The 57,671-nt window shown below is 60.9% G+C and carries 54 protein-coding genes (1 of these 54 running past the window's edge); 20 read left to right on the plus strand and 34 right to left on the minus strand.

From position 1 onward, the window contains the following. Nucleotides 1-146: 146 nt before the first annotated feature. Complete coding sequence (locus WH87_RS13870) at nt 147-767, minus strand: hypothetical protein (RefSeq protein WP_046140957.1); 621 nt, start codon at nt 765-767, stop codon at nt 147-149. Nucleotides 768-857: 90 nt separating this feature from the next. Here WH87_RS13870 and WH87_RS13875 point away from each other — a divergent pair, with 90 nt between their 5' ends. The 4 genes from WH87_RS13875 to WH87_RS13890 all read left to right on the plus strand — a co-directional run bounded on the left by WH87_RS13875 (nt 858) and on the right by WH87_RS13890 (nt 5,189). Further along, on the plus strand, nt 858-1,472 hold the full coding sequence (locus WH87_RS13875) for a trimeric intracellular cation channel family protein (protein WP_046140911.1): 615 nt from the start codon (nt 858-860) through the stop codon (nt 1,470-1,472). Nucleotides 1,473-1,569: 97 nt separating this feature from the next. Next, nucleotides 1,570-2,784, plus strand: coding sequence for a mannonate dehydratase (uxuA, locus tag WH87_RS13880; RefSeq protein WP_046140912.1), 1,215 nt, complete (start codon nt 1,570-1,572; stop codon nt 2,782-2,784). A gap of 84 nt (nt 2,785-2,868) precedes the next feature. Beyond that, entirely contained in the window at nt 2,869-4,779 is a 1,911-nt protein-coding gene (locus WH87_RS13885; protein WP_046140913.1) for an ATP-binding response regulator, read from the plus strand. Nucleotides 4,780-4,793: 14 nt separating this feature from the next. Continuing rightward, nucleotides 4,794-5,189, plus strand: coding sequence for a response regulator (locus WH87_RS13890; RefSeq protein WP_046140914.1), 396 nt, complete (start codon nt 4,794-4,796; stop codon nt 5,187-5,189). Nucleotides 5,190-5,244: 55 nt separating this feature from the next. On the opposite strand, the gene WH87_RS13895 is transcribed toward WH87_RS13890, so the two are convergent. Then, entirely contained in the window at nt 5,245-5,637 is a 393-nt protein-coding gene (locus WH87_RS13895; protein WP_046140915.1) for a response regulator, read from the minus strand. A 13-nt stretch (nt 5,638-5,650) separates the two neighbouring features. Beyond that, nucleotides 5,651-7,012 carry an aminotransferase class I/II-fold pyridoxal phosphate-dependent enzyme gene (locus WH87_RS13900; protein WP_052726682.1) on the minus strand — a complete coding sequence of 454 codons (1,362 nt, stop codon included), beginning with the start codon at nt 7,010-7,012 and terminating at the stop codon, nt 5,651-5,653. 205 nt (nt 7,013-7,217) lie between these two features. Here WH87_RS13900 and WH87_RS13905 point away from each other — a divergent pair, with 205 nt between their 5' ends. Continuing rightward, entirely contained in the window at nt 7,218-9,611 is a 2,394-nt protein-coding gene (locus WH87_RS13905; RefSeq protein ID WP_052726683.1) for a putative bifunctional diguanylate cyclase/phosphodiesterase, read from the plus strand. On the opposite strand, the gene WH87_RS13910 is transcribed toward WH87_RS13905, so the two are convergent. From WH87_RS13910 to WH87_RS13945, 8 genes are all read right to left on the minus strand, one after another. After that, complete coding sequence (locus WH87_RS13910; protein WP_046140916.1) at nt 9,608-9,904, minus strand: MTH1187 family thiamine-binding protein; 297 nt, start codon at nt 9,902-9,904, stop codon at nt 9,608-9,610. The two genes, WH87_RS13905 and WH87_RS13910, sit on opposite strands and share 4 nt — an antisense overlap. 7 nt (nt 9,905-9,911) lie before the next feature. Next, on the minus strand, nt 9,912-10,646 hold the full coding sequence (locus tag WH87_RS13915; RefSeq protein ID WP_046140917.1) for an ABC transporter permease: 735 nt from the start codon (nt 10,644-10,646) through the stop codon (nt 9,912-9,914). Then, nucleotides 10,646-11,458 (minus strand): ABC transporter permease, encoded by an 813-nt coding sequence (locus tag WH87_RS13920; RefSeq protein ID WP_046140918.1) that lies wholly within the window; start codon nt 11,456-11,458, stop codon nt 10,646-10,648. The genes WH87_RS13915 and WH87_RS13920 overlap by 1 nt, the downstream gene beginning before the upstream one ends. A gap of 86 nt (nt 11,459-11,544) precedes the next feature. Beyond that, nucleotides 11,545-12,297, minus strand: a complete 753-nt coding sequence (locus WH87_RS13925; protein ID WP_046140919.1) for a transporter substrate-binding domain-containing protein — start codon at nt 12,295-12,297, stop codon at nt 11,545-11,547. 56 nt (nt 12,298-12,353) lie between these two features. Then, nucleotides 12,354-13,151 carry an ABC transporter ATP-binding protein gene (locus WH87_RS13930; protein WP_046140920.1) on the minus strand — a complete coding sequence of 266 codons (798 nt, stop codon included), beginning with the start codon at nt 13,149-13,151 and terminating at the stop codon, nt 12,354-12,356. A gap of 148 nt (nt 13,152-13,299) precedes the next feature. After that, nucleotides 13,300-14,283 carry an HWE histidine kinase domain-containing protein gene (locus WH87_RS13935; RefSeq protein ID WP_197410813.1) on the minus strand — a complete coding sequence of 328 codons (984 nt, stop codon included), beginning with the start codon at nt 14,281-14,283 and terminating at the stop codon, nt 13,300-13,302. Nucleotides 14,284-14,388: 105 nt separating this feature from the next. Beyond that, the gene (locus WH87_RS19415; protein ID WP_046140921.1) at nt 14,389-14,553 is read right to left on the minus strand and encodes a DUF1328 domain-containing protein; all 165 of its coding nucleotides are present in this window, start codon (nt 14,551-14,553) and stop codon (nt 14,389-14,391) included. A gap of 114 nt (nt 14,554-14,667) precedes the next feature. After that, nucleotides 14,668-15,462, minus strand: a complete 795-nt coding sequence (locus WH87_RS13945) for a response regulator (RefSeq protein ID WP_046140922.1) — start codon at nt 15,460-15,462, stop codon at nt 14,668-14,670. Between the two features lie 169 nt (nt 15,463-15,631). Here WH87_RS13945 and WH87_RS13950 point away from each other — a divergent pair, with 169 nt between their 5' ends. From WH87_RS13950 to WH87_RS13970, 5 genes are all read left to right on the plus strand, one after another. Next, nucleotides 15,632-15,841: a NepR family anti-sigma factor gene (locus WH87_RS13950; protein WP_281175278.1), complete on the plus strand. Its 210-nt coding sequence runs from the start codon at nt 15,632-15,634 to the stop codon at nt 15,839-15,841. A 4-nt stretch (nt 15,842-15,845) separates the two neighbouring features. Then, nucleotides 15,846-16,400 carry an RNA polymerase sigma factor gene (locus WH87_RS13955; protein WP_046140923.1) on the plus strand — a complete coding sequence of 185 codons (555 nt, stop codon included), beginning with the start codon at nt 15,846-15,848 and terminating at the stop codon, nt 16,398-16,400. A 247-nt stretch (nt 16,401-16,647) separates the two neighbouring features. Then, nucleotides 16,648-18,042, plus strand: coding sequence for a sensor histidine kinase (locus tag WH87_RS13960; protein ID WP_046140924.1), 1,395 nt, complete (start codon nt 16,648-16,650; stop codon nt 18,040-18,042). Nucleotides 18,043-18,067: 25 nt separating this feature from the next. Then, a complete protein-coding gene (locus tag WH87_RS13965; protein WP_046140925.1) occupies nt 18,068-18,985 on the plus strand; it encodes a diacylglycerol/lipid kinase family protein in 918 nt (305 codons plus the stop codon). Between the two features lie 99 nt (nt 18,986-19,084). Beyond that, the gene (locus WH87_RS13970) at nt 19,085-20,602 is read left to right on the plus strand and encodes a sensor histidine kinase (protein ID WP_046140926.1); all 1,518 of its coding nucleotides are present in this window, start codon (nt 19,085-19,087) and stop codon (nt 20,600-20,602) included. Nucleotides 20,603-20,619: 17 nt separating this feature from the next. Here WH87_RS13970 and WH87_RS19095 read toward each other — a convergent pair whose 3' ends face one another. The 13 genes from WH87_RS19095 to WH87_RS14025 all read right to left on the minus strand — a co-directional run bounded on the left by WH87_RS19095 (nt 20,620) and on the right by WH87_RS14025 (nt 32,647). Continuing rightward, nucleotides 20,620-21,054 (minus strand): hypothetical protein, encoded by a 435-nt coding sequence (locus WH87_RS19095; RefSeq protein ID WP_052726687.1) that lies wholly within the window; start codon nt 21,052-21,054, stop codon nt 20,620-20,622. Between the two features lie 5 nt (nt 21,055-21,059). Next, a complete protein-coding gene (locus tag WH87_RS13980; RefSeq protein ID WP_052726688.1) occupies nt 21,060-21,422 on the minus strand; it encodes a DUF883 family protein in 363 nt (120 codons plus the stop codon). A 175-nt stretch (nt 21,423-21,597) separates the two neighbouring features. Then, the gene (locus WH87_RS19420) at nt 21,598-21,756 is read right to left on the minus strand and encodes a DUF3309 family protein (protein ID WP_082092705.1); all 159 of its coding nucleotides are present in this window, start codon (nt 21,754-21,756) and stop codon (nt 21,598-21,600) included. A gap of 41 nt (nt 21,757-21,797) precedes the next feature. After that, nucleotides 21,798-21,959 (minus strand): hypothetical protein, encoded by a 162-nt coding sequence (locus WH87_RS19645; RefSeq protein WP_156458237.1) that lies wholly within the window; start codon nt 21,957-21,959, stop codon nt 21,798-21,800. A gap of 186 nt (nt 21,960-22,145) precedes the next feature. Beyond that, nucleotides 22,146-23,735 (minus strand): FGGY-family carbohydrate kinase, encoded by a 1,590-nt coding sequence (locus tag WH87_RS13985; RefSeq protein WP_046140927.1) that lies wholly within the window; start codon nt 23,733-23,735, stop codon nt 22,146-22,148. Nucleotides 23,736-23,737: 2 nt separating this feature from the next. Next, nucleotides 23,738-24,421, minus strand: a complete 684-nt coding sequence (locus tag WH87_RS13990; RefSeq protein WP_046140928.1) for an HAD family hydrolase — start codon at nt 24,419-24,421, stop codon at nt 23,738-23,740. Nucleotides 24,422-24,464: 43 nt separating this feature from the next. After that, entirely contained in the window at nt 24,465-25,940 is a 1,476-nt protein-coding gene (locus WH87_RS13995) for a mannitol dehydrogenase family protein (RefSeq protein ID WP_046140929.1), read from the minus strand. Between the two features lie 170 nt (nt 25,941-26,110). Further along, a complete protein-coding gene (locus tag WH87_RS14000; RefSeq protein WP_046140930.1) occupies nt 26,111-27,115 on the minus strand; it encodes an ABC transporter ATP-binding protein in 1,005 nt (334 codons plus the stop codon). A gap of 226 nt (nt 27,116-27,341) precedes the next feature. After that, the gene (locus WH87_RS14005) at nt 27,342-28,172 is read right to left on the minus strand and encodes a carbohydrate ABC transporter permease (protein ID WP_046140964.1); all 831 of its coding nucleotides are present in this window, start codon (nt 28,170-28,172) and stop codon (nt 27,342-27,344) included. A 159-nt stretch (nt 28,173-28,331) separates the two neighbouring features. Then, on the minus strand, nt 28,332-29,204 hold the full coding sequence (locus tag WH87_RS14010; protein WP_046140931.1) for a carbohydrate ABC transporter permease: 873 nt from the start codon (nt 29,202-29,204) through the stop codon (nt 28,332-28,334). Nucleotides 29,205-29,375: 171 nt separating this feature from the next. After that, on the minus strand, nt 29,376-30,686 hold the full coding sequence (locus WH87_RS14015) for an ABC transporter substrate-binding protein (RefSeq protein WP_046140932.1): 1,311 nt from the start codon (nt 30,684-30,686) through the stop codon (nt 29,376-29,378). Nucleotides 30,687-30,842: 156 nt separating this feature from the next. Then, nucleotides 30,843-31,802, minus strand: coding sequence for a sugar-binding transcriptional regulator (locus WH87_RS14020; protein WP_046140933.1), 960 nt, complete (start codon nt 31,800-31,802; stop codon nt 30,843-30,845). Between the two features lie 65 nt (nt 31,803-31,867). Next, entirely contained in the window at nt 31,868-32,647 is a 780-nt protein-coding gene (locus tag WH87_RS14025) for a FadR/GntR family transcriptional regulator (protein ID WP_052726689.1), read from the minus strand. Between the two features lie 473 nt (nt 32,648-33,120). Between WH87_RS14025 and chvE (WH87_RS14035) the strand changes: the two genes are divergently transcribed. The 4 genes from chvE (WH87_RS14035) to mmsB all read left to right on the plus strand — a co-directional run bounded on the left by chvE (WH87_RS14035) (nt 33,121) and on the right by mmsB (nt 38,209). Continuing rightward, nucleotides 33,121-34,164, plus strand: coding sequence for a multiple monosaccharide ABC transporter substrate-binding protein (chvE, locus tag WH87_RS14035; protein WP_197410814.1), 1,044 nt, complete (start codon nt 33,121-33,123; stop codon nt 34,162-34,164). A 109-nt stretch (nt 34,165-34,273) separates the two neighbouring features. Continuing rightward, a complete protein-coding gene (chvE, locus tag WH87_RS14040) occupies nt 34,274-35,338 on the plus strand; it encodes a multiple monosaccharide ABC transporter substrate-binding protein (RefSeq protein WP_046140967.1) in 1,065 nt (354 codons plus the stop codon). Between the two features lie 121 nt (nt 35,339-35,459). Further along, nucleotides 35,460-36,992: a multiple monosaccharide ABC transporter ATP-binding protein gene (gene mmsA / locus WH87_RS14045; RefSeq protein ID WP_046140968.1), complete on the plus strand. Its 1,533-nt coding sequence runs from the start codon at nt 35,460-35,462 to the stop codon at nt 36,990-36,992. Further along, complete coding sequence (mmsB, locus tag WH87_RS14050; RefSeq protein ID WP_046140935.1) at nt 36,989-38,209, plus strand: multiple monosaccharide ABC transporter permease; 1,221 nt, start codon at nt 36,989-36,991, stop codon at nt 38,207-38,209. The genes mmsA and mmsB overlap by 4 nt, the downstream gene beginning before the upstream one ends. Before the next feature lie 201 nt (nt 38,210-38,410). On the opposite strand, the gene sseA is transcribed toward mmsB, so the two are convergent. Further along, nucleotides 38,411-39,244, minus strand: a complete 834-nt coding sequence (gene sseA / locus WH87_RS14055) for a 3-mercaptopyruvate sulfurtransferase (RefSeq protein ID WP_046140969.1) — start codon at nt 39,242-39,244, stop codon at nt 38,411-38,413. Between the two features lie 194 nt (nt 39,245-39,438). Between sseA and WH87_RS14060 the strand changes: the two genes are divergently transcribed. Further along, complete coding sequence (locus WH87_RS14060) at nt 39,439-41,484, plus strand: acyltransferase family protein (protein ID WP_046140936.1); 2,046 nt, start codon at nt 39,439-39,441, stop codon at nt 41,482-41,484. 112 nt (nt 41,485-41,596) lie between these two features. Here the strand turns inward: WH87_RS14060 and WH87_RS14065 are convergent, their stop codons facing one another. From WH87_RS14065 to WH87_RS14105, 9 genes are all read right to left on the minus strand, one after another. Continuing rightward, the gene (locus WH87_RS14065; protein WP_046140937.1) at nt 41,597-42,664 is read right to left on the minus strand and encodes an ABC transporter ATP-binding protein; all 1,068 of its coding nucleotides are present in this window, start codon (nt 42,662-42,664) and stop codon (nt 41,597-41,599) included. Nucleotides 42,665-42,666: 2 nt separating this feature from the next. Continuing rightward, nucleotides 42,667-43,458: an ABC transporter permease gene (locus WH87_RS14070; RefSeq protein ID WP_046140938.1), complete on the minus strand. Its 792-nt coding sequence runs from the start codon at nt 43,456-43,458 to the stop codon at nt 42,667-42,669. Then, nucleotides 43,455-44,342: an ABC transporter permease gene (locus WH87_RS14075; RefSeq protein WP_046140939.1), complete on the minus strand. Its 888-nt coding sequence runs from the start codon at nt 44,340-44,342 to the stop codon at nt 43,455-43,457. The genes WH87_RS14070 and WH87_RS14075 overlap by 4 nt, the downstream gene beginning before the upstream one ends. 183 nt (nt 44,343-44,525) lie before the next feature. After that, nucleotides 44,526-45,596, minus strand: a complete 1,071-nt coding sequence (locus WH87_RS14080; protein WP_407060049.1) for an ABC transporter substrate-binding protein — start codon at nt 45,594-45,596, stop codon at nt 44,526-44,528. 326 nt (nt 45,597-45,922) lie between these two features. Continuing rightward, nucleotides 45,923-47,014, minus strand: coding sequence for a DUF1513 domain-containing protein (locus tag WH87_RS14085; protein ID WP_046140941.1), 1,092 nt, complete (start codon nt 47,012-47,014; stop codon nt 45,923-45,925). Between the two features lie 2 nt (nt 47,015-47,016). After that, on the minus strand, nt 47,017-48,084 hold the full coding sequence (locus WH87_RS14090; RefSeq protein ID WP_046140942.1) for an imelysin family protein: 1,068 nt from the start codon (nt 48,082-48,084) through the stop codon (nt 47,017-47,019). Further along, nucleotides 48,084-49,595, minus strand: a complete 1,512-nt coding sequence (locus WH87_RS14095) for a di-heme oxidoreductase family protein (RefSeq protein ID WP_046140943.1) — start codon at nt 49,593-49,595, stop codon at nt 48,084-48,086. Before WH87_RS14095 ends, WH87_RS14090 begins: the two co-directional genes overlap by 1 nt. Nucleotides 49,596-49,684: 89 nt before the next feature. Further along, the gene (locus tag WH87_RS14100; RefSeq protein ID WP_052726690.1) at nt 49,685-50,956 is read right to left on the minus strand and encodes an imelysin family protein; all 1,272 of its coding nucleotides are present in this window, start codon (nt 50,954-50,956) and stop codon (nt 49,685-49,687) included. 178 nt (nt 50,957-51,134) lie between these two features. Next, entirely contained in the window at nt 51,135-52,151 is a 1,017-nt protein-coding gene (locus WH87_RS14105; protein ID WP_046140944.1) for a substrate-binding domain-containing protein, read from the minus strand. Between the two features lie 494 nt (nt 52,152-52,645). Between WH87_RS14105 and WH87_RS14110 the strand changes: the two genes are divergently transcribed. The 5 genes from WH87_RS14110 to WH87_RS14130 all read left to right on the plus strand — a co-directional run. Beyond that, a complete protein-coding gene (locus WH87_RS14110; protein WP_046140945.1) occupies nt 52,646-53,917 on the plus strand; it encodes an ABC transporter substrate-binding protein in 1,272 nt (423 codons plus the stop codon). Nucleotides 53,918-54,006: 89 nt separating this feature from the next. Further along, on the plus strand, nt 54,007-54,987 hold the full coding sequence (locus tag WH87_RS14115; RefSeq protein WP_046140946.1) for a carbohydrate ABC transporter permease: 981 nt from the start codon (nt 54,007-54,009) through the stop codon (nt 54,985-54,987). Further along, nucleotides 54,987-55,832 carry a carbohydrate ABC transporter permease gene (locus tag WH87_RS14120; RefSeq protein ID WP_046140947.1) on the plus strand — a complete coding sequence of 282 codons (846 nt, stop codon included), beginning with the start codon at nt 54,987-54,989 and terminating at the stop codon, nt 55,830-55,832. The genes WH87_RS14115 and WH87_RS14120 overlap by 1 nt, the downstream gene beginning before the upstream one ends. Nucleotides 55,833-55,843: 11 nt before the next feature. Beyond that, the gene (locus WH87_RS14125) at nt 55,844-56,851 is read left to right on the plus strand and encodes an ABC transporter ATP-binding protein (protein WP_046140948.1); all 1,008 of its coding nucleotides are present in this window, start codon (nt 55,844-55,846) and stop codon (nt 56,849-56,851) included. A gap of 174 nt (nt 56,852-57,025) precedes the next feature. After that, a protein-coding gene (locus WH87_RS14130) for a ThuA domain-containing protein (protein WP_046140949.1) crosses the window boundary here: on the plus strand, nt 57,026-57,671 show its 5' portion. It continues 137 nt past the right edge of the window; the window shows 646 of its 783 coding nt (coding positions 1-646); the start codon lies at nt 57,026-57,028; its stop codon lies off the right edge, out of view.

Consider the following 57,671-nt stretch of genomic DNA (forward strand, 5'->3'; position numbering starts at 1 on the left):
GGTCTAGGGTGGGGGGCTTTCGTCATCGCGTGTGCGGCGGCATACCCCCACCCTGCTCGATGGACGGACTTAGCTGGCGCTAAGTCCTATCTCGCTTCCCTCCCCACAAGGGGGAGGGATGTCGACTGAGGGATTGACGGTGCGGCCTAACCGAGCTCGTCCAGCATTGCCGCGTAGGCGCTTTCGTGGTTGCCGGTCCAGTTGTCCATGCCGGGTTGGGTCAGCCAGCCGCGGCGGGGTGGGATGTAGCTGTAGATGCGGCGTTCGGGGGCTTGGCGCCATTGTAGGTTGAAGGCGGCGAAGCGGGGGAAGAACTCGATATCGTGATAGGGGAGGTGGTCGTGGACCCACCAGGCCAGGGCTTCCCAATCACCAGTACGGTCGTAGTGGGGGATGAAGCGGTTGACGATGATGCAGGCGGTGGCGCCGTATCGGCCGGCTTCGTCGCGCTGGTCCCAGATATGGCCGGCGTAGTTGGCTTCGTTGCGGGCGCAATTGAGCTTGTGGACGTTGCCGAAACCGTTGACCTCCGGCGAGCGATAGGCTGATCGCACCGAGATACGGCCAAAACGGGCCTGCAATGGTTCCAACAGATGTTCGCAGAGGGCCTTGCCAGCGATGATGGCGAGGTCGGGATCGCCGGGGATATTGGCGAAGCCATTGATGGCGGCAATCTCGGAATACAGAAAATCGCGCATGAAGAAGCTTTCCGAGAGGCGGACGCGACCAAAATCCTCTAGGGCTCTGACGCTTTTGGGTTGGCGCATGGCGTGGCTCCACATCACTGGACGCCGCACTGTGTTGCGATACCCTAAGCAGGACAACCCGGTTTCGACCGCGCAACAGGAACACGCGTGATGCTCACCATCCTTTTCTACATCGCCATCGCGGCTGAGGCGATGACGGCGGCACTGGCGGCAGGGCGGCGCAAGATGGACTGGTTTGGTGTATGTCTGCTGGCCTGCGTCACGGCCCTTGGCGGCGGGACGATCCGGGACCTGTTTCTGGGGCATTACCCGCTCTATTGGGTCAAGAACCCCTATATCCTGCTGCTGGTGTGTGGTGCGGCCCTCGCGACGATTGCCCTGGCGCAGGTTGTTGATCGGTTGCGCTGGACCTTCCTGCTGCTCGACGCGCTTGGGCTGGTCGTCTTCACGATCATTGGCTGCAATATCGCCATCGAAATGGGTACGCATCCGCTGATCGTGCTGGTCGCGGGCATGGTGACCGGGATTTTTGGCGGCATTCTGCGTGACGTCCTGTGCAATGACGTGCCGCTGGTGTTCAGCAGCGAGCTTTATGCAACGGTCTCGATCGTGACCGGGGCTGTCTATTACTTCGGATTGCTGGCAGGGCTGGATGCCAACCTGGTGGTCATTCTTGCTCTGGCCGTGGGCTTCCCGCTGCGCGTGGTGGCGCTGATCAAAAAGTGGGAAATGCCGAAATTCGTCTATGACAAAGACCTGCGCTGATCGCCTTCGGGTAAACCTGCTGGGGTCAGAAATAGGGCTTTTCGCGCGCCTGAGCATGTGGCACTAATCTTCCATACAAGAAGCGGGAGTGCCGGATTTGCGACAGACATGGCGATGGTTTGGACCCAAGGATCTGACCAGCATCGATGACGTGACGCAGGTCGGCGCTGTCGGCATCGTCAGCGCGCTGCACCATGTACCCAATGGCGCGGTGTGGAGCCCCGAGGACATCGCCCAGCGCCATCGCGAGATCGCGACACGCAAGGATGGCACGCCATCCGGACTGACCTGGGACGTGGTGGAAAGCCTGCCCATCAGCGAAGATATCAAGAAGCAGAAAAACGACTGGCGCGAGCATATCGCCAATTACAAGATTTCGATGAAGCACCTCGCTGAGAGCGGGCTTGAGGTGATCTGCTATAATTTCATGCCAGTGCTGGACTGGACGCGAACTGATGTGCGCTGGACGGTGGCCAATGGCGCCTCGTGCATGCGCTTTGATATCAATGACTTCGCGGCATTTGATATCCACATTCTAGCGCGCGATGGGGCAGGGGCCGACTACACCAATGCCATCGTCGACGAAGCCGGACGCCGGTTCGCCGAGATGGGCGACGAGGCCAAAAAGCAGCTCTCGCGCAACATCACCATGGGGCTGCCGGGCTCGACAGAAGGCATGACGCTGGATGATGTCCGCGCCCACCTGGCCGAATATGACCGCATCAGCCACGACCGGCTGCGGGCTAATTTCGTCGATTTCCTCGATGAGGTGGTGCCTGTTGCCGAGGATCTCGGACTGCGACTGTGCTGCCATCCCGATGATCCACCGTTTTCGCTGCTGGGCCTGCCCCGCGTGATGTCCACCGAGGCGGACTACAAATATATCCTCGACGCCGTGGACAGTCCGGCCAATGGCATGACGCTGTGCTCGGGTTCGCTCGGCGCGCGGCCGGACAATGACCTGCCCGGCATGATGGAGCGGCTGGGCGACCGGGTGCATTTCCTGCACCTGCGCAATGTGAAGCGCGACACCGACGATGTGGTGGGCTCGTTCTACGAAGCCGAGCATCTGGGTGGGGATACCGACATGGTTGCGCTGATTGCGGCGATCGTGCGCGAGGAAAAAAAGCGCAAGGCGGCGGGTCGTAAAGACCACGTCATTCCAATGCGCCCAGACCATGGGCAGGACATTCTGGACGATCTGGGACGACGCTCGCAGCCGGGTTATCCCACGATCGGTCGCATGAAAGGGCTTGCGGAACTGCGCGGTGTGATGGCAGCATTCGAACATAGCGAGCTTGGCCTGCTATAATCGATCTACTTCCGGAATAAAAGTTTACGACTTTTCAAAGAGTTACAGCCAAGCTCGCGTGGTTATTTCACGCGAGGCCCTATTGTGACCGCGTCGACCTTTTTCCAGCGGCTTGTGAACTGGTTCATTCCCCAGCACATGAGCCAGGACCTGCACACGCGCAAACGCGTGCAGATGTTCATTATCAGCCACCTGTTCGGGCCTTTTATCGCAACACCGATTCCGGTGGTGTTGTGGCTGGCCGATCCGAACCCCATGCCGCATGTGCTGATTCTGGCAGCGTCGATCTATGCGTTCTGGCCATTTCTGGCGCTGGTTAAGCTGTTCCCACGTGCCTATACGCCGCTGGCCATGGCTTCGGTGGTGAACCTGACCTTTGCAATCTTCTGGGGCACTTACAATTATGGCGGCGCCAGTTCGCCGTTCCTGGTGTGGCTGGTGCTCGTGCCATTGCTGGCCTTCATGTATCTGGGGGCAGGGTGGCTGCCGCGCGTCTTCGTGCTGGGGGCCATTCTGGGTGGCACTGCGGGCCTCTACGCGCTCTATCTCGTGGCCAGTTTTCCCGAGCATATTCCCGTCGAAAACATGGTTGTGGCGGGCCTGCTTTCGGCGCTGGGCGCCAATATCTACGTCTTCATGATGGCGGCGTATTACTCGAGCGTGGTGGATAGCCAGTCCGAGCTGATCAAGGAAATCGATCGGCATCAGGAGACACTGAAGGCGCTGACGCTGGCCAAGGATGAGGCCGAGCGCGCCAACGGGGCGAAGTCCGAATTCCTGGCCAAGATGAGCCACGAGTTGCGCACGCCGCTCAATGCCGTGCTGGGCTATTCGGAAATTCTGCTGGAAGACGCCGAGCTTGATGGGCGCGGCGAGCAGATTGCGGACCTGCAGAAAATCAGCGCGGCCGGCAAGCATCTGCTGTCCATGGTCAACGACATCCTCGATATCTCCAAGATCGAGGCCGGCAAGATGGTGCTGCATCTCGACACCATCGATCTCAACAAGCTGATCGACGAAATCGAGGCGACGGCGCGGCCGATGGCGGCCAAGAACACCAATAGCCTGACGGTGACGCGCGGCGCGGAGCTGGGCAATATCCTGACCGACGCGACCAAGCTGCGGCAGGCGACGTTCAACCTGCTGTCCAACGCTTCCAAATTCACCCAGAACGGGCAGATCACGCTGGATGTGCAGCGCAAGAGCGAGGCCAGTGGCGACTGGGTTGAGATCGCCGTGCGCGATACGGGGATCGGTATCTCGCGCGAGCAGCAATCAGCGCTGTTTTCCAACTTCAGCCAGGCCAATTCCAAGATCGCTGCAGTCTATGGCGGCACCGGGCTTGGCCTGTCGCTGAGCCAGAACCTGTGCCAGCTGATGGGCGGGCGGATCGAGTTTGAAAGCCAGGTTGGCCAGGGCTCGTGCTTTACCATCCGCATTCCGGCGGAAGGCGCGATCATGCTCAATGACGGGCTTGAGGGGGTGGTGTCGCCCCGCCCGGAGCGCACACCAGCAGCCGTGGTGCCAGACAGACCCGTAGCGCAGCGCTATGAACGCAGCGATGGCTATGCGGGGTTGAGCGGGCACGCGGCCAACCATGACTCGCGTGAGCGTTTGCTGATCATCGATGACGATCGGAACTTCCTCGAGCTGGCGGAGCGCCTGTTCCTGCGGGAGGACTACGCGCCGATCTGCACCGACGCGCCGCAATCGGCGCTGCAGATTGCACGGACGGTCAAACCTTCCGCAATCTTCCTCGATATTCTCATGCCGGGCTTTGACGGGTGGGATGTGCTGGCGGCGCTCCGCGCTGACCCACTCACCGCAGACATCCCGGTGTTCATGATTTCGATCCTGTCCGAACGCAGCAAGGCGCTGGCGGCAGGGGCTAATGGTATCATCATGAAGCCGCTCGACGCATCGAAAGTGAAGGCGGCACTGACCGCGCTTAAGGCCACGCGTGGTTTGGCGCGGTCCAAGGTCGCAAAGGGATAGAAGAAACGCATCATATGGCTTTGGTACTTATCGTGGAAGACAACCCCATCAACCGAGACGTTCTCGGGAGACGGCTGGAGCGGCGTGGATTTTCCATTCGCTTTGCTGAGGATGGACCGAGCGGCATTACGGCTGCAAAAGTGTTGAAGCCGGATGTGATCCTGATGGATATGGGTTTGGGCGAGATGGATGGTTGCGAGGCGACGCAGCGCATCCTGGCGGACCCCGAGACGGCCCATATCCCGATTATCGCGCTGACAGCGAGCGCATTTGAATCCGACCGGGTGAGGGCACTTGCCGCCGGTTGCGTGGATTTTGACACCAAGCCGGTCGACCTGCAGCGCCTGTTGGGCAAAATACAGGACGTGCTGGGCCCCAAAACCCCGGCAGCGGCGATGACCTTCGGTTAGACTGTCACAGCCCCGTAAATGCAAAGCCCCCGGCACACGCCGGGGGCTTTTTGATTTAAGCGACGTTGCCCTGGAAGCGGGTGACGTCGAGGGCTTCGCGCATGCGCCCGTAATTGACGGGCTTCTGATGGGCGTGGTTGCAGAGCAGACCCATAGCCTGCGCCACATGCTTCACCGTCGCCAGCATCTGTTCGTCCTGGCCGCTGACGATGATGATCTCGCCGGGATAGCGTTGCTGCACCAATTGCCGAAAGAGTTCGACCGCGTCGACATGGGGCATGGCGATATCGACCGCCACCACGTCGGGTTGGAGTGCAGCGACCAGATGAATGACGCCGCGGGAGTCCGAAGTCGCATAGGACTCAAACCCGCAGCGTTCGGCGATCCGCGCGATCAGCTCGGCGGAAGGTGGATCGTCATCAACGGCGAGAAGCCTTGGGGGACGCATGTGGGGTGCCTGTCTATGCTACTTCTGCAGACGGTGAACTTGGGGAGCGTCCGGTCGACGGATTGCCTTCATGACCGAGGCGATACTCGATGTCGGCGTCATGCATGGCCTTGGCCAGCACGGCGACGACCTGATCGATGTCTTCCTTGGTATGCGAAGCCATCACCTGAAAGCGGAAGCGTGCGCCGCCTTGCGGGACTGCGGGATATTCGACCAGATTGGCAATGCCACCAAGCGCCATCAGGTGGCGGGAGGCAAAGCGGCCGACGCCCTCAAGACCGAGCCGCACGGGCACGATCGGCGATGGATCGCCCAGGGTCTCAAGGCCTGCCTTGGTCATTTCGGCGCGCAGATAGAGGATGTTGTCCATGAGCTTGCGGCGCAGGACGCGACCTTCTTCGGAGCGCACGATGTTGAGCGCAGTCAGCACGGTTGCCGCCTGAACGGGGGAGAGCGCGTTGGAGAAGGTGTGCGTGGCGCTGTAGTATTTGAGATATTCAGCGGTCGCCTTGTCGCGCACGGCGATGAAGCCGCCATTGGAGGCAAAGGTCTTGGAGAAGCTGCCGATGATGATGTCGGCGGCATCGACCATATTCTGAAGGCCCATATGGCCAAGGCCATCGTCGCCGATGGAGCCAAGGTCGTGAGCGCAATCGACGAGAAGGGTCGCGTTGTAGCGGTCGCAGAGGGCGCGCATGGCGCCGAGATCCGGCGTGTCGGAGTGCATCGAGAATAGGCTCTCGGTCACGACCAGAATACCGTTTTCCTTGTCATTGTTCCGGATGCGCTCAAGCTTGCGCGTCAGAGCATCAAGATTCAAATGGCCGTGGTAATGGATATTCTGCGTGGCAGCCTTGGCGCCTTCCTGGAGGCACGAGTGAGCCAGAATGTCCATAACGACGTGGTCATTCGCACGCACGAAACCCTGAACCGAGCCGTAGCCAGCGGCCCAGCCGGTTGGGTACAGCACGATCTCGCGGTCGCCGAGAAAGCTCGACAGGCCCTGTTCCAGCAGCAGTGAATTGGCGGTGTTGCCAAGCAGCGCGGCCGAGCCTGCGCTATGCACGCCATACTGGTTGATGGCGTCGATGGCGGTCTGCTTGATGGCAGGGTGGGACGACAGGCTCAGGTAATCCTGGCTGGCGAAGTTGATGCCGGAGAAGGAAGCCCCGGTATCGCTCTTGGCTTCGCAACGCGCCTGTGGGGCGGTGGAGGTGGAGCGGGCATAGGGCCACAAGTCGTGCTCGCGGCGCAGGTTCTGCCAATCGTAGAAGCTGGCCACGCGACTGATGAGGTTTGGCCCCGCCGGTGCGCGGTAGTCTCGCAGGCTGCCAGTGAGAGCTGCCTCTGGGACCGCTTGTGTATTCGTCGTCATAAACCCTCTCCAGTCGGGGCCGCCCAGGCCAATTGGAGGCCAAATTATTGGGGCAGCTTGAAAAACAGCTTAAAGTTCCCCGTTTATTTTGCTTATCCCGGGATTGTTACAATTTGAGCTTAATGCATTGTAACTTCGGGGGATTTTGCTGCGACACTTGCTGCTAACAAACGCAAAATTAATCGCTGAAGGTCATGTTGCCCGCATGAGCGTCCGTCCAGGTGCAGGCCTGTTTTCAGTCATTGATCGCTATGTCGACCGTGCCATTGGGGCGGGCGATCTGGCTGAGCATGTGCGCGAAAAACTGCTGCGCCAGCAATTGGCCGCGGTCAGCCGCATGGTGCCGACCATGTTGGCCTCGTCGGCTATCGTGTCGGTTATCTTTGCGATTCTGACCTGGGGCACCGACCGTTTTCTCATTACGGCGGCGCTGATGGCCATCATCAACGCCATGCTGATTAACGCCACGGTGCTGACAGCACGTCGGTCCGGGACGAATGCGCCAACCCATAGTGCCGTGATCCGCGTGAATACCTATGCGCTGGTCTCAGGCATCCTATGGAGTATCGTCTTCAACATCCTCCCGCTCGATCAAGGCGACACTATTCGGGGTGCTGCGACCATCGGGGTGGGGGGGCTGCTCTGCATCTCGATGATGGCGCTGGTGAACTATCCGCAGGCGCTGGCCGCCTTTGCCATCCCGCTGACACTGGGCGTTCTGGGCAGCGTCATCAGCCTCTCCAGCGGCAGCGACATCTGGCTGCAGAGCGTATTGATCCTGGCATTCAGCGCGATGATGGTGGTGGCAACGTTCAATCACGCCTCTGCCTTTGTGGCCCACCGGGCATCGGAATCCCTGCTCAAGGAAAAGAGCGAGATCATCGGCCTCTTGCTGCGTGAATTCGAGCAGACGACGTCGGATTGGATCTGGGGTTTTGACGAGTCCGGCCGCACCAATCGCGTGACCAGTGGTTTTACGACCGCGACGGGTGTTGGCGAAGATGGGCTGTTGGGTGCCGACTTTGTGCATTTCCTGCGCTGCGTCACCGTGCCCAATGATCCGCTTTTTGCCGAGCTTGAACGGGCGGTAACAGCCCGCGAGACCTTCCAGGAAATCGAGCTGTGTGTGACGGCGGCGGGGCGCGAATGTTGGTGGAGCATCACTGGCAAGCCTGCATTGGACGATGAGGGTGAGTATCTCGGCTATATCGGCACCACATCGGACATCACTGACCGCAAGCTCGCCGAGCGGCGGATTACCCTTTTGGCCCATCATGATCCGATGACGGGCCTGCTCAACCGCACCAAATTCACCGACCAGCTCAATAGCTGCGTGGCACGGCTCGAGCGCTATGGCACGCCATTCACCCTGATGTTCCTCGATCTCGACCAGTTCAAGTCGGTCAATGACAGTCGCGGGCATATGGCAGGCGACAAATTGCTGATCCAGGTCGCCAAGCGCATTCAGGGCATGGTGCGCGAGGTCGATATGGCCGCGCGCCTGGGTGGTGACGAGTTTGCCATCATCCTGCCAAATGATGGCGACGGAGAGCGTGTCAGGGCGCTGGCGCAAAGGCTGATCGAAGAGATCAAGCGCCCCTTTGTTCTCGATGGCGATCAGGTGAACATCGGGGTCAGCATTGGCATTGCCATTGCGCCGATCAATGGCACTCGGCCCGACCAAATCCTGCGCAATGCCGACCTGGCGCTGTATCGCGCCAAGGCGGATGGGCGTTCGGTTTTCCGCTTCTTTGAAAGCCAGATGGATTCCGAGGCCCGCGAGCGTCGGCTGCTTGAGGTGGAACTGCGCGACGCCGTGGAGAACAATGAGCTGGTGCTGTACTACCAGCCCCTGGTGGACGCACAGACCCGTGTGCCGACCGGTTTTGAGGCCCTGATCCGCTGGAACCATCCAATCCGTGGACTGGTGCCGCCGGCCGAGTTCATTCCGATTGCCGAGCAGTCCAGCCTTATCGTTGCGATCGGTGACTGGACGATTGAGCAGGCCTGCCGCACGGCATCGGAGTGGCCCGAGCATCTGACGGTGGCGGTGAACCTGTCTGCGAAGCACTTCCGGCGTTCGGACATTGCGTCTGTGGTGCGGCGGGCGCTCGCCATTTCCGGCATTGCCCCGCAGCGGCTCGAGATCGAGATTACCGAAGGCCTGTTGCTGGAGAACCCGGACGAGGTTGTTGAAAAGCTCGGTGAGATCCGCGCCATGGGCGTCACCATTGCCATGGACGACTTCGGCACGGGATACTCAAGCCTGAATTATCTGCTGACCTTCCCATTCGACAAGATCAAGATCGACCGCTCGTTCGTTGACGCGTCGAGCAATGGGGAAGTGGCGCGCGACATTCTTAAGGCGATTGCGTCGCTGGGCAAAACGCTCAAGCTCAAGATCACGGCTGAGGGTGTCGAGACGGAAGAGCAGGCTGACTTCCTGGCGGAGATTGCCTGCCATCAGTTGCAAGGTTTCTTCTTCTCTCGCCCGCTCAACAATGTGGATCTGTCGCTCTATCTGCTGACCAACGTGCCGACGCGTGCAGCGGCCATCCGCGCTGAGGCCGAGGCCAAGCTGGCGATCCGGGCAAACTAAGCGTCTGAGTTGAGGGCGGTGAGCTTGTCGACCATGGTCTGGACTTTGTCGTTCCGGGTCGAAAACGCCATGGTGCAGAAAATGCGCTCGACACCCATCTCGTGCAGCTTGGCGCAGCAGGCTTCTACAACCGCCGTGACCTCTGCCATCTCACCTTCGATATTGGTGCCGTTGGCGTGCATGTCATAGGTGAGGCCGGAGCCGTCTATGATGGTGCGGACTTCACGGATATAGCGCGAGACCGAGGGGCCGACGCCCATCGGGACGATGCACAGATCAGCGATGACTTTCATGACGGTCCTAGCGCAGCCATTTGGGGGCGAAGCGCATGCGTGGCCGCGATGGCATGTGCCGCATCAGACGCTGGTAGACCAGCCCGAACAGGAAGAACACCACCAGCGAGACGGCGAGGAAGTAGAGCGCCGCAATGGAGAAGTGCATGAACGCATTGTAGTCGCGTTCGACCAGCTCCTTGGCTGTGATCATCAGATCCTTCTGCTGGCCGATAACCGGCAGCGCGAAATAGACGATGGCGGTGGCGTGGAACAGGAAGACGACCTCATTGGTGTAGGCAGGCCAGGCGAGGCGAATGAGGTTTGGCCAGATCACCTGACGGAACTGCTGTGGCCAGCTCATGCCATAGGCGCGCGCAGCCTCGATCTCGCCGCGTGGCACGGCGCGGAGGGCGCCGTGGAAGATTTCGGCGGTATAGGCCGAGGTGTTGAGGATCAGCACCAGCGGGCCGATGAACAGGGGGTGCAGCACAAACCAGGAAATGCCCATCGGCTTCCAGACGCTGATATTGAGCGACAGCGCCAGGGAGTAGAACATGAAGAACTGGATGAAGAGTGGCGAGCCGCGGAAGGCATAGATATAGCCGCGCGACAGGCGCGACAGCAGCGGGTTCCTGGAGTCCTTGCCCAGTGCCAGAAACACCGCGAAGACGAAGCCAAGCGGGATCGATGCGGCGGCGAAGTAGATGTTGAACAGGGCTGCGGGGGCGAAGTAGACGACTTCGGCGAAAAAGTGATCCATCAGTGGTGCCCCTCGTTCAGCATGCCGCGTCCTGCACGGCGCATCAGGGCGTTGAAGCCCTTTTCCGAGATCAGCGTCACCAGGATGTAGAACACGAACAGCACGAGATAGTAGCGCCAGCGCCAGTCGTCATGGACGAGGCCGACTGCGGGCAGGAAATTGGGTGCGCCGAGGCGATCGGCCCACAGCACGATATCGGCGATCTGCAGCAGGGACAGCAGCGAGGTGGCCTTGATGATCAGCATCCAAACATTGGACAGGCCGGGCAGGGCATAGACCCACATCTGGCGGATCTGGACGCGCCACAGCACCTGGCCGGTGCTCATGCCATAGGCGCGGGCGGCTTCGAGCTGCCCATGGGGCACCGAGCGCATGGCGCCGTGAATGACATTGGTGGCAAAGGCGCCGTAGACGAGGCCGAGCGAGACCGAAGCCAGGATCAGGTATTCGGGGGTGGTCAGGATCCAGTTGGCGGCCTTGCAGGGCGGCCAGGCAGCGGACTGGGCGGCGATCATCTCTGGCGTGCAAACCTGCGAGGCCCAGATCCATTCCACCGCCTGCTCGAAGGCCAACGGGAAGAACAGGAAGAACAGCACATCGGGCACGCCGCGCACGATGGACGAATAGAACGTGCCGATAAGGCGCAGCGGCAGGTAGCGTGAATTCTTGAGGGTAGCGCCGATCAGGCCGAACACAACGGCCAGAATGCCACCGGCGACAGCAGCAAAGATTGTGAACTGAAAGCTCGCATACCAGGTCAGGTGCTTGCCATTGGTGAGGTAGCTCAGCCAGAAGGCGATATCTTCGCTCATGAGCTGAACGTCCAGATTGGCAAGGAAGCAGGCATTTTCGGGCTTTCAAAGGTCCGGGGTGAGCAAGCCCACCCCGGTAGAGCCAATTAGCTGGCGAAGAATGGGCCGCGGCCGTCGAACCACTGAGCGATCAGCTTGTCGAGGGTGCCGTTCTTCTTGAGGGTCTCAAGCGCGGCGTTGATCTTGCCCTTGAGCTCTGGCTCATCCTTGCGCAGGCCAGCGGCATAGCCGTCGCCGATCAGGATGTCTTCGCCAACGAACTCGAAGGCGCCGTTCGACGCAGTGATCACGGGCTCAAGGTAAGCGCCGTCAGCCAGGATAGTGTCGAGGTTGCCAGCGGCCAGATCGGCCATGGCCTGATCAGCGGTGGTGAAGGAAACGACGGTGTTGTTGGCGCCGAAGTGTTCTTGCGCGTAAGCGGCCTGGATGGTGCCGCCCTGCACGCCGATGCGCTTGCCTTCAAGTGCGTTCAGGTCGAGCGTTTCGCCAGCTTCAGCGGCAAAGCGGGATGGGTCAGCGGGGAAGTAGTTGTCGCTGAAATCGATGGTCTCGCGGCGCTCGTCGGTGATCGACATGCCGGCCATGATGACGTCGTAGTTGCCAGCGAGCAGGTTCGGGATGATGGAATCCCAGTCATTGACCACGAATTCGCAGGTCAGCTTGGCTTCGGCGCAGATGGCATTGCCGAGGTCGATTTCAAAGCCTGCTGGCTTGCCAGCGTCGTCCATGAAGTTCCATGGGGCATAGGCACCTTCGGTGCCGATACGAACGACTTCCTGCGCATTGGCGGCAGAGGTGAGAGCCAGAATGGCGGCGGCCGCAAAAAGGGTCTTCTTCATCGGTTTCTCCATTGGTCTGTCTAAGTGCCCTTCTGTGAGGGCGTTGCCCAGCGCTGCTACTCGTGGTTCGCGGCGTTGAGGAATTGCTTAAGGCGGGCAGATTTGGTGGCGCCGAAGACCTCTTCGGGGGTGCCTTCTTCTTCGATCAGCCCTTGATGGAGGAAGATGACGCGGTCACTGACCGAGCGGGCAAATTCCATATCGTGGGTAACCAGCACCATGGTGCGGCCTTCATCGGCCAGAATCTTGATGACGCGCAGAACTTCGACTTCAAGCTCTGGGTCGAGCGCGGACGTGGGCTCGTCAAACAGCATGACGCGGGGATTGATGCACAGTGCGCGGGCAATCGCGGCGCGCTGCTGCTGGCCACCGGAAAGCTGAGAGGGATAGCTGTCGGCCTTCTCGCCAATGCCAACCTTGGTCAACATGGCGCGAGCTTCCGCCTCAACCTCGGGACGGGCGCGCTTTTGCACGATCAGCGGCGCTTCCATGACGTTTTCGAGGATCGTCAGGTGCGCCCAGAGATTGAACGACTGAAACACCATGCCCAGTTCGGAGCGGATGCGGCGGATCTGGTTTTCATCACCAATATGGCGACGGGGCGCTTCGCCGCGCAGCTTGATTTCTTCGCCGTCAATAGCGACGACGCCCTTGTCGGGCACTTCAAGCATATTGATGCAGCGCAGCAGGGTCGACTTGCCGGAGCCGGACGAGCCGATCAGCGAAATGACTTCGCCTTCGCGCGCGGTGAAGGAAATGCCCTTGAGGACTTCAAGCGCGCCGAAGGATTTATGCAGATCGCGGATCGCCACCACAGGCAGTTTTTCGACAATCGCACCAGCAGTCTGCGCCATACTCACCTGAACCTGCGCACCGCAGGCGCCTTCCTGACCGGCGATTGCCTTTTTATGAGGCGGGCAATCTTGACCAAAAGGTAGAAAAGCAAAAGCGCGCGAGATAGCAAGGGGAAATAACGTTTCAGGTGCGCGAGCGCTGGATAAGTCAGGCTTCAAACTGGTCTGGCGGGACAATCAGGCGATAGGTCACTCCGCTCCGCGAGATATTGAGCCGCGCTGTCCCGCCAACCGAAAGTGGCGCGATTCTTTCCAACACGAGCGTACCGAAGCGGGGAACATGATGCCGCGCGTTGTGATGAATACCGGTCTCGTCCCACTCAATGACCAGGTTGGATCCGTCGGCGCTGTCGGGGACGATGCTGGCCTCGATCTCGATCTGTCCGGGACTGTCGCCGTCATCGGCCAATGCTCCATAAAGCCGTGCGTTGGCGGCGAGTTCGTGAATGGCGAGCCCGACATGCAGAGAGGCATTGGGATTGAGGACCGGGTTATCGCCGATGATGCGCAGTTTTTGGGTCGTATCGACGCCCAGGCGCCTGATCTGCGAATTGACCAGAGACCGGAAATGGGTGCCGCGCCAGTTGCTTTCGGTGACCAGATCCTGCGTGCTCGCCAAGGCGTGCAGCCGGCCGCGAAACTTGGCGAGGAAATCGGCGATGCTTTCGCTGTGATTGGCAGTCTGCATCGACATCGACTGCACGATCGCCAGCAAGTTCTTGGAACGGTGGCTGACCTCGCGCAGCAGTGACGCGAAGGCCGCATTGCGGGCGACGGTGTCGGTGATGTCGCTCATCACAAAGATGACACTGCCCTCATCGAGGCTTGTCCGCGCCGAAAACTGGTGCTGTTGGGTGCCGTTGAGTAGTTCAAACTCGAAGCTCTGTTCTTCTCCGGAAGCCAGGCATTTTGTGCGAGCGTCTACAAATTGAACGGCGAGATGGGGGGGCAACGCACCGGCTGGCGTCTGGCCCATTGCCGGGCCGCCCGGCCAGAAGCTTGGCAGATTTTCGCTAAAGTCAAATACGCCGTCAGCATCCTGGTGCAGGACGGCAATAGACAGGGAGCTTAGACCCTGGGAAAGGGTTCGGACCATCGTGTGCGTCTGGCGATCCAAGTGCAACGTCGCCATGTATACCGACTTTTCTTTGCGCGCTGCCTGCCCCGGCATTGCCACGAGATAGACAAACAGCGGCCGCCTAAGGGGCGAAGCGGCCGCAGTGGTATGTGGCCTCGACTAAACGCGGCGGATGAGCCCAACGATGATCGAGATGACCAGGAAAGCCAGGAACAGAAAGAACAGGATCTGTGCGATCCCGGCGGAGGCGCCGGCGAGCCCGCTAAATCCGAGTACGCCCGCGATAAGGGCGATGACTAGAAAAACGAGTGCATAGTAAAGCATCTGAATCTCCTCTGCCGATATTGAAGACACAACGATCCGAGGCGGCGGCGGTTCCTGCGCGCAAATAAAAAGGCCGGGCAGAGCCCGGCCTATGTAATTGAATGGTGAACAGTTTTAGGCAGCGGCGCGGGAGCCGTCGTCGAAGAACAGGGCCTGGCTGATGAGGGCCTTGACCATGTCTGGGTTGAACGGCTTGGTCACCAGGAAGGTCGGCTCAGGACGCTCGCCGGTCAGCAGGCGCTCTGGGAAGGCCGTGATGAAGATCACCGGCACCGAGTGGGTGTTGAGGATGTCATTGACCGCATCGATGCCCGAGCTGCCATCGGCCAGCTGGATATCGGCAAGGATCATGCGCGGCTTTGTCTGATTGAACAGCGCCACCGCTTCCTTGTGGGTGCGGGCGACGCTGACCACCTTATGGCCGAGGCTCTCGACGAGCTGCTCGATATCCATGGCGATGAGAGGCTCATCTTCGATGATCATGATTTCTGTCGCCACCTGGCGGGAGATCTCGACCGAAGCCTCATCGAGGTAAGCGGCGAACTCGGTGTCGGGGACGGAGAGGATTTCCGCAGCCTGCGCGTGGGTAAAGCCTTCGACGGCAACAAGCAGGAAGGCCTGGCGCGCACGCGGGGCCAGGTTGGCGAGATTGGTCGCCGCCCGCTTTTCCCAGGCATAGGTGGAGCTAGGCGTCGGAATATTGACGGCCGATGTCGAAAACAGCGCCGAAAACAGCTTGTAGACCGCAATGCGGTCACTGGTTGCCTCGGGGAACAAGGAGATGTCGGCTATGAGCGCTTCAAGCGTGGCAGCAACGTAGGCATCACCGGACGTCTGGGAGCCGGTAACGGCGCGCGAAAACCGCCGCAGATACGGCAGGTGCGGAGCGATCCGCGTGGACAAGGTCATACAACAACTCCCAGTGACGCTTTTTATCTCGTGATATCACGAAATCACTCAACGGCATCAAAGTGCAAAAGTTCCAAAAGTTGCGGAACTTTTTTTAAGTTCCTGCATTTCATAAATCAATGACGACGGATTCCGTGACGGTTCTACAGGCATGATGAAGGAAAAACTGGTGACCCAGCAACGTGTGCGTACGCAAACGGGGCCGGCAGATGACGGGCTGGGTCCAAATACGGACATCGGCGCGCGTCTGCGTGCTCTCTATGGTGCTGTTCAGGACGAGGGGGTTCCAGCGCAATTGCTTGATCTGCTTGAGAAACTCGATAGCGCCGAGGAGGCGCAGTCGGCCCGGCAGAGCAACTCCTCTCGCGGGGAGGAATAAACGGATGTCGGCTGAACCGACTACCTTCAAGCGTGAAATGCTGTCCACTTTGCCGAGCCTGCGCGCTTTCGCGGTCTCGCTGACAGGCAAGCACGACAAGGCCGACGATCTGGTGCAGGACACTGTGATGAAGGCCTGGGCCAAGCAGTCCAGCTTCGAAATGGGCACCAATATCAAGGCCTGGCTGTTCACCATTCTGCGCAACGAATTTTACAGCCAGATGCGCAAGCGTGGCCGGGAGGTGCAGGATAGCGATGGCACCTTTACCGAGCGCCTGTCTGTGCATCCCTCGCAATATGGCGCGATGGACATGCAGGACTTCAAGAAGGCCCTTGGGCAGCTGCCCGACGATCAGCGCGAAGCTGTGATCCTGATTGGTGCCTCGGGCTTCTCCTACGAGGAAGCCGCAGAGATCTGCGATTGCGCAGTGGGCACTATGAAGAGCCGTGTGAGCCGCGCACGCACCCGCCTGCAGGATATCCTCAAGATTTCCGGCGAAGCCGATTATGGTCCGGACGCTGTCTCGACCCAGGTGACGACGAGCAACCACTCGTTCTGATCCATGAAACAATTTCTGAATGAGCGGCGGCTGCCTGAATGGGCAGTCGCCGTTTTTGTTGGCGGCTGTTTTTTGCATTCGCGCGGCGTCTTTTAGCGCATCTGCCGGAACATGTTCGCGCGCCAGCCGTTAGCAGGGCGGCTGCCGTTGTGGCAGTCTCAAATCGGCCATGGCCGGACATTAGATTGATCGCGGGGAGCAACATACTGGCTGCTCGTTGTAAGAAGCCACGGATATTGCGCGCCAGATGACGAGCGAAAAACTAGAGGTTGCGCCGATCCGACTGATCCGAAGACGCCTCGCCGTTCTGGTGTCGCTATTGCTTGTGGTCTTCGCCGCCGGGGCCGCTTTGGTGCTGGTGCGCAGCATCGACAAGCAGGTGGACGATGTGTTGCACACCTATGATGTGCGCAACAAGGCGCGTGAACTGACCATCGCCCTGACCGAGGCCGAAAGCAGCCAGCGCGGCTACATGCTGACGCGCGACCCGAGCTATCTCGAACCCTATCGCGCAGCCGCCGATACTATCGGTGCGCGGACGCAGGCTCTGATCGCCGCAACGGAAGATGACGGGGTGCAGGCCGAGCGGGTGCACAGCATTGTTGGCGAGATCAACACCAAGGTCGCCGAAATGGCGCGGACGGTTGAGCTTGTCGCGTCGGAACGCGATCAGGAAGCGCAGAACCTAGTGCAGACCGGGATGGGGGCGCGGCTGATGGACAGCGTACGGCAGACGCTGGGCATGTTCATTGCCGACGAAGACCAGAAGCTGCTGGAGCGCAATGCGGGGATCGACACCTATCGGCGTCTGCTGGTGGGAATGATCATCCTGGCCCTGGCTGGTGCGGTGGTGCTGGCTTATGTGCTGCTCATCCGCACCCAAAGGCGGCTGACGTCGCTCTGGGAAAGTCAGGATCAGCTGCGCAGTGCCAATGAAATCCTCGAAGAGCATGTCCGCAGCCGCACTGTGGCGCTGGAGGAGGCGCGGGCGCATGCAGAGCGAGAGCGGCGGCGCGTGGAAGCGCTGTTGCAGGATACCAATCACCGGATCGGCAATTCGCTGGCCACCGTATCGTCCTTGCTGGGCTTGCAGTTGCTGCGCAGCAAATCCGACGAGGTTCGGGATGCGCTCGATGCGGCGCGCGCCCGGGTGCACGCCATTGCCTCGGCCCATCGCCGCCTGCGCCTGGGCGATGATCTTGAAACGGCCAGTGCGGACGAGTTCTTGGGCGCTGTGCTGGACGACATTGGCCTGTCGGCAAAAGGCGAGCGCGCGGTGACGGTTGTGGGCGAGATCGAGCCCATTGTGATTGGCGCGCGCGATGCGACGACAATCGGCATTCTGGTGGGCGAACTGGTCACCAATGCGCTCAAGCATGGCTTTCCCAATGACCGGAAGGGCGTCATCACTGTCAGTTTCCTGAACAAGGACGGGGTGCCGACGCTGATCGTAGCCGACGATGGGATCGGCATGGCCGATCATGCGTCGCCGGGCGAGAGCGGGCTCGGCACGGTGATCGTCAAGCAACTGGCTACACAGTTTGGCGGCGTGCCTCACTATTCCGGGCGCGCCGAAGGAGGGCTGGTGGTCACCGTTCCCTTGCCCGGCATTGACGGCGCCAGCCATTCCCATAGCATCTGATCAACGGGCAGAACGGAGCTCTTCTATGCGCATAATTGCCGTTCTGAACCGAGATGGCGGCACGTTGCGAACCATGGACCTCGACGCCTTCTGTGAGGAGGCAAAGGCGATTTTTGCCAGCCATGGCCATGAGTTGGAGTGCCGGGTGGTCAGCGGCAAGAAGGTTGAAGCCACACTGCGCGCGGCGACGGAAACCGCTGGCGTGGATGCCATATTGGCAGGCGGTGGCGACGGCACGATTTCGACAGCTGCCGGGATCGCCTTCGCCTCAGGCATGCCGCTTGGCGTGTTGCCTGCCGGGACGATGAACCTGTTCGCCAGGGCTCTTAAAATCCCGCTAGGACTCAATGAGGCGCTGCAAGCCATTGCGGCTGGCGACGTTGGTGCGGTGGATATTGCCACGGCCAATGACCGCCCGTTTGTGCACCAGTTCGGCGTCGGCATTCATGCGCGGCTGGTGCGTATTCGCGAGAGCATGACCTATCGCAGTCGCATCGGGAAAATGCTGGCGAGCCTGAAATCTATTGCAGCCGCAGCCTTGCGGCCACCTGAGTTTGACGCGGAGCTGCACACCAAGTCCGGGGTTGAGCGCCGCCGGGTGTCCGGGATTGCGGTGTCGAACAATCCGCTGGGGGACGGGCATATTCCACATGCTGATAGTCTCGACCGTGGCTTGCTTGGTGTTTACGTCGCGGCCCCGGTGACGACGCCCGAACTGCTACGGCTGGCGTTCAGCGTTTTGCGCGGGAGTTGGCGCGAGAGCCCGATGGTGTCGGAAAACGAGGTGGCCAATGTCACCCTGAGTTTCCCCAAGGCCAAAAGAGGCGCTCGGGCGGTGGTGGATGGGGAGCTGATCCGCCTTCAACGCAGCGTGACGCTTAAGGTGCACCCAGGCGCGCTGCGGGTTTTGTTGCCTAAATCAGCGGTTTCCGAAGAAATGTGATTTTTCTCAATTTTCTTTGGAACTAATTATCCGCTGCCCCGTTTGGACCCTTTGGTGAAAGCCATCGCCGGTTCTGCGATAGTAGCGTCAGGTCGAAAAGTGAAAGAAAACAAGCGTCCCCTTCCGGAGTATGTCCGTAAGGTCGTGGATGATCCAGCGCGTCTCGACGCGCTTTCTGCGCTTGGCGTGATGGACAGCGAGCCTGATGGCGATTTTGAGCGGCTGTGCCGCACGGTAGCGCGCATTTTCCGCGCCGATATCGCGCTCATCAGCCTCGTCGACCAGGAGCGCCAGTGGTTCAGCGCCTGCATGGGTGTGGGAGCGCTGATGGAGTCGCGCACCGATACCTCTTTTTGCGCCTATGCGTTGGCTGAGGACAGCAACAGCATGGTTGTGCTCGATGCGCTGGCAGATGACCGCTTCAAGGATAATCCGCTTGTTGCCGGCGCGCCCGGTATCCGGTTTTACGCAGGATCGCCTATCATTGTGGCCGGGCAGAAGGTTGGTTCGGTCTGCGTGATGGGGCTGACGCCCCGGGATCGTGTGGACCCTGACGACCTGTTGCAGCTTGAGGATCTGGCTGGGGTCGCCTCCACCATGTTTTCGCTCAAGGACGAAGCCCGCGTTCGGGCGCGCACGGCGGCGGCGCTGGTGCGCGAAGAGTGGCGGCATGCGCTTACGCTGGAAGCCGGGAAGGTGGGCAGCTGGGTCTGGGATATCCAGTCGGGCGAGGTGGTGTGCAATGACACGCTGCGCGCCATGTGCTCCCTGCCAGACGTCGGCACGATCACCACCGAACATATTCTGGCCGCGACCCACCCGAGTGACGCGCAGGCGGTGCATTCGGGCCTGCGCGCCAGCATTGTCGAAGGCGTGGATTTCAATTCCGAGGCGCGGGTTGCTGCCTCGGGCCGCTGGCTCACCATCCGGGGCCGCGTCTATCAACGCGATACAGACGGGCGCGCGCTGGTGATGATGGGCGTGTGCATCGATGTGTCCGAAAGCAAGCAAAGCGCCGAACATACGCGCCTGCTGCTGCGTGAGCTCAATCACCGGGTGAAGAATACACTGGCGATGATCCAGTCCGTGGCGCGCCAGACGATCCGGCAAAACCCAGACCCAAACGACTTCATCGAGGCTTTCTCGGGCCGGCTGCGCACAATTTCTGAGGCGCATGTTCTCCTAGCCGATCGCGACTGGTCGGGCGTGCCGCTGCATGACGTGGTTGCGTCGCAGCTGGGCCCCAATTTCATGGTCAATCCTGACCGCGTCGAGGTGCGGGGCGATGACATGATGCTGCCCGCCGATCATGCACTGGGGCTGGGGCTGATCCTGCATGAGCTGACCACTAATGCGCATCGCCATGGTGCCTGGTCGGACGCGACGGGTGTGGTGAGCATCGAATGGGATGTTGCCGCCAAGCCGGTGCGTGGCCTGAAACTGAAGTGGCGTGAGCATGGCGGCCCCGCCGTCGAGCATCCGCAGGAATATGGATTGGGCGCAAAGCTCATCGAGCGCAGTCTGGCCAAGGTGCTCGACAGCCGGGTCGAGCTCAACTTTCTGCCAGATGGTGTGGAAGCGGACGTCTGGTTGCCTTTGCCGCAAGCGGAACACTAGGCTCCGCTCGCGACAGGTCAGTCGTCTTTGGCGTCAGAGTTGCGGACCAGGAGAAACGCTGCCACGGCAGCGGCCGGAAGACCCAGGCGACGCACTAATGGTGACTTGAGCAGGACCGGCAAGGCCGTCAGCGCGGCTGTCGTGACAAAGGCCCCGGTCTCACTGGACCGACGCTTGGCAACGGCTTTGCGATGGCGTTCGCCTTCCCCGATTTTGGAACCCAGAAACACGGCAAGCGCCAGCACCACAAAACCGCCACCAAAAATCAGCGCCGAATAGATCGGACCAACGACGGTTGTCAGGGCAAAAAAGCCCGCCGCCAATAGAAAGGCCACGCCAATCGCCGCGAAGACCGCCACGATTGCGTTGACGATAATCGTGCGCTTCAGCCGATCGGTCACTGCCTCGACTTCGATGCCCAAAAGGGCTGCGACGGACGAAAGCAAATTCATGGCGCTTAGCGCCGCGACAGCAGAGCGAGGATGAAGCCGATGCCGATCGCGCTGGCGACGGCGGTCAATGGCTTTTCGCGGATCTTGTCCTTGAGCTGCTTTTCCAGCTCGCCGGCCTGGTCCTGAACTTCTTCGATGACGTTCTGGCCCTGGCGCTGCAGGTTTGCTGCCTCGCTCTTGGCGACGTTCTTGACTTCATCGACCTTGGCGCTGCTCAGCTTGGCCAGCGTGGATGCAATGCCCTTGAGGTCGGCCTGCAGCTGGGAGATCTGATCTTCAAGCTGCTGTTCCTTGGCGCGCGAACGAGCGCGCGATGCGCCGGAAGCAGCCTTCTGACGTGTTGGGGCAAGATCTGGGGTGGTAGCCATTTGACGCTCCTTGACTAGAAATCACAAAGCCCCCGGAGGGAAAGGTCACCTCGGTACGCGGGGCGGCGTACCGAGGTGATGGGGCGGGCAAAGAGGGGGCGATCCTTACCCGCAGGGCGCTATCCAAATTCTTGGCTCCAGCAATGCTGGCTGCGCCCATTTTTTACTCTGGTGACTAGATGCGTCCCATCAGTACGAGGATGAGGATCACAACCAGAACGACACCAAGAATGCCGGAGGGAAAATAGCCGAAGCCGCGCGAGTAACCCCAATTGGGCAATGCGCCGATCAGCAGTAAAATCAGAATGATGATGAGAATGGTGCCTAAAGTCACTGTATTCTCCTAATAATGGAGGGTGGCGGCTCGCCAGCCGCTCAAAGGATGACCACCATCAGCACAACGGCCGTGGCCAGGATGAGCATGGCTGGTGCGAGAGCCTTGAGGACGTCGACATAATGGGTCTGGCCGTCATAGCCTTCGGCCCACATTGCGGAACGCGCGCCGTTCTCGATTGCCTTGAGTTCCTGGTGCGTCATGGTTTCCTCCACCACTGACGGCGCAAGTTCTTGCGCGGCGCCTGTTGTTGATCCTCATGCGCAGTGTTGCGCTTGCCCAAACAACGGGCGCGGTTCAACTTTGGTTCCGTCGCCAATTCGACAAAATTTGATCGAGTGGATTTGAGAATATCGCGGGAACGTGCCCGCTGGCTTGATCTTTGCCGATCAGCCGATCATCGCGTCGATGGCCTGACGCTGGCGGATCATTTCGAGGAAGATTTTGTAATCCTTGTCGAACTGCGGCTGCGCTGCACTGTTGCAGGGCTTGGATGTCACCGGCTGATGCATGGCAGCACAGGCTGCGTCGAGACTTGGATAAAGTCCTGCGGCAGTGGCGGCCACCATGGCCATGCCCAGCAGGGTTGCGTCCTTGGCCGAGGTTTCGACCACCGTGCAGCCGGTTGCGTCGGCGTAGAGCTCCATCAGCAACGGGTTCTTGAGATGCCCGCCGGTGACATGCAGCGTGTCGATGGCATAGCCGCGCGTATTGAGCGTTTCGAGCACGTGGCGCACGCCCAGGGCAATGGATACGCAGGTGCGCCAATAGAGGGCGCAGAGGCTGTCGAAGTCACTGTCGAGTGTCAGTCCGGAAATGACGCCACGGGCGAAGGGATCGCCTAGCGGCGAGCGATTGCCATGGAAATCGGGGAGCACATGCAGGCGACCGGCAAGGGCCAGGCCATCGCGTTCCCGCAGCACCATGATGCGCTCGATGATGGCTGCATGGGTCTGCGCATTAGGTTCGCCGCCGGCGCCGTGCCAGCGAATGATATGATCGAGCAGGGCTCCGGTTGCCGATTGTCCGCCTTCGTTCAGCCAGACACCCGGCAGCACGGCGCCGAAGTACGGCCCCCAAACGCCTGTGGTGGGGCGGGCTTCGGCGGACAGAGCCATAACGCAGCTGGAGGTGCCGGCGATGAGCGCCAGATGGCGGTCGATGGTGTCTACGTCGCTGGCGAAGGCGCCGAGGACGCCGAGGGCACCGGCATGGGCGTCGATCAGACCTGCGCCGACGCGACAGGCGGTGGTGAGGCCGAGTTCGGCAGCGGCCTGTTCGGTCAGCGGGCCAAGGTCGGTGCCAATGGGGCTGGCCTGTTCGGGCAGGGCGGCCTTTTCAATGAGATCGTCAAGGCCGACACGGGACAGAAAGTCAGCCTGCCAGCCCGATTGCAGGTGGCCGAGATAGGTCCACTTGCAGGTGAGTGTCGATTGGCTGCGCGCGAGCGAACCGGTGGCTTTCCATGAGAGGAAATCGGCCAGATCGAACATCATGGCGGCGCGGGACCAGCTTTGGGGCAGGTTGCGCTTGAGCCACATCAGCTTGGGCACTTCCATTTCCGGCGACATGACGCCGCCTGCATAATCGAGCACAAGGTGCCCGGTGCGGGTGCATTCATCGGCTTCGGCGAGGGCGCGGTGATCCAGCCAGACAATGGTGTCCCAGCGGTCCTGCCCGGCAGTGGAGACGGTGACGGGAACTCCCTGCGCGTCGCGGACGACGAGCGAGCAGGTTGCGTCAAAACTCAGGCCGACAACGTCCTCAGGGCGTGCTCCGGCAAGGGCCATTGCCCCGCTGATAGCCTGGCAGACCGCAGCCCAGATCTGTTCGCTGTCGTGCTCGGCATAGTTCGCGTCTGACCGCTGCATGGCAATGGGATGTTCGGCTCTGCCGAGGAGCAGACCTTGTGGCGTCAAAACGCCTGCGCGCGCACTTCCCGTCCCCACATCCACTGCCACCAGGAGACTTTTAGTCAACGCTACGATGCCTTTTCTTCCGTTTGCAGAGACCTTATCCGATCGGGCAAGGTCTGCATATCGTCGAAACTCTGAACGGGCTTGAGGGCATCGATGATGGGGCGCAGTGCGGCAGGGGCGATGTGGCTGCCGCCGAGATAGGCGAAGACTGGCATTCCGGCATTTTGTGCGGCCTGAATGCCGGGTGGGCTGTCTTCGATGACGAGGCAGTTTTGTGGCGCAACGCCCATGGCCTGTGCGGTGTGGAGGAAAAGATCGGGGGCCGGTTTGCCATTGGCGACCATGCTTGCCGAAAAGATCCTGCCCTCGAACAGCGGCAATAGGCCCGTGATTTCAAGGCTGTAGCGGATGCGCTCGGGCATGGAGGACGAGGCAACGCAGAACGGGATATCGAGCTGGGTGAGCATGTCGGCGACGCCGGGGCACGGTTTGAGTTCGGCTTGAAAGAGCGCGAACAGATCGTGCCGCATGGCTTCGAGCGCCGTGGGGCCGAGCGGAACGCCGTGGCTATCCTTGATACTGGCGGAGACGGTTGCGAGCGAGCGGCCCAGATAATCGCGGAAGGCTTCGTCGGGCGTGACGAAAATACCCTGCGCCGCCAAGGTGTTGACCAGGACGCGGATGGATAGGGGCTCGCTGTCAACGAGGACGCCGTCGCAGTCGAAAATGATGAGGTCTACCGACACCGATGGAGACCCACCGGTGTCTGATGGTCAGAAAAAGGGCGGATCACAGCTGCCCGGCCACATAGCGCTCAAGCGTCGCCTTGGTGCCAACCGACCAGAGCGTGGTCAGGGCGTGGGTGAAGGCGGCGATGAAGCTGGGCTCGCTTGCCAGCTCGCCATAGATATCGGTCATGGCAAGCCAGGCCTTGGGATCGGCCTTGGCGAGCTTGGCCTGAGCGGTGAGCCGATCCCAGTTCGGATCGTTGGGTTCGATGACGGCACCGGAGTCGGTTGTGCCGTAGCAATAGCGACACCACAGGGCACTCACGAGGGCCAATCCGTTAACAGACTGTTGACCTTTGACGCGATCAAGAGCCGATGGAATGATGAATTTGGGCTGCCTGTTGGAGCCGTCAAGCGCCAGCCGCCTGATGGTATCGCCGATTTTGGGATTGGCGAAACGACGCTGGCAGAGCGAGTAATAGTCGCCAAGGTCAGTATCGGGCACTGGAGGCACCACGGGGATAATTTCGTCGTTTTCGACCTTGGTGAGGAAGGCCGAGATCAGCGGGTCTTCCATCGCCTCATGGACGAAGTGAATATCCATCAGACCCGCCGGATAGGCGATGGTAGCGTGGCCGCCATTGAGGATGCGGATCTTCATGTGTTCGTAGGGGGCGACATCGGGAACGAACTGGACGCCGACCTTTTCGAGGGCAGGGCGTCCTGCGGGGAAGTTATCTTCCAGCACCCATTGCTTGAAGTTTTCGCAGAAGACCGGCCAGGCGTCGTCGATGCCGAAATTGTCGGCGAGGAGCTGCTTTTCGCGATCCGAGGTCGCGGGGGTGATGCGGTCGACCATGCCGTTGGGGAAGGCGACATTGGCCTTGACCCATTGCGCCAGCGCCGGATCGATCAGCTCGGCCAGGCCGACAATGGCGTTTTCAGTGACGTGGCCATTGCCCGGAATGTTGTCGCAGCTCATGACCGTGAAGGGGATGACATTGTCGGCGCGGCGACGGATCAGACCGGCAAGGATTAGCCCGAACGTGGTCTTTGGCGCGGCGATATGGGCTGCGTCATAGGCGATGTCGAGGTGGGTGGGGTCGAACTTCTGGCTGGCCGGGTCGATGTAATAGCCGCCCTCGGTGATGGTCAGCGAGACAATGCGGATGGCGGGATCGGCAAGGCGGTCGATGATCGCTGGTGCGTCGCCGGGCTTGAGATAGTCGATCATGGAGGCGGTGATGCGCGCGCTGCTGGTATCGGCTTCCTGCTCGACAACGGTGGTCAGCAGGTCCTGGGACTTCAGCTTTTGTCGCATGGCCTCGTCGGCCTCGCGCACGCCAGCGCCAACCAGCGCCCAGTCATGATCGGAGCCAGTGGCAAACAGGTCATCGAGATAGACCGCCTGATGGGCGCGGTGGAAATTGCCGACGCCGAAATGCACGATACCGGCTTTAAGGTTGCTCCGGTCATAGGCGGGGGTGGAGGCCGTGGTGATAGAGCCGAGTGCCTGTGCCGAGAGTTTGGTGGTCATGGTGTTCGTCCTTGATGCGGCTGGGGCCCGCGCTACAAAGCTATTCGTCGGTCGTCATTGCCCGGCTCGCCCGGGCAATCCACCCCCAACTGACTGGGGATGGGGGCGTGGATCACCGGGACAGGCCCGGTGATGACGTTGCGGAGGGTGCAATGGCCGCTCCCGCATTTTTAGAGCGACAGCCCCGCCGCGTCGAAGCGGTAGATGCGGCTCTGGTCGGGCGTGAGATAGACATCGTCACCGTGGTTGAAGGTGCGCTCGCCATCGGTGCGGACGGTCATCAGGCCTAAGCCGTCGACATTGACGTGCAGGAAGGTGTCGGAACCGAGCTGTTCGGCGACGGCGACCTTGCCCTTCCAGCTGCCAGCGGCGGGATCGCGGCTGAGCACAAAGTGCTCGGGGCGCACGCCGATGGAGTGGGCATTGTGCTTGCTGGCTTCGGGGCCATCGACGAAGTTCATCTTGGGCGAACCGATGAAACCGGCAACGAAGCGGTTGGCGGGCTTTTTGTAGAGGTCGAGCGGAGAGCCGAACTGCTCCACATTGCCGGCATTGAGCACCACGATGCGGTCAGCCATAGTCATGGCTTCGACCTGGTCGTGCGTCACATAGATCATGGTGGTCTTGAGCTGCTGGTGCAGCTCGGTGATTTCGAGACGCATGTTGACGCGCAGGGCGGCGTCGAGGTTGGACAAGGGCTCGTCGAACAGGAACGCCTTTGGTTCACGCACGATGGCGCGGCCAATGGCAACGCGCTGGCGCTGGCCGCCGGACAGGGCGCGCGGGCGACGGTCGAGATAGGAGGTGAGGTTGAGCGTGCGCGCGGCGTACTCGACCTTCCTGTCGATCTCTTCCTTGCTCATCTTGGCCATTTTGAGCGGGAAGGCGATGTTGTCGCGCACTGTCATATGCGGATAGAGCGCATAGGACTGGAACACCATGGCCAGACCACGCCGGGCGGGCGGCGCCTTGGTCATGTCCTCGCCATCGAGCAGGATCGTGCCGCCCGTGGTGTCTTCAAGGCCCGCGATCAGGCGCAGAAGCGTGGACTTGCCACAGCCCGAGGGGCCCACAAAGACGACGAATTCGCCGTCTTTGATGTCGAGGCTGATGTCCGGAATGATCTGGACTTCACCGAAGGACTTCTTGACGTGTTGCAGGGAGATGGAGCCCATTTTCAGTGGTCCTTGGCTTTGGTGATGGCACCGGTGGAGGTATTCACCTCTCCCCTCGAGGGGAGAGGTCGACGCGAAGCGGCGGGTGAGGGGTTCAGTGTCGGTGTTCTTGCCGAGAGGTCTTCACCCCTCACCCCAGCTTTGCCAGGTCGCTTCGCTCCCGGCGTCGCTACCCTCTCCCCTGAGGGGCGAGGGGGCGCAGGCTCGATTGGACGGAGTGCGACCATCATTTCACCGCTCCGAAGGTCAGGCCGCGGACGAGTTGTTTCTGGCTGAACCAGCCGAGGAGCAGGATGGGGGCGATCGCCAGCAATGACGCCGCCGAGAGTTTGGCGAGGAACAGGCCCTGTGGGCTGGAGAACGAGGAGATGAAGGCGGTCAACGTTCCGGCGCGGCCCGAGGTCAGCGTGATGGTCCAGAAGGCTTCGTTCCAGGCCAGGATCACGTTGAGCAGAAGAGTCGAGGCAATGCCGGGGACGGCCATGGGGACCAGAACGTGGACGATTTCGTTCCAGAGCTCGGCCCCGTCCATGCGGGCGGCTTCCAGGATATCGACCGGGATTTCCTTGAAGTAGGTGTAGAGCATCCAGATGATGATCGGCAGGTTGATCAGTGTCATGATGATGGTCAGGCCATGCACGGTGTCGAGCAGGCGCAGATCGCGAAAAATCAGATAGATCGGGATCAACACGCCGACGGCCGGCATCATCTTGGTGGAGAGCATCCACATCAGGACGTCCTTGGTGCGCTTGGTTGGCGCGAAGGCCATGGCCCATGCGGCGGGAATGCCGAGGACGAGGCCCAGCAGGGTCGAGCCGACCGACACGACGATCGAATTGATGGCGTGTTTGAAGTAATCCGAGCGCTCCTGCACGGCGGCGAAGTTTTCCAGCGTGAAGGTTTCGGGGAGGAAGGTCGGGCGCGAGGCGATGGCCTCGGCCTCGGTTTTGAACGCTGTCAGCAGCACCCAGAGGATGGGTGAGAACAGCACGAGGGCGATAACCCAGGCGGCGATGGTGTAGCCGGCTTTGGCTTGAACGGAGACGCTGCGTGCCATGGCTAAGCTCTCCCTGCGTGAATAGATTTCCAGACCATCGTCATTGCCGGGCTCGTCCCGGCAATCCATCTGCTGAGGCATCGTCTGGACCACCGGGACAAGCCCGGTGGTGACGAAAGAGGGGTGGACTTGGCGCCTGATGGCTGGCTGGTTGTGGTGTTAAGCATCGAGGTTCTTCCCCACTGCGCGCATCAGGAAGAATGCGACGATGTTGGCGATGATGACGGCGACGACGCCACCGGCTGAACCGGCGCCGATATCATTGGAGAGAATGCCGGTGCGGAAGACCAGGAAGGCGATATTGGTCGAGGCATAGCCCGGGCCGCCGCCTGTGGTGACGCGGATTTCTGCGAAGATGCCGAGCAGGAAGATGGTCTGGATCAGGATGACGATGGTCACCGACCGGGCCATGTGCGGCAGGATGATGTAATAGAAGCGGTTGATGGCGTTGGCGCCGTCCATCTCGGCCGCCTCGCGCTGCTCTTCGGAGAGCGACTGCAATGCGGTGAGGAAAATCAGAGTGGCGAAAGGCAGCCACTGCCAGGCGACGATCACGATCACGGAGAACAGCGGGAACTGGTTGAACCAGTCAACCGGCTGCAAACCGAACGCCTTCCACAGATGGCCAAGCATACCATAGCCGGGATGCATGAAGCCGTTCTTCCAGATCAGCGCCGCGACGGGCGGCATGACGAAGAAGGGCGAGATGACGATGATGCGCAGGATGCCCTGGCCCCAGAGGGGTTGATCGAGCAGCAGCGCGAGGAAAATGCCACCGATAACGGTGATCAGCAGCACACCGCCCACCAGGATCAGCGTGTTGACCAGCGACTGGGTGAAGCTGGGATCGCCGATGACGTAGATATAGTTCGCCCAGCCAGCAAAGCCGGTCATCATCGGATTGATCAGGCTGTAGTTCTGGAACGAGAACCACAGGGTCATGACCAGCGGAACGATCATCCAGATGAGCAGGACGATGACAGCCGGCGCCATCATGAGGCGAGAGAGGTTTCTAGTCTGGGCGGTGGCCATGTGATGATCCGTTTTGAAACCGAGCTTGGGGCCGTCGTCTCCTCACCCGGCGCTGTGCCGACCTCTCCCGTCAGGGGAGGGTGATCAGGCCTGGTTCGCGAGGTGGATTCGAGATCTGCCCGGCCATCAGAGGGGACCTTTGGCCGGGCAGGTTCAGTCTCGGGAGGAGACTTACTTGATATAACCAGCGCGGGTCATGTCGCGGGTGGTTGCTTCCTGGGCCTGGGCCAGGGCGGCGTCACCGGTCATCTGGCCAGCCAGCGCTGCCGAGAACAGCTGGCCAACATTGGTTGCGATGCCCGCAAATTCCGGGATCGCGACGAACTGCACGCCGGTGTAAGGCACTGGCTTGACGGTTGGGTGAGCCGGGTCGGCCGAGTTGATGGAGTCCAGCGTCATCTTGGCGAAGGGCGCTGCTGCCTGATAGTCGGCATTGGCATAGAGCGAGGACCGCGTGCCGGGAGGCACGTTGGCCCAGCCGTCAGCCGCAGCGACGGTTGCCAGGTAGTCCTTGTTGGTCGCCCAGTTGATGAACTTCTCAGCGGCTTCGGCATTCTGGCTGCTCTTTGGGATGGCCAGCGACCATGCCCAGAGCCAGTTGCCGCGCTTGCCCAAGCCATTGTCGGGCGCCAGCGTGAAGCCGACCTTGTCAGCAACGGTGGAGTCCTTGGGGTTGGTCACGAAGGACGCCGCGACGGTCGCGTCGATCCACATGCCGCACTTGCCCTGTTGGAACAGGGTCAGGTTTTCGTTGAAGCCGTTGGACGAAGCGCCGGCCGGGCCAGCGTCAGCCATCAGCGACAGATAGGTGTCGAGGGTGTTCTTCCACTCTGGCTGATCGAACTGGGGCTTCCAGTTTTCGTCAAACCAGCTGGCGCCGAAGGAGTTCGACATGGCGGTCAGGAACGCCATGTTCTCGCCCCAGCCGGCCTTGCCGCGCAGGCAGATGCCGTTGATGTCATTGGCGCGGTCGGTCATGGCGCGAGCGGCCTGGCCGATGAATTCCCAGGTCGGGGCATCTGGCATGGTCAAGCCGGCCTTTTCCATCAGGTCCTTGCGGTACATGATGAACGAGCTTTCGCCGTAGAAGGGGGCTGCATAGAGCTTGTCCTCATAGGACAGGCCAGCGCGGATTGGCGGCAGGATGTCGTTGACGTCATAGCCGGCATCGGCGCTGAGGCCATCGAGCGGCACCAGCCAGCCCTGCTTGGCCCAGATCGGGGCTTCGTAGGTGCCGATGGTCATCACGTCGTACTGGCCGCCATTGGTGGCGATGTCGGTGGTGACGTTCTGGCGCAAGGTGTTTTCTTCGAGCACGACCCAATTGAGTTCAATGCCGGTCGCTTTGGTGAATTCGGGCGACAGCGCCTGCATGCGCACCATGTCGCCATTGTTGACCGTTGCGATAGTCAGCGTCTGCGCAGAAGCCGAGGTGGCCAGCGCGAGCGTGATTGCCGTCACGAAAATCGGTGTCAGTTTCATCGTATTCCTCCCATAGACCGGATTGGGCATTTACTCCAGTCGTGAGCAAATACTCACCATTTATGCGCGACAGTCAAGTGTGCTATGCGCTCACCGAGGGTGTGCATGTAGAAAACCTGGATCGGTTTCGGGAGCTATACTTGTTGAATCAAGTGCTTACGGAGTATTGAGCAGGCCTTCGGCGGTTCGCTCGTCCGTGATGATGCCGTTCACCAAATGGCGACCGAGGGCAGCACTGATGCCCGGCAGCTTCTTGCGGCCCATGGCCATGAGCACAACCAGAGACTGGTCGCGCGGGGGAATGGGCGCGCTGGCAACGCGCTCATTGGTCTGGCCCTCAATGAGGTTGCCATCGGCATCAAAGCACCAGCCGCAGATCTCGCCCACCGCGCCGGATTTCTGCAGGGACTTGAGCTCATCGGCATTGATGAAGCCATCAACAAAGAGCGGGGCATCGGGGCCCAGATCGCCAATGCCGACAAAGGTCACGTTGGCCTTGGCCGAGAGGGCAAGGGTTTCGCGCACCATGGGCTGGGCATGCAGCAATTCGCGCTCGCGTGCGGACGATGCGATCACGGGCAGGGGCATGGGAAAGCTGCGCACCTTGACCGTGTCGGCCATGTTGAAAATCACGTTGTAATAGGCGGCCGAGCCGTCGGGGGCGATATTGCCGGTGAGCGACACCACTTTGTGGTGGGGGCAATCCATCGGCATGATCTGCTCGACGGCGGCCTTGAGGGTACGGCCCGTGCCGATCGCCAGGACGATGGGGTCGGGGCGCTTCAGCCAACGCTCGATTTCGGCGGCACCCGCCTGGGCAACGCCCTGAGTGCTCGACTCGCTTGAGGGATCAGATGGTACAACCTCGGCCAGTTCGAGATGAAAGCGCGTCTTGAGGCGCGACGCGAGATCCATGCAGCGGCCAATGGGATGATCGAGGCGGACCTTGATCAGGCCCTCGCTGACCGAGAGCGAGACGAGGCGCTGCGCCGATTGGCGGGAAATCCCGAGCTTGGCAGCGATCTCTTCCTGATTGTTGCCGGCGACATAGTACAGCCAGCCGGCGCGGGCAGCGTCATCGAGCCGATTGCTGGAACTGTCTACTCTCTGCGCCATGGGCCACCCTGCCGTTTTGCGGGGCGATTATTCGGCCAAGCGGACGCGCGCCGCAAGGCGTTTTGTCAGATTCGTCCCTTTGCCGCAGGGCGGCGGCCCAACTGGTTCAGCGCGGTGCGGATATCGCGCTCCGTATCCTTGAGGTGGAAGCGCATGGCATCGGCAGCGCCGCGACCGTTGCCATCCTTGATGTTGTCGAGAATGCGCTGATGCGCCTCAATCGTGTCATTGATGGTGTGGCCGCGCTGCTCGTGGCCCCGTCGGCTGATATAGAAACCCTCACGGAGCGGCTGGGACATGGCCTCAAAGAGATAGCCCAGCACGCGGTTGCCGCTGGCGAGGGCGATGGATTCGTGGAAGGTCACGTCATGGGTGTGAAAGGCAAGTTCGCCTGCCTCCGATTCCATCCGTTCGGGATCGCCGGCGACGTCGCGCATGCCCTGCAAGGCGCTCTCGATGGCCGCGATTCCGGCTCGCGTTGCACGCTTGGCGGCGAGGGTTGCGGACTGCACTTCGAGCGATAAACGCACCTCGACGAGGTCAAAAACACCCTTCGGGTCGTATCGGATAACCGAGGTCAAAAAATCGGTGAAGGCGCCGCTGTCAGGTTCCCGCACCACCGCTTTGCGACCACGCGCCAGAACGAGCAGTCCGCGTCCCTCCAACAGCTTGACCGCCTCGCGAATGGTGAGGCGACTGACGTCGTAGCGTTCGGCCAATTCTGCCTCGCTGGGCAGGCTGGTGCCGGGAGCCATCTCCCCCAAAATCATCTGTGCGAGATCGTCCGCAACAGCGCTGGACGCTGTCGCCTGATCGGGTCGCGAGGGTTCGCCTGATGTGCTCAAATCCCCTCCAAGGTATCTGATATCTTTGCATCTGCCGTCGCCGCTTTGCGGTCATGATTGACAGAAATGTCTACTGGTTGCTCCAGGATAGCGAGACAGGCCTTCGGCTGCAACTGCCGCAAAACATGCGTTATCATTAATATTCGACTGTCGAAAAAAATGCTGGAGAATTTGAATGCTGCTTTACAGCGGTATCTGATTATCCTAGTTTCCGGCCCGTGGGCTTGGGAGGGCTCGCGGCGGCAGCGGTCGTCCTGCAGGAGGATTTCATGCACGACGAACCGGCGATGCGCATAGGGCGTTCGCACGGTTGAAAGCACTGCTCTCGGGATCGGTGGACTTCTGTGTAGTCCCGGTTTTGAGGGGTGCGCGTATGCCTCGTTGATCCTCTCCCCAGACGACCATTCAAGCTTCTGAATTCGAATACAAAAGGGAGTCGAGACGTGAAGTTTCTGAAATCACTCGCGACCGTGATGGCCGTTGGCGCAATGGCGCTGACCGCCACTTCAGGCGCTTTCGCCCAGGACAAGGGCGCTATCGGTATTGCAATGCCGACCAAGTCGTCGCTGCGTTGGATCTCGGACGGCGATGCGCTTGTCGCTGCGCTGACCGCCAAGGGCTATTCCGTCGACCTGCAGTTCGCAGAAGACGACATCCCGAACCAGCTTGCCCAGATCGAAAACATGGTCACCAAGGGCGTCAAGGCCCTCGTGATCGGCTCGATCGACGGCACCACCCTGTCTGCAGTGCTGCAGCAGGCAGCTGACGCCGGCATCAAGGTCATCGCGTATGACCGCCTGATCCGCGACAGCGCCAATGTTGATTACTACACCACCTTCGACAACTTCCAGGTGGGCGTTCTGCAGGCCAGCTCGCTGCTGACCGGCCTCGACTATCCAGCCAAGGCAGGCCCGTTCAACATTGAACTGTTTGGCGGCTCGCCAGACGATAACAACGCTTTCTTCTTCTACAACGGCGCGATGAGCGTTCTGCAGCCACTGATCGACAAGGGTGACCTGGTCGTGAAGTCCGGCCAGACCGGCATGGACACCGTTGGTACGCTCCGTTGGGACGGCGCTGTTGCGCAGGCCCGCATGGACAACCTGCTGTCCGCTTACTACTCGGACGGCTCGCGCGTTGACGCCGTTCTGTCGCCATATGACGGCCTGAGCCGTGGCATCATCTCGTCGCTCCGCGGCGTTGGTTATGGCACTGCCGATCAGCCTTGGCCGATTATTTCGGGCCAGGACGCTGAAGTGCCATCGGTCAAGGCGATCATCGCCGGCGAGCAGTACTCCACCGTCTTCAAGGACACCCGCGAACTCGCCAAGGTCACTGCTGACCTGGTCGATACCGTGCTGTCCGGCGGCACCCCAGAAGGCCTCGACACGACCACCTATGACAATGGCGTCAAGGTGATCCCGTCGCTGCTGCTGACCCCATACTCGGTCGACAAGTCGAACTACGAACAGCTCGTCGTGGGCTCGGGTTACATCAAGGCCGAAGAGCTCCAGTAAGCTCTGGCCCTGCGCTCGGAGGCATCGCGCAAGCGCGGCGCCTCACTCCGGAACAACCCGCCGACTGAAACAGGCGGTCCAATCTAGATTTCTTGGGAGAGTTACGTTGATCACTAAGTTTGCAAGCATTCTGGCTGCCAGCGCCCTCGCGCTGACGGCGTCCACCGCCGTCATGGCGCAGGACAAGGGTTCGGTTGGCATTTCGATGCCTGAGCAGGTTACCCTGCGCTGGATCTCGGACGGTGCTGAGCTGAAGTCGGCTCTGGAAGCCAAGGGCTACGCCGTTGACCTGCAGTACGCAGGCGACGACATCCCGAACCAGCTCGCACAGCTGGAAAACATGGTCACCAAGGGCGTTGACGCGCTGGTGATTGCAGCACTCGACGGCACCACGCTGTCGGCTGTTCTCGAGCAGGCTCACACTGCTGGCGTCAAGGTTTTCGCTTATGACCGTCTGATCCGCGAAACCCCAAATGTCGACTACTACACCACGTTCGACAACTTCCAGGTTGGCGTGCTGCAGGCAAACTCGATCCTGAAGGGTCTCGGCTACCCAGAAAAGAAGGGCCCGTTCAACATCGAGCTCTTCGGCGGTTCGCCAGACGATAACAACGCGTTCTTCTTCTATGACGGCGCGCTGAGCGTTCTGCAGCCACTGATCGACAAGGGTGACCTCGTCCTGAAGTCCGGCCAGCAGGGCATCCAGACCGTTGGTACGCTCCGTTGGGACGGCGCAACTGCGCAGGCCCGCATGGACAACCTGCTGTCGGCTAACTACTCGGACGGTTCGCGCGTTGACGCCGTTCTGGCTCCAAACGACGGCCTTGCACGTGGCATCATCTCGTCGCTCCGCGGCGTTGGCTACGGCTCCGCTGATCTGCCATGGCCAATCATCTCCGGCCAGGACGCGGAAGCTCCATCGGTCAAGGCAATCGTGGCCGGCGAGCAGTACTCGACCGTCTACAAGGACACCCGCGAACTCGCCAAGGTCACTGCTGACCTGGTCGACACCGTGCTGTCCGGTGGCACGCCAGAAGGCCTCGACACCACCACCTACGACAATGGCGTCAAGGTCGTTCCATCGATCCTGCTGACCCCATACGAAGTCGACCTGAGCAACTACCAGAAGCTGCTGATCGACTCCGGCTACATCAAGGCCGACGACATCAAGTAATCTGCCGAAAACACTCTTGGGCTCCGCAGCGATGCGGGGCCCATACCCATGACGGAATGACTTGTCTGGGCCGTTCAATTCACGCTAAGCGCCGCCCTTTTCGGGCAGCCGAGAAACGATGATGACCGAAACCATTCTAGAGATGCGCAGCATCACCAAAACGTTCCCCGGCGTGAAAGCGCTGCAGGACGTGAACCTGGATGTGCGCAAGGCCGAGATCCATGCCATTGTTGGCGAAAATGGCGCCGGCAAATCCACCCTGATGAAGGTGCTGAGCGGGGTTTATCCGTCCGGCAGCTATGATGGCCAGATCATCTACCGGGGCAAGGAAGTCAATTTCAAGACCATCCGCGACAGCGAGCATGAGGGCATCGTCATCATCCATCAGGAGTTGGCGCTGGTTCCCCTGTTGTCCATCGCGGAGAACATTTTCCTCGGTAACGAACAGGCCAAATCTGGCGTGATCGACTGGGATGAGACGCGTGATGGCGCGCGCAAGCTTTTGGCCATGGTTGGCCTCAACGAAGATCCCGACACGCTGATCACCCATATTGGCGTCGGTAAGCAGCAGCTGGTGGAAATCGCCAAGGCGCTGAGCAAGGAAGTCCAGCTGCTCATCCTCGATGAGCCGACCGCCAGCCTTTCGGAAAAGGACAGCGCGGCGCTGCTCGATCTGCTGCTTGAATTCAAGAAGCAGGGCATCACCTCGATCCTGATTTCCCACAAGCTCAACGAGATCAAGAAGGTCGCCGACCGCGTGACCGTTATCCGTGACGGGCGGACCATCGAAACGATGGAGAAGGCCGATGTCACCGAAGACCGCATCATCGCCTCGATGGTGGGCCGGTCTCTGGAAGATCGTTACCCCAAGCGCGAACCCCATATCGGGGAAGTGCTGTTCGAGGTGAAGAACTGGTCGGTGTTCCACCCCATCCATTCCGATCGTCAGGTGATCAGAAACGTCGAAATCCAGGTTCGCAAGGGCGAAGTGGTGGGCATTGCCGGGCTGATGGGCGCGGGCCGCACCGAGTTCGCCATGAGCGTGTTCGGCAAGACCTATGGCCGCAACATCTCGGGCCAGGTGTTCATGCATGGCAAGCCGGTCGATACCTCGAGCGTGCGCCGCGCGGTTGATGCCGGGCTGGCTTATGCCACCGAAGACCGCAAGCAATATGGTCTGAACCTGATCGACCACATCAAGAACAATACCACGATCGCCAATCTTCCCGGCGTGTCGCGGATGGGCGTTATCGACGATATCGTTGAGATGAACGTCGCCAATGACTATCGCAAGAAGACCAATATCCGATCATCGAGCGTGTTGCAGACTGTGGGCAACCTGTCGGGCGGCAACCAGCAGAAGGTCGTGCTCAGCAAGTGGCTGTTCTCGAACCCCGAGCTGCTGATCCTGGACGAGCCGACGCGCGGTATCGACGTTGGCGCGAAGTATGAAATCTACACGATCATCAACAAGCTGGCCGACGAGGGCAAAGGCATTCTCGTCATTTCCTCGGAAATGCCTGAGCTGCTGGGAATTTGTGACCGTATCTACGTAATGAACGAAGGCCGCATTGTTGGCGAGCTCGCAGGCAGCGACGCAAGCCAGGAAAACATCATGCGCGCTATCGTGCGTGCAGAAGGAAAGACCGCATGACTACCGAAACCGCAACTCCCGCGCCGACGTCGTCGGCTGGGTCGCTCCTCAAGACCACGCTGCGCGACTATGGCCTCGTCGTGGCCCTGCTCGCCATCATGGTGTTCTTCCAGTTCACCACCAATGGCGTGCTGTTCAAGCCGGTGAACCTCACCAACCTGATCCTGCAGAACTCCTACATCATCATCATGGCGCTGGGCATGCTGCTGGTCATCGTGGCTGGTCACATCGATCTGTCGGTGGGTTCGGTCTCGGGCTTTATCGGTGCGCTTGCCGCGCTGATGATGGTGAAATACGGGATTGCGCCCATTCCGGCGGCCATCCTTTGCCTTCTCATCGGTGGCGTTATCGGCGCATCGCAGGGCTATTGGATCGCCTATCTCAAGATCCCGAGCTTTATCGTGACGCTGGCGGGTATGTTGGTGTTCAAGGGCCTGAGCCTTGCCGTTCTCGGCGGCGCATCGGTTGGTCCATTCCCCACCGAATTCCAGCTGCTGAGCGCCGGTTTCATCCCTGACGTCATCGGCCCGATCACCATTCCAATGGGTGAAGGCGCGCCAGTCGTGCTGCACTCGACCACCATGGTCATCGGTATCCTGATCGTTCTGGGTCAGGTGTTCTCGAGCCTGCGGACGCGTCGCCGTCGTCAGGGCCATGGCTATGAAGCCGAGCCATTTGGCTTCTTCGTGGTCAAGACTGCGCTGATCGCCGCGCTCATCCTGTTCTTCACGTATCTGCTCGCGTCCTACAAAGGCCTGCCGAACGTGCTGATCGTGATGTCGATCCTGATCGCCGGCTTTGTGTTCCTGACCAAGAAGATGACGCTGGGCCGCCGTATCTATGCACTGGGTGGCAACTCCAAGGCTGCGCAGCTTTCGGGCATCAAGACCGAACGCCTGACGTTCTATATCTTCATCATCATGGGCATGCTGTCGGCTCTCGCGGGCCTGATCTTTGCGGCGCGTCTCAACACCGCGACCCCCAAGGCTGGTCAGGGCTTCGAGCTCGACGTGATCGCGGCCGTGTTCATCGGTGGCGCATCGGCCATGGGTGGCGTGGGCCAGGTGGCTGGTGCTGTGATCGGTGCGTTCATCATGGGTGTGATGAACAATGGTATGTCGATCATGGGTGTGAACATCGACTGGCAGCAGGTCATCAAGGGCCTCGTGCTGCTCGGCGCCGTGGTGTTCGACGTTTACAACAAGAACAAGGCCTGATCGGTCTGGTTTCAAATGCTGAGGCCGCCGGGGAAACCCGGCGGCCTTTTTGTTTTTGCGGGATGTGGTGTGTTGCCACGACCTCGTGGTTCGACGGGCTCACCATGAGGTCTGCTGGGGAATTAGGTTCCCGCTTCCGATGGGGGAAGCGCCCTCGGGTAAGCCCGAGGGCGACGCTGTGGGTGGTAAGCGAGGCTGGCCTCAGGTCTCGACTTCGGCGTCGGGGCGGGCGCCCCATTCGGTCCAGGAGCCATCGTAGACAGCGATCTGTTTGGCGCCGGCGAGCTCTAGGGCAAGAGCGAGGGTCGAGGCGGTGATGCCGGAGCCGCAGGAGGTGACGATGGGCTTGGCGAGGTCGAGGCCGCGATCAGCGAAGAGCTGGGTGAGCTCGGCGACGGGCTTCATCTGGCCATTGTCAGTGAGAAGGCCGACCGGGACGTTGAGGCTGTTGGGAATGTGACCGCTGCGCAGGCCAGCGCGTGGCTCTGGCACTTCGGCATGGAAGCGCGGGGCCGGACGGGCGTCGGCGATCTGGGCGGCGCGATCCTGGCTACGGGCGCGAACCTTGTCGAAATCGGCAACGCGGTCTGCATCGAGCTTGGCGTGGAAGGCCACTGCCGGGCGGGTAACGAGGCCGGTTTCGATGGCGCGACGCTCGGTGCGCCACTTGGGGCCGCCGCCGGAGAGGATGCGCACATCCTTGGCGCCCATTGTCTTGAACGTCCACCAGACGCGGGGGGCGGAGAACAGGCCGAGCTCGTCATAGACGACGATGGTCATGGTCTCGGAAACGCCCAGGGCGCCGACCATATGAGCGAAGTCATTGGGCGCTGGTAGCATGTGGGGCAGGTCTGAGGATGTATCGGCGACACCGTCGATGTCGAAGAACACCGCGCCGGGGATGTGCCCGGCGAGAAACTCGGCCTGCGCGTTGCGCGCGGCGTTTGGCATGTGCCAGCTGGCATCCACAACAACGAGGTTGGGATCGCTCAGGTGAGCGGCGAGCCAGTCAGTCGTTACGAAGGGGTTATCCAATTCAACGCTCCAGAAATGCGCCCGTTGGCGCAGGGGCACAATGGCGCGCGCGGCAGACGGGGTCAAACCCCATGTGGCCCCCGCAAGGTGGCCGAAACAAGTTCCATGCTTTGGCGCATGGCTCCTGTGGCTGGCGCGCGATTGTGGGGCGCCTGAGAAGCCGATAACACGCGTGGGCTTGCAGGGACCGACAGATGAATTTGGATAAGGCCAAGGCCGCGAAAAGCGGCAAGAGCGAGACGCTTGCCTATCAACCCTTTGTCGATGGGCTGCGTGCCATTTCGATCCTAGCCGTGGTTTTGTACCATGTTGGCCTGCCCGGCGTGCCGGGGGGCTTTGTCGGCGTCGATGTGTTCTTCGTCATCTCGGGCTACCTGATCATCAGCCAGATCGTTGCTGGCGTTGAGCGCGGCAGCTTTTCGATGGCGGGGTTCTGGGCGCGGCGGGCGCTGCGCATTTTGCCACCCTATCTGCTGGTGATCCTTGTCAGTCTGGCTATCGCGCCCTTCGTTCTGGTGATGCCGGGAGAGTTCAAGGACTTTAGCGAGCAGGTGATCTGGTCGGCGGGGATGGTGGTGAACCATCTGTTTCTAGGGCAGGGCGGATATTTCGAAGCCTCGGCTGATCTCAAGCCCTTGCAGCATCTGTGGTCCCTCGCAGTCGAGGAGCAGTTCTACGTTGTCGCGCCGCTGTTGATCGGCGGGCTGTGGTGGCTGTCGCGCCACATGGGTGGGCAGGCGTTGCGGGTGGGCGTTTCGGCGCTGTTGTTCGTGCTGTCGCTGGCGCTGTGCATCTATTGGACCGGTGGCGGGGACGGCACCAATTATGCGTTCTACGTGATGCCGTTGCGGGCCTGGGAGTTCATCGCCGGTGGGGCGGTGGGCTTTGTCGTACCTTATCTCGCCAGGCTGCCCAAGCCAGTGACGTCTGGGCTGACAGCGATTGGCCTGGCGATGATCCTGGGATCGGTGGCGCTGTTTACTGCCGTGACGCCGTTTCCGTCCTTCTGGGCGGCGATCCCGGCGCTGGGCGCGGCACTGCTGATTGCCGGGGGCGTGGCGCATCCGGCAGGGCTAGTGGCGCGCGGGCTGACCTGGCGCCCGATGATGTGGATCGGGTTGATTTCCTACGCCTGGTATCTCTGGCACTGGCCGCTGCTGGCGTTCATGCGGGTGCATAACTTTGGCGAGAAGGTTTTGCTGTGGGATGTGGCGATGGGCGCGCTGTCGTTTGTGCTCGCCATTGGCACCCATCTGTGGATCGAGCGGCCGATCCGCGAGTGGCGGCAGCGGACGCGGGTGCGCATGGATTGGCGGCCGGTGTTGGTGGGCGGCGCGGCTTGCGCGGCTGTGGCAGTCAGCGGCTTTGGCTATGCCAATTTCGCCGTTCCGCCCGAGCTTGGCGAATATCAGAATGTAGACCCGATTCTGCGGACTGGGGATAAGTGTCGGCTCAATCTGAGTGATCCGAACGACGAGTGTGCCATTGAGCGCAAGGCAGAGCTGGGGCTTGTCTTTGGCGACTCCCACGCGCTGATCGAGCGCCCGCTGTTCAACACCATCGCGCATACATTTGGGGCGCAGGTTGCCAGCATCGGCAGCAATCGCTGTGCGCCGCTGCTGGGCGTGGATATCCTCAATGACGCGACCGAAGCCTGTGACGAGAACAAGCTGGACGGCATCGCGGCGATCAGCAGCGGTCACTATCCCGCGCAGTTCGCCATTCTGGCTGCGCGGTGGGCTGCTTATGCCAAATCGCCTGACCCGACGGCGGGCGGAGAGCAGGGATGGCTGCTGGCCGAGCCGGGCCAAGTCCTGCCCAGCGACCAACCAAAGGCGCTCTATATCAAGGGCTTGCGCGAGAGCATAACGGCGCTTGAAGGGGCGGGCGTGAAGCGCATTCTGGTGCAGGGACCGGTGCCGGAATGGCTGCGACGGGCGCCCGAATGCATCGCGCGGGCCGACGCCATGCGGGTGGATCGGGCGACAAATTGCGGCTTGCCACGGGCTGAGGTTGAAGAGCGGCGCGCCGATGTGGTGGCGTGGATAAAGGAGGCGCTGGAGGTGTTTCCGGAGGTCCGCTTCATTGACCCGCTGGATGTGTTTTGTGACGCGACCACGTGCCGACCCTATGATGGGCAAGTGCTGTTGTTCAGCGATGACGACCATATGAGCGAGGCCGGTCAGGCGCGGGTTTTCCGGGCGTTTGAGACGGATTTCCTGTGGGCGTTCCGGGGGTAAGGGCGCGGTGGGTGTTGCGACGTCGTGGGTCGCTGAGGGGCATTCACCCCTCACCCCGGCCCTCTCCCCTTGAGGGGCGATGGGGTTGAGGGGTTTGTTGCTGCCCCGTAGGTTACGCAGCCAGGACTAGAAGGTCTTTGCTGGCGAGGCTGATGGTGACTGGCTCGCCGCGCACCGGGGGAGCGGTGCGTTGGTCGTTGAAGGTGTCGAGGCTGACGATGTTGGTGCCCAGCGCCACGCGGAGGCGGATGACCGAGCCCAGGAACGTCACGTCGGAGATCGTGCCGGTGAGGGAAATGTCGTTATCCGCGCGGGCGCCGACGGTTAGCACCTCGGGCCTAAGAGTGAGCGATATGCCAGCACCTGCCTTCGCATTATCGGGCAAAGTGTGAAGGGAAACCGTCTGGCCATCGATGGTGACCTTTTTGGCCGCTACATCGCTGACCACGGCCTCTATCGTATTGAGCTGACCCACAAAAGTGGCGACGAAGCGGGTCGCGGGCTTGTTGTAAATCTCGTGCGGCGCGCCGAGTTGTTCGATATTGCCGGCATTCATCACCACGATGCGATCGGAGATCGAGAGGGCTTCTTCCTGATCGTGCGTCACGAAGACGGTGGTGATGCCGAGATCGAGCTGGATAGCGCGGATTTCTTCACGCAGGCTAACACGGATTTTGGCGTCGAGGGCAGAGAGTGGCTCGTCGAGCAGAAGCATGCGCGGGCGTGGGGCAATGGCGCGGGCGAGGGCGACGCGCTGCTGCTGGCCGCCAGACATCTCGTAGGGGTAGCGCTTTTCGAAGCCGGGCAGGCCGATCAGCTTGAGCATGTCGGCGACGCGGGCGCGGCGCTCCTCGGTGGGCATGCCGGCGATCTTGAGCCCGAAGCCGATATTGTCGCCAACGTTGAGGTTGGGGAACAGGGCATAGGCCTGGAACACCATGCCGAGCTGGCGCTGGTTTGGCTTGAGGTGGGTGATGTCATTGCCATCGACGGTGATGCTGCCCGAGGTGGGATTCTCGAAGCCCGCGATCATGCGCAGGATGGTGGTCTTGCCGCAGCCGGAGGGGCCGAGCAGGGAAATGAACTCACCCTTTTCGAAAGCAAAGCTGACGCCCTTGACCACCGTATTGGTGCCGAAGGATTTGGTGAGATTGTCGACGCGTAGAAATTCGGATGCCATGGTCAGTCGGTCCTGGCGGAGGTGCGGGGGGCGAAGCGGCCGAGCACGTTGATCATGCCCATGGCGCCCCAGGTGATAATGAAGGAAATGATGGCCAGCGCGGCAGGTTCATAGGCGCGGTTGGCGCCGATGTTCTGCAGGTACGGACCGAAGGCCGGACGATTGAGCAGGCTGGCAATGGTGAACTCGCCAATGACGATGGCGAAGGTGAGAAACGCGCCGGACAGCACTGCCACAAGGATGTTGGGCAGGATGATGCGGCCGATGATCTGGGGCGTTTTGGCCCCGGCGATCTGCGCGGCTTCGGTGAGGGTCTGCACATCGATGGTGCGCATGCCGGTGTCGACGGCGCGGTACATGTAGGGCAGGGCGAGCGTGACATAGGCGCAGGTGAGCAGGATGTCGGTGCCCAGCGCCGAGCCGGTGAAGGGAATGATCGAGCTCGAATTGTAGAGCCGGATATAGCCATAGACCAGAATAATGGCCGGGATGATCAGCGGCATCAGGGTCAGGAATTCGACGAAGGGGCGCAGCCAGGGCATGCGCAGGCGCACGAAATAGACCGCCGGAACGACGACCAGAATGCCGACGATAATGGCGAGAATGCCGATCACGACCGAATAGCCGAAGGTGGCCTGAAAGCGCGGATCGGAGAAGACAGAGGCGTAGCTGTCAAAGCTGTAATAACCGCGGCGCATGCGCAGCGAGAATTCGAAGGTCGCAATAAGCGGGACGAGGAAGTACGCCGCGCCAATACCAAAGACCAGCCAGGCCCAGAAACGGTTGCCCTTCATTTCATCCACCTCTCGGCGCGTGCAGAGATGACAAGATAGATGATGTTGGCCACGGCGGTGATCAGGATCATGCCGAGCGCCAGCGCGGCGCCAAGGCCTGGATTTTGCAGGGCATCACCTCGGATCTGGGCGTAGAGCAGGATAGGCACGATGTTGAGCGAGGAACCTGTGAGTGCGTAGGCCGTGGCGATGGCGCCGAAGGCATTGGCGAACAGCAGCGACAGAGTGCCCAGGAAGCTGGGCCACAGGATGGGCAGGCCAATGTAGCGCCAGAACTGCCACGGGGTGGCGCCAAGGGTGGAAGCGGCTTCGCTCCATTCCTTTTTGAGGCCATCAATGGCGGGCGCGATGATCAGGATCATCAGCGGGATCTGGAAATAGAGATAGGTGAGCGTCAGGCCCCAGAAGCTGAGCAGGTTAAACCCAGCCTTGTAGAGGTCGATGTCGAACACCGTCTTGAGAATGATGGTGACGAGGCCGAGGCGACCGAGCGTGGAGATAAACGCGAAGGCCAGCGGCACACCGGCAAAGTTTGAGGCAACGCCCGAAAAGGTCATGACCGCAGAGCGCAGGCCTGCAGGCAGGCGGCCGCGAATGATCGCCAGAGCAACGGCAAGGCCGACCAGCGCGCCAATGATGGCTGAAGCGCCGGAGATGCGGATGGAAATCCAGTAGGCGGCGATGATCTGGTCGGTGAAGAGGCCGGCGATGTTCTCGAAAGTGAACTGCCCGTCGCGGCCAACGAAGGCTGCGCCGACGAGATAAAGCGTGGGCAGGATGAGGAACATCACCGCGAAGATGATGAAGGGCGTGACGCCCAGCCATTCAAACGACAGGCGGCGTCGGGAAGGTGGTGATGCGACAGACAGGTTCGTGGCCGACATTCCAAGCCTTCGTTTGCGCTGCGGGATGGCACAACCGTGCCGGAAACTGATGCCGGTGCGTTGGGGCTGCATGCCACCTCAAGCACCGGGCTTGTCCCCGGGCAGAACCCGAGGACAATTTGTTGATCCTGCCGCACGGGCGGCGGGAGTGGGAGAGCCTAGGCGGCGCTCCCACTGTGAGGCTTACTCGACGTTGGCGCCGACGACTGCGTCCCACTGGCCAGTGATGGTTGCCTTGGCGGCATTCTGCTGGTCGATGGTTGGGAACACGGCCTTTTCATAGGCGGCAGCTGGTGGCAGGGCGTCGAGGAGATCCTGTGGGATCTTGCCGTTTGCAGCCAGGTCGTTGAAGCGGATCGGGTGGCAGTAGCCCTTCAGCCAGCCGAGCTGACCTTCGTCCGAATAGAGGTATTCCATCCAGAGCTTGGCAGCGTTTGGATGGGGTGCGTAGGCCGAGATGGCCTGGATGTAGACGCCGGCGACAACGCCGGTCGCTGGAACGACGATCTCTGCATCAGGATTGCCCTGGAAGCTATCGCGCCATGCGAGCAGGTTGTAGTCCCATGCGATCACGATCGGGGTGGTGCCCTGAGCGAGCGAAGCGGACTTGCCGATGACTGGAACGAAGTTGCCCTTGGCATTGACTTCGGAGAAGAACTTGAGGCCGGCATCGGCTGCACCAGCAGCGTCAGCACCGGCAGCAAGGCCAGCGGCGTAAACGGACTGGATGGCCTGAGCCGAAGCGCGTGGGTCGCCAGCGAGAGCGACAGCGTTGGAATATTCGTCAGCGGTGAGGTCGGACCAGTCGGTTGGGATCTTGGACACGAGGTCCTTGTTCACCAGGAACGCCATCACGCCGTAATAGTCGCCGTACCAGTAGCCGTCAGCGTCCTTGGCATCGTCTGGAATCGAATCCCAGGTCGAGACTTTGTATGGCTGGATCAGGCCATCGGCCTTGGCCTGTGGGCCAAACGACAGACCGACGTCGATCACGTCTGGAGCCTGTGGGCCGGTGTTGCCCTTGTTTGCCTTGATGGCTTCGATTTCGTCGGCCGAGCCGGCGTCTGGGTTCAGCTCGTTGACGGTGATGCCTGGATACTTGGCCTTGAAGCCTTCGATGACGGCGCCATAACCGCACCAGTCGTGTGGCAGGGCGATGGTGGTCAGCTGGCCTTCAGCCTTGGCGGCTTCGTAAAGCGCGGTGAGGTCGGTCTGAGCAAATGCGGGGGCAGATACGGCGAGCACGGTCAGCATCGACACCGATGCGGCCAGCGACTTCTTGAAGGTCATATTCAGTCTCCCTGAAATATTCGTTCGCAAGCGCCCGATTGGCGGGGCCTTGGCGAACTGAGCGGTGGAGTAGAGAGGCGATATGACAGTGCAATGACAGTGGATAAGCAGGATTGTGAATAGCCACAGGATGGCCCAAACCGGCAGCGATCCTCAGCTTGTGCTGTCTTCGAAGTCTCCCATGCACCCTCCCAGTTGCAATTGTGACAGTGCATGTTTGTGACAGTTTCGTCCAGATGGTCAAAAATTTTAGACCGAGGACACTTCAGACTAGTCTTAATGCGATCAGTTTAGATGACGCGCAGCATGTGATTGTCGAAGGCGAAGTCGAACTTTTTCGTCGATCGTTCTGCGCCGGCAATGCCGATCATTTCGCCAAGTCCACTGGTGGCGACAAAGCCCTTGTCGTCGGCGGCGAGACCGCAGCCGCTGCGTAGGGTCTGCACCAACACGGGACGGGTGCCCTCGGTGTCGATGGCGACAAGCATGTCACCTTCTGGCGAGGAAATGGCGACGGTGGTGCCATCGGCAGAGGCGGCGACGGAGCCAACGTAATTGCGCAGATCGCGCAGCGTATCGATGGGCAGTTCGACCAGCTCGATCTTGCCATCCATGGTGGCGTAGCCGACCAGCTGGGGGCTGTCGGTGGGCGTGCCGCGATACTGGCAGCCGAACCAGACGCGGCTTTGTGCGTCGATGGCCATGTGGCGGATGGAAAGCTGATGAAGACCCGCGTCGAGGCGCAACTGACCGACAAGGCTTCCGTCGCGGCGATCCACGAACACTACGGATGGGTCCATAGTATTGAGGTTCAGCTCAGCGCGACCGAAATCGGGATGGGTTTCAATGCCGCCATTGGCGATGACGAGGGTGACACCATCGGGCATCAGCAGCAGCTCGTGCGGGCCGGTGCCATAGGTGGGGAATTCGCCGATGCGCTTATAGCCGTCGCGCGCATCGTAGATGCCGATGACGCCTTGCGCGGCTTCGAAGTCGCTCTCGGTGGCGTAGAGCAGGGTGCCATCGGGCGAGAACACGCCGTGGCCGAAGAAGTGCCGATCTTCGGGGCTGGTGAGGGTGATCGGGGCGACCTTACCGGCGGGGTCGAAGACCACGGCAAAGGTGCCGGGTTGGCGGGCAAAGACCACGCCGCGACCAGCCTCATTGCTGATGGTGATGTCGTGGCCACGGTCGGGCAGGGCGATGGAGGCAATGAGGTCGCCACGCTCGGTGAGCAGGACTGCGCCATATTTGCCGACGCTGGTCTGGACCGAACTGGCAAAGACCACTTCTGAGCGTTCCAGCGCCATGGCCTGGCGCGGCAGCAGGCTCGCGGCAAATCCGGCGCCAGCGGCCTTAAGGAAGGCGCGACGTTGCCACATGGTCAGTCTCCGTCCAGCGAGGAAAAGCCGACGCTGAGGCCCAGTGCGGCAGACAACTGATCTCCGACCAAAGATTGCAGCGAGCTGGTGACGAGGACGAGATAGCTCAGGGCATGAGCCTGCTTTTCGTCGGTAACGGCCTGCTCGACGGGCAGGGTGACAAGATCGATGGCACGCAGGGCGTTGCTGAACTCAAAGGCAATCGAGCCATCCAGCGACTTGTCCTTTTCGGTGACGTCGCGGGCGACGCCGGACTGCTCGATCAGCAGGCGCATGCCTTCGATATTGGCGCGGATCATCGGCAGGGTGAGATCGGAGCGCCAGAACAGGGCCTGTTTGGGTTTTGCAGCGGTGGTGCCCTTGGCGACGAAGGGATTGATGCGGCTGTCGCGGGTAGCTTCGATGCCGTGCGAGACGAGGCCCACCAGGGCTTCGAGCGCTTCGATATCGGTGCGGTAATCGGCGTAGCTGGGCTGCGGATCGATCAGATGGCTGGCAATGCCGTCATCTTTGAGCCAGCCGGCTTCGAGCTCGCCAGCGATCTGGTTGATATTGGCGGCGATGGCCTGGCCGAAACTGCAGCGGAAGGCCCCGTCGGCGGTGACGAGGGTTTCGGAATCGGTGCCGTAGAGGACGAATTCGAGGGCGCCGAAGCCCTGTACGGCGACGCTCTTGCCGCGCAGGGTCGTGAGGTCCGTAGCAGCCACATCGTCATCGGCCAGAATGGCCTGAACCTGACGCAGTGCGATGCCCTTGCGGTCGGGCCAGAACAGCAGACGGTCCGAGCGATTGTCTTCCATCAGCGGGCCGATGCGCAGGAACTCAACCTGCCCATAGGCCGTGGCGGCGGCGCCGAACCTTTCGGTCGCGGTGGTCAGGGCGGTGGCCGATGGGCTGGTGCAGAGCTCATCCATCGCCGCCTCAAGATCGCTGGCGCGGGCCTTGAAGCTGATCATGGCAGGGCGGATCACCGCGTTGACCGCAGTGTCGAGGACCTGTGGAGCAGCAATCGTTTGCGCCATGGCGGGGCCAGCGCAGAGCATCAGCAAGGCAGCGGTCAATGAGCGCATTACAGCGATTCCAGAAATGCGATGAGGTCATCGCGGGTGGCTTTGGACATATTGGCGAAGCGGTCACGCGCGGCCTGAGCCTCTCCACCATGCCAGAGGATGGCTTCGGTGAGGTCGCGAGCGCGGCCATCATGCAGGAAAAAGGTATGGCCTGACACCGTCTTTGTCAGCCCGATGCCCCAGAGCGGCGGCGTGCGCCACTCAAAGCCATTGGCGAGACCTTCAGGGCGATGATCGGCAAGGCCTTCGCCCATGTCATGGAGCAGGAAATCGGAATAGGGCCAGATCAGCTGGAAGCGATGAGCGGGGTTTTCCGCATCGCGGCTAGTGACGAATTTGGGTGTGTGGCAGCTGGTGCAGCCGGCCTCGTAGAACGCCTGCTTGCCGCGCAACACGGCGGGATCATCGACATTGCGCCGCTCGGGAACGCCCACGGTCTGGGAGTAGAAGGTGACGAGATCGAGCACCGGATCGGGCGCTTCGGACGCGCCGAGGCGCTCCTGTTCGCCATTGGGCATGGCGAAGCATTCGGGCTGATTGACCGTGCAATCGCCATAGGGCTTGTTGACCAGCGGCGTTGAAATGCCGATGTCGCCGGCAAAGGCTGCAGCGGACTGGGCCTTGATGGTCGCCTCTCCCGCCTTCCAGCCAAAGCGGCCCAGCTTGACGGTGTTGGTGACCGGGTCGATGGCGTAGTTGGCCTTGCCGGAAATGCCGTCGCCGCTGAGATCGTCGGGATCGGCCAGCGCCAGAATATCCTCGGCGGGGATCTGCTCGATCAGCCCCAAGCCGATCATCGGATTAGCGATGCGCGGGGAGATCATGACGTTTTCGGCGAGCGGGCCGTAATTGAGGTCGGCAATGGAATAGGTGGGGTGGCGCAGCGTGATGACCGTGCCATCGCCCAGGGTTACCGGCGCGTCCTTGTAGTCGATGACCATGCGGCCTTCGGCCTTGAGGCCGGGCACGGCAAAGTCCTGCAGCTGGGTGCCATAGGTGGGGTCACCCGGCTCCTCGGCAAAGATGCCGTCGATGGAGTGGCGGGTGTCGTTTTCGCCGGGGGGCACGGACAGGCGCAGGAACATCGAGACGTTCTCGGCCTGGCCCTCAAAGGGTGGATGGCCACGACCGTCCTTGATGTGACAGCTCTGGCAGCCGCGCGCATTGAACAGCGGGCCAAGACCATCGGACGCCTGGGTGGAGCTGGGGGAGCTGACCCAAATTTTGCGGAATAGGGCATTGCCCAGCTTGAACTGCTCTTCCTGCTCGAAAGTGAGGTTTTTCAGGAAGTGCGAAAAGGAATCCGCATTGGGCTTTTTGGTCGTCGTGCCCTTGCCTGCGGGCCGGTTTTCGAAGGGCTCGGGCTTGCTGAAATCTGTGGTGGGGGCGGTGACCGCGATGACGCGCGCAAGGTCTTCGGGTGGCAGGTCGCTGCGCACGGATTTATCCTGCGCAAAGGCGAGACCGCCCGCGAGAAGGGCAACAAGGGCGACGGTCAGACGAGTTTTCATGAGGCGATGGCCTAGCCGTTCCGGCTCAGACTTTCAAATGGGCTCGGTGTCACCTCCGCGTGAGCAGAGGCGACACCGAAATGGGTGGGTTATTCGAAGACGGCGTCTGGGTTGGACAGGCTGTCGCTGTCTTCGATGGTCACGGCATCTTCAAGGCCAAGCAGGGCAACGGCGCGCTCAATGCCACGGGTCTGGGCGATGAGAGCGTCGATGGCGTCCTGAACAACGGCATTGCCTTCGACATTGCCTTCGCCGATCTGCTGGTCGTAGGCCTCGCCAGCTTCTGCGCGGTCAACCATGACGGTCATCTTGGCGATGGTTTCGTCGAGCAGGCCGGAGAGTTCCTTGTCGAGCGCAGCATCCTTGGCAGCTACGAGCTGGGACATGGATGGCCCGCTAACCACAGTGCCGTCCACGCGGGTATAGGAGCCGTGATAGACGTTGCGGATGCCCACAGCGTCATAGAAGTGGGAATTGTGCGTGTTGTCCGAGAAGCAGTCATGCTCTTCTTCTGGATCATGCAGCAAAAGGCCAAGCTTCATGCGTTCGCCAGCCAGTTCGCCAAAGGACAGCGAGCCCATGCCGGTGAGGATAACCGAAACGCCCAGATCGGGCAGGGCCGCGCGTGCTTCGCCGTCGGCGGTCCAGTTGCCGACCATTTCCTCGAGATCGGAAATCAGCAGCTCGGATGCAGATTTGAGATAGGCGGCGCGGCGATCGGCATTATCGGCGGTCGAGTAATCGGTGTATGGGCGTTCGCCAGCACCGGGGCCGGTGCCGGTGCCGTTGAGGTCCTGGCCCCACAGCAGGAACTCAATGGCGTGGTAGCCAGTGGCCACGTTGGACTCGATGCCAGCGGCTTCCTGCAGGTGATCCTGCAGCAGCTGGGGCGTGATATTGGTCGCGTCGAGTTCAACACCATCAATGATGATCTTGGGGTTGGCGATGACATTGGCCACATAGAGAGGGTTGCTGTCGCTTTCGCTGCCATAGGAGGCATCGACATAGTCGATCAGGCCTTCATCGAGCGGCCAGGCGTTCACGCGGCCTTCCCATTCGTCCACGATTGGGTTGCCAAAACGGAAGGCTTCCGTCTGCTGATAGGGCACGCGAGCGGCCTTCCAGGCGTCGCGGGCAGCATTGAGCGTGGCCTCGCTTGGCGTGGCGATGAGCGCGTCGATGGCTGCGTCCAAAGCCTTGGCGGTGCTCAGCGAATCTTCATAACCAGCCAGCGCCAGGTCTGCATAGTTGTTCAGGATTTCGGCTTCGGCGGGGGCCTGGGCAAAAGCTGCAACGGTGGGGACGGAAAGCGTCAGGGCAATGGCAAGGCTGCGCATTGTGCGCTGGCCAAACGAGATCATGTCTGATCCTCCAGGGTTGATTTGAAACCGGACTACGCCTGTCACCTTCTAAAAGCAATTCAAATTCAATACTTTAGAAGGAATCTAAAGTGAACGTCGGTGGCAAAACTACGCGAGTCGGGAATCTCTCAATGCTTTCCATGCCTTGCGCACTTTGGACGAATTGAAAGGTGTTTGGTTAGCGCGAAACCGGGCCCGAACTCTCACGCAACACCAGCTCCACCGGCCACAGCTCGTGGACATCCTCGGCAGGCTTCCCGGCGAGAATTTGCATGATCAGCTCGCCAATACGTGTCCCCGCCTGACGGATCGAAGAGCGTGTGGTGGACATGGACGGGTACATGTTGTCGGCGTTGAGATAGGGAAAGACGTCGTCGTGCGCGATCATCGAAACGTCTTTGCCGAGGACGAGGCCTGCCTGTCGGATGGCGCGGAAAATGCCCAGCGCCGTCATCATGGAGCCGGCGAGAAATGCCGTGGGGCGCGGACGCTGTTCGAGCATGGCCTGGGCGACGCGGAAACCGGCTTCATCGGTGAAAGGCAGGTTGGCCATCAGGGCAGGGTCATAGGGCACGCCGCGCGCCGACAGGGCGGCGAGATAGCCGATTTCGCGATGTTCGGTGAAGGTGCGGCCCTTGATGCCGTTGAAGAGGGCGATGCGACGATGGCCCAGATCGAGCAGGTGCGCGGTGGCGCGCTCCATGGCGCCGGTATTGTCGATATCGAGCCAGGCCATGGGCTCGGTCATGTTGGTGCGGCCATGCAGAACGAATGGAATTTTGAGTTCCATCAATAGTTTGACGCGCTCATCCATCAGCTTGGGCGAGTGCAGGATAACGGCGTCGACCTTCTGGCTGGCGGCGATACGTCGATAGGCGGCAAGCTCATCCTGCGGGCTGTCGACGGTGGTGAAGAGGATATCCATTTCCTCGGCGGCCATGCGCGCGCCAAGGCCCGCCAGGAACTCGCTCATATGCGGGCCAAGCTCTTCAGCACCGCGCAGCACGACACCCACCGCGCCGGAGCGGCCGGTGGCCAAGCGCAGGGCGCTGGCATTGGGCCGGTAGCCCAGCCGCGCGGCGGTTTCCGCGACGCGCAGACGCGTTGCCTCATTGACTTCGGGATAGCCATTGAGGGCGCGGCTAACAGTGGTCTGCGACAGGCCGAGATGCTCGGCCAGATCTTTCAGTCTCATTGGTGCAACTGGCCCGATGGTTCAGCATGACCAGCGCGTGCGACGCCAACCCCAATCAGGGGTGCAGCGCCCGGTCAGGCTTTGCCTTAGGGCAGGCAGGCCGCCTTGAAAAGCGGTTCCTGCGTCCTCCTCCAAAGATCATTCAAAGCGATTTCAAATTTCGATGCAAGGCCGGAAATGCGGTGCCCAAAAATGAGGTGCGTACATCAGCTTGGGTCTCGTGAAATTTACGAATACAATGGTTACTTCGTCCCAACACTATGATTTTCCATAGTAATTATTCGACGTTGTTCAAAATCGTTAAAATTGAAATGCGGAGCCGCTTGACAGTGATCGGGCGCTCTGGTTCTTTTTGGTTCAAAGCGCTTTGGAAACGACGGGCAAATCCGCTGGTCCAGGGAGCTTTTATGGGAGGGGAGCGAGTTTGGTCGGCGCGGGGCGCAGGCTGGATTGTCGCGCCTTCCGTAGCGTTGTTTCATTCGGGAGGATAACTAATGAAAATCAACAAGCTGCTCATCGGTCTGCTGACCAGCGTCACGCTGGTTGTGGGTGGGGCACAGGCCGCTGACCTGTCCATCGTGTCGGGTGATACCGGCACCGGCCTGGCATTCCTGCGCGGCCAGCTCGACAAGTTCGAAGCTGACACCGGCAACAAGGTGACGGTCGTGCCAATGCCGTCGTCCACCAGCGACCAGTTCGGGCAGTACAAGCTTTGGCTTGCTGCGGGTAACACCGATATCGACGTGTACCAGACTGACGTGATCTGGGCTCCACAGCTGGCAGATCAGTTCCTCGACCTCTCCGACGCCGCCAAGGATGTCGTGGGTCAGCACTTCCCATCGATCATCGAGTCGCAGACCGTGAACGGCAAGCTTGTTGCTCTGCCAGCATTCACCGACGCTCCTGCGCTCTACTATCGCAAGGACCTGCTGGAAAAGTACAACAAGCCAGTGCCAAAAACCTGGCAGGAACTGACCGACACAGCCAAGGAAATCCAGGACGGTGAACGCGCTGCCGGCAATGCCGAAATGTGGGGCTTCGTGTTCCAGGGCAACGCCTATGAAGGCCTGACCTGCGACGCCCTTGAATGGGTGAAGTCGTTCGGCGGTGGCCAGATCGTTGAGGCCGATGGCTCCATCTCGATCAACAACCCACAGGCCGCCAAGGCAATCGATCTGGCTGCAAGCTGGATCGGCTCCATCTCGCCAGAAGGCAACCTGGCCTATGGCGAAGAAGAAAGCCGTGGCGTCTGGCAGCTGGGCAACTCGGTGTTCCACCGCAACTGGCCATATGCCTACTCGCTGGGCAACGGCGCAGACTCCCCGATTGCCGGCAAGTTCGACGTAGCACCACTGCCAGCCGGCGACGGCCCAGACGCACGCTCGGCCGCAACGCTGGGTGGCTGGAACATTGCCGTTTCCAAGTACTCCAAGGCTCCAGACGAGGCGATCAAGCTTGCCCTGTTCCTGAGCTCGGAAGCTGTTCAGAAGGAACGCGCACTCAACCAGTCCAACCTGCCCACGATCGAAGCGCTCTACGACGACGCTGACATCGCCAAGACGCAGCCGATCATCCCGGCCTGGAAGACCATCTTCCAGAACGCCGTGCCGCGTCCTTCCGCACCAACCAAGGCCAAGTACAACGAAGTCTCTTCGCTGTTCTGGAGCGCCGTGCACAGCACCCTGTCGGGCAATGGCACTGCCGCTGAAAACCTGGAAGGCCTGGAAGCTGATCTGACCGACCTCAAGGGCGGCGACAGCTGGTAATTTCTCCCACGTGAAGTGCGGGGCGGGCGGCAGAGAATTTCCTGCTGCCCGCCCTGCGTAATCAAGAGCTTAGTCGGGAGGAGATATTCATGGCGACTGATACCCTGGCGCCCTCTGCCGCAGTTACGGCACCCAAAATCAAATCGGAGCTGATGCAGCAGCGCGCGCGCGCAGCTCGGATTTTCCTGGTGCCCATGTTGATCGCGCTGGCAGTGGTGGCCGGATGGCCCCTGATCCGCTCGATCTATTTCTCCTTCACCGATGCCTCGCTGAGCAACCTCGATGGGGCGCAGTGGATTGGCTTCGGCAATTATCTGCGCTGGACCACGCTGGACAGCGGCGCGGTGCGCTATCGCGGTCTGCTCGCCGATCCGGCCTGGTGGAACGCCGTGTGGAACACGGTGCGTTTTGCTTTCATTTCGGTGTCGTTCGAGGCCGTGCTCGGCATGATCGTGGCCCTGGTGCTGAACGCCGAATTCCGCGGTCGCGGCCTGGTTCGTGCCGCCATCCTGATCCCATGGGCTATCCCGACCATCGTGTCGGCCCGTATGTGGAGCTGGATGCTGAACGACCAGTTCGGCATTCTCAACGACTTGGGCATGCGCCTGGGCCTGCTGAGCCAGAAGGTGGCGTGGACCGCTACTGCTGACACCGCCATGACGGCCGTGTTGGTCGTGGATATCTGGAAAACCACGCCGTTCATGGCACTGCTGATCCTGGCTGGCCTGCAGATGATCCCTAAAGACATCTACGAAGCCGCCGAGATCGATGGCGTGCATCCGATCAAGCAGTTCTGGAAGATCACCCTGCCGCTGGTGCGTCCCGCACTGATGGTGGCGATCATTTTCCGCCTGCTCGATGCGCTGCGTATTTTCGATCTGATCTATGTGCTGACGCCCAATAGCTCGGCAACCAAGACCATGAGCGTGATGGCGCGCGAGAACCTGTTTGATTTCGACAAGTTCTCCTACGGCTCGGCCATGTCGACCATGCTGTTCCTGATCATCGCGCTGCTGACCATTCTCTATATCTGGCTGGGCCAGGTTCGATTTGACGGGGGAGACCGCTAATGGGTGCGACCTTCGACCTCTGGAAACTGACCAAGTGGACGCTGTTCTACCTGCTGGTAGCGGTCATCGTCGTGGTGTCGGTGTTCCCGTTCTACTACGCGATCCTGACCAGCTTTAAGTCGGGTACGGACCTGTTCCGCATCAACTACTGGCCGGACTCGTTCTCGCTCAACAACTATTACAACGTGCTGAACTCGGGCAGTTTCCCGCGCAACCTGCTGAACTCGGTCTTTGTGTCGGCGGTGACGGTGCTGTTGGCGCTGTTCCTGGCGGTCACAGCCTCGTTCGCGCTCAGCCGCGTGCGGTTCCGTGGGCGTGGTCTGCTGCTGCTGACCATTCTGGGCGTGTCGATGTTCCCGCAGATGGCCGTGCTGGCTGGCCTGTTCGAGCTGATCCGTTTCCTGGGCATCTACAACACCCCGTGGGCGCTGATCTTCTCCTACACCATCTTCACGCTGCCGTTCACCGTGTGGGTGCTGACCACCTTCATGCGTGAACTGCCGGTGGAAATCGAAGAGGCGGCCATCGTGGACGGGGCGACGCCCTGGGTCATCATCACCCGCGTGTTCCTGCCGCTGATGTGGCCGGCGCTGGTGACCACAGGGCTGTTGGCATTCATTGGCGCCTGGAACGAATTCCTGTTCGCGCTGACCTTCACATCAAACAATGACACGCGCACCGTGCCGGTGGCCATCGCGCTGCTGTCGGGCAATACGCAGTACGAAATTCCTTGGGGCAACATCATGGCCGCGTCGGTGATCGTGACCGTGCCTCTGGTGGTGCTGGTGCTGATATTCCAGCGCAAGATTGTCAGCGGGCTGACCGCTGGCGGCGTCAAGGGTTAGGGAGAAAAACAATGGCAAGCATTGAGCTTCGCAATATTCGCAAGTCCTTTGGCGCTGTGGAGGTGATCAAGGGCGTGGACCTTGAGGTGCGCTCCGGCGAGTTCATGGTGTTCGTTGGGCCATCGGGCTGCGGCAAGTCCACCCTGCTGCGCCTGATCTCGGGGCTGGAAGACATCACCTCGGGCGACATGCTGTTTGACGGCAAGGTGGTCAATGCGCTGGCTCCGTCCAAGCGCGGCATTGCCATGGTGTTCCAGTCCTATGCGCTCTATCCGCATATGACGGTCTACGACAACATGGCGTTCGGGCTGACGCTGGAGAAGGGGCACGACAAGGCGGAAATCCGCCAGCGCGTGGAAAAGGCCGCCGACATGCTGCAGATCCGGCAGTATCTCGACCGGTTGCCCAAGCAGCTCTCGGGTGGCCAGCGCCAGCGCGTGGCCATCGGCCGCGCCATCACCCGCGATCCAAAGGTGTTCCTGTTCGACGAACCGCTGTCGAACCTCGACGCGGCTTTGCGCGTGGCGACCCGCATCGAAATCGCCAAGCTGCATGAGAATATGCACAACGTCACCATGATCTATGTGACGCATGATCAGGTGGAGGCCATGACGCTGGCCGACCGCATCTGTGTGCTGCGTGATGGCCATATCGAGCAGGTCGGCACGCCCATGGAGCTGTACGAAAAGCCGAACTCCACCTTTGTCGCCGGCTTTATCGGCTCCCCCAAGATGAACTTCATCGGCGGTGAACGTGCCGAGAAGTTCGGCGCCAAAACGGTCGGTATTCGCGGCGAGCACCTGACGATCACGCCGAACGAAGGCACCTGGAGCGGTACGGTTATCCATACCGAAAACCTGGGCGCTGACTCCTATGTCTATCTCGAAATGGGCACCGAGGAGCCTGTGGTAGTGCGGCTCGACGAGGCCAATAGCTACAAGAGCGGCGACACCGTCCATATCTCGCCCATGGCAGACAAAATCCACCGCTTCGACGCGGCCGGAAAGCCCGTGAACTAGGCGATCACATTGCGGTGGTGGCCTTGGGGCCGCCACCAAGATCAGACAATGCCTCTTTTCCCGCCCCACGGACGCTCCCCAATACCGGGGGACGTTTCAGCCTTGCGGGAATGGTGCAGCGAACAGCAGACCGGCCAGTACCTCCCGACTGGCCCTTATATTAGGAGACTAAGAATGCCGATCCGTACCCTGGTGTGGGGCGAAAACGTTCATGAGCAAAAGAACAAGATCGTCGCCGACAATTACCCAACCGGCATGCACAACCAGATTGCCTCGCTCCTGAGCCAGGACAGCAATATCGTCACCAAGACCGCGACCCTGCAGGAGCCGGAACACGGCTGCACGGTCGAGGCGTTGGCCAATACCGATGTGCTGGTGTGGTGGGGTCATGCCGCCCATGGCGAGGTTGCTGACGAAATCGTCGAGCGTATCGCCAAGCGCGTCTGGGAAGGCATGGGCCTGATCGTGCTGCATTCGGGCCATTTCTCGAAGATCTTCAAGCGCCTGATGGGCTCGCCCTGCGCATTGCATTGGCGTGAAGCGGGCGAGCGCGAACGCCTCTGGGTCACCAATCCGGGTCACCCGATCGCCAAGGGCCTGCCAGCCTATTTCGAGCTGGAAATGGAAGAGATGTATGGCGAGCCCTTCAGCGTTCCAGAGCCACTGGAGACGGTGTTCGTCAGCTGGTTCCAGGGCGGCGAAGTGTTCCGCAGCGGTCTCACCTATCGCCGCGGCGCGGGCAATATCTTTTACTTCCGCCCCGGCCACGAAACCTATCCAACCTATCACGACGATACGGTTGGGCTGGTGCTGCGCAATG

Source organism: Devosia epidermidihirudinis, from assembly GCF_000971295.1.
Lineage (GTDB): Bacteria > Pseudomonadota > Alphaproteobacteria > Rhizobiales > Devosiaceae > Devosia > Devosia epidermidihirudinis.

Coding starts and splice junctions, on each gene's coding strand:
- WH87_RS13870 (WP_046140957.1), bottom strand. CDS start 767: ATGCGCCAACCCAAAAGCGTCAGAGCCCTAGAGGATTTTGGTCGCGTC.
- WH87_RS13875 (WP_046140911.1), top strand. CDS start 858: ATGCTCACCATCCTTTTCTACATCGCCATCGCGGCTGAGGCGATGACG.
- WH87_RS13890 (WP_046140914.1), top strand. CDS start 4,794: ATGGCTTTGGTACTTATCGTGGAAGACAACCCCATCAACCGAGACGTT.
- WH87_RS13895 (WP_046140915.1), bottom strand. CDS start 5,637: ATGCGTCCCCCAAGGCTTCTCGCCGTTGATGACGATCCACCTTCCGCC.
- WH87_RS13900 (WP_052726682.1), bottom strand. CDS start 7,012: ATGACGACGAATACACAAGCGGTCCCAGAGGCAGCTCTCACTGGCAGC.
- WH87_RS13905 (WP_052726683.1), top strand. CDS start 7,218: ATGAGCGTCCGTCCAGGTGCAGGCCTGTTTTCAGTCATTGATCGCTAT.
- WH87_RS13910 (WP_046140916.1), bottom strand. CDS start 9,904: ATGAAAGTCATCGCTGATCTGTGCATCGTCCCGATGGGCGTCGGCCCC.
- WH87_RS13915 (WP_046140917.1), bottom strand. CDS start 10,646: ATGGATCACTTTTTCGCCGAAGTCGTCTACTTCGCCCCCGCAGCCCTG.
- WH87_RS13920 (WP_046140918.1), bottom strand. CDS start 11,458: ATGAGCGAAGATATCGCCTTCTGGCTGAGCTACCTCACCAATGGCAAG.
- WH87_RS13925 (WP_046140919.1), bottom strand. CDS start 12,297: ATGAAGAAGACCCTTTTTGCGGCCGCCGCCATTCTGGCTCTCACCTCT.
- WH87_RS13930 (WP_046140920.1), bottom strand. CDS start 13,151: ATGGCGCAGACTGCTGGTGCGATTGTCGAAAAACTGCCTGTGGTGGCG.
- WH87_RS13935 (WP_197410813.1), bottom strand. CDS start 14,283: ATGGCGACGTTGCACTTGGATCGCCAGACGCACACGATGGTCCGAACC.
- WH87_RS19415 (WP_046140921.1), bottom strand. CDS start 14,553: ATGCTTTACTATGCACTCGTTTTTCTAGTCATCGCCCTTATCGCGGGC.
- WH87_RS13945 (WP_046140922.1), bottom strand. CDS start 15,462: ATGACCTTGTCCACGCGGATCGCTCCGCACCTGCCGTATCTGCGGCGG.
- WH87_RS13955 (WP_046140923.1), top strand. CDS start 15,846: ATGTCGGCTGAACCGACTACCTTCAAGCGTGAAATGCTGTCCACTTTG.
- WH87_RS13960 (WP_046140924.1), top strand. CDS start 16,648: ATGACGAGCGAAAAACTAGAGGTTGCGCCGATCCGACTGATCCGAAGA.
- WH87_RS13965 (WP_046140925.1), top strand. CDS start 18,068: ATGCGCATAATTGCCGTTCTGAACCGAGATGGCGGCACGTTGCGAACC.
- WH87_RS19095 (WP_052726687.1), bottom strand. CDS start 21,054: ATGAATTTGCTTTCGTCCGTCGCAGCCCTTTTGGGCATCGAAGTCGAG.
- WH87_RS13980 (WP_052726688.1), bottom strand. CDS start 21,422: ATGGCTACCACCCCAGATCTTGCCCCAACACGTCAGAAGGCTGCTTCC.
- WH87_RS19645 (WP_156458237.1), bottom strand. CDS start 21,959: ATGACGCACCAGGAACTCAAGGCAATCGAGAACGGCGCGCGTTCCGCA.
- WH87_RS13995 (WP_046140929.1), bottom strand. CDS start 25,940: ATGACCACCAAACTCTCGGCACAGGCACTCGGCTCTATCACCACGGCC.
- WH87_RS14000 (WP_046140930.1), bottom strand. CDS start 27,115: ATGGGCTCCATCTCCCTGCAACACGTCAAGAAGTCCTTCGGTGAAGTC.
- WH87_RS14005 (WP_046140964.1), bottom strand. CDS start 28,172: ATGGCACGCAGCGTCTCCGTTCAAGCCAAAGCCGGCTACACCATCGCC.
- WH87_RS14010 (WP_046140931.1), bottom strand. CDS start 29,204: ATGGCCACCGCCCAGACTAGAAACCTCTCTCGCCTCATGATGGCGCCG.
- WH87_RS14015 (WP_046140932.1), bottom strand. CDS start 30,686: ATGAAACTGACACCGATTTTCGTGACGGCAATCACGCTCGCGCTGGCC.
- WH87_RS14020 (WP_046140933.1), bottom strand. CDS start 31,802: ATGGCGCAGAGAGTAGACAGTTCCAGCAATCGGCTCGATGACGCTGCC.
- chvE (WP_197410814.1), top strand. CDS start 33,121: ATGGCCGTTGGCGCAATGGCGCTGACCGCCACTTCAGGCGCTTTCGCC.
- mmsA (WP_046140968.1), top strand. CDS start 35,460: ATGACCGAAACCATTCTAGAGATGCGCAGCATCACCAAAACGTTCCCC.
- mmsB (WP_046140935.1), top strand. CDS start 36,989: ATGACTACCGAAACCGCAACTCCCGCGCCGACGTCGTCGGCTGGGTCG.
- WH87_RS14060 (WP_046140936.1), top strand. CDS start 39,439: ATGAATTTGGATAAGGCCAAGGCCGCGAAAAGCGGCAAGAGCGAGACG.
- WH87_RS14065 (WP_046140937.1), bottom strand. CDS start 42,664: ATGGCATCCGAATTTCTACGCGTCGACAATCTCACCAAATCCTTCGGC.
- WH87_RS14070 (WP_046140938.1), bottom strand. CDS start 43,458: ATGAAGGGCAACCGTTTCTGGGCCTGGCTGGTCTTTGGTATTGGCGCG.
- WH87_RS14075 (WP_046140939.1), bottom strand. CDS start 44,342: ATGTCGGCCACGAACCTGTCTGTCGCATCACCACCTTCCCGACGCCGC.
- WH87_RS14080 (WP_407060049.1), bottom strand. CDS start 45,596: ATGCTGACCGTGCTCGCCGTATCTGCCCCCGCATTTGCTCAGACCGAC.
- WH87_RS14085 (WP_046140941.1), bottom strand. CDS start 47,014: ATGTGGCAACGTCGCGCCTTCCTTAAGGCCGCTGGCGCCGGATTTGCC.
- WH87_RS14090 (WP_046140942.1), bottom strand. CDS start 48,084: ATGCGCTCATTGACCGCTGCCTTGCTGATGCTCTGCGCTGGCCCCGCC.
- WH87_RS14095 (WP_046140943.1), bottom strand. CDS start 49,595: ATGAAAACTCGTCTGACCGTCGCCCTTGTTGCCCTTCTCGCGGGCGGT.
- WH87_RS14100 (WP_052726690.1), bottom strand. CDS start 50,956: ATGATCTCGTTTGGCCAGCGCACAATGCGCAGCCTTGCCATTGCCCTG.
- WH87_RS14105 (WP_046140944.1), bottom strand. CDS start 52,151: ATGAGACTGAAAGATCTGGCCGAGCATCTCGGCCTGTCGCAGACCACT.
- WH87_RS14110 (WP_046140945.1), top strand. CDS start 52,646: ATGAAAATCAACAAGCTGCTCATCGGTCTGCTGACCAGCGTCACGCTG.
- WH87_RS14115 (WP_046140946.1), top strand. CDS start 54,007: ATGGCGACTGATACCCTGGCGCCCTCTGCCGCAGTTACGGCACCCAAA.
- WH87_RS14120 (WP_046140947.1), top strand. CDS start 54,987: ATGGGTGCGACCTTCGACCTCTGGAAACTGACCAAGTGGACGCTGTTC.
- WH87_RS14125 (WP_046140948.1), top strand. CDS start 55,844: ATGGCAAGCATTGAGCTTCGCAATATTCGCAAGTCCTTTGGCGCTGTG.